Below are 55,441 nucleotides of genomic sequence, written 5' to 3' on the forward strand. Positions count from 1 at the left end.
GGTGATACATCACGGCCGGCAATACCAGGTCATGACCAATTCACCGACGTTTGATCAGCAGTTGGCTCTCAACACCTATTGGCAGCAAGTGGGCGGCACCACCATGCTGCCCGGCACCAATCGCGCCGCCGATCGATTTGCCCGCGCATCCTTCTACGTCAACGCCATCCCCAAAAGTCAGGACCCCAACAAGGCGCTGGCCAGCGTCTTCAGCGTGATCCGCAACGCCTCGGTGCCCTACGGCCTGAATACGCCGGAGGAGCCCAATATCTCGTCAACCCGCTGGAGAACCGTTTTCGACCACCAGCGCAAGCTCTACTTCTTCGAATCAGCGTTGACGCCAAATACCTTCTGGATAGACCTCAAGGCACTCGACTTCAGCCAGAAAACCGGCAAGGTTCTCAAGCTGGATCTGGGCCCAGACCAGAACCACACCTTCTCGGGCGATGCCACGCGGCAGTTTCAGGAATCATTACCGTTTCAATTTCTAGGCATCTAGGGAAGAGGAAAAAGCGAGCAGAAACACCAAATCAACAACGGCCGCTGGCGGCCCCCAACTTTGCACGGTGCCTGCAGGCATCACAACCATGACCGTTACCGTCATCGGCGGGGGCGGCGCGACGGAAGGACCTGTCAATGCAGGCCTCGGCACCGATCGGAGTTCTTCCTGCAAACCACGCCCGTCGGGTGCGCCCAGGCGGAAAATCATCTGGTAGCCTGCATGCAAGCGAGGCGATCAGTGCCTCTTAGAAAGGATCAGCATGCTTTCCAGAATTTGCGCAGCTGCATTTTTCGCTGCCATCACGCTTGTACAAATGCCGGCGATCGCCCAGGCGGACGTTCCGTCCACTGCGGTGACCTTCAAGAAAGGCACGTCGGACGCGACTGTCCAAGGCAAGCTCCAAGGCAACAAGGAGCAGGCGCGCGACTACATAGTGCGTGCGGTTGCCGGGCAGAAGATGACCGTGCACATGGAGACGAAATCCACCTCCACCTACTTCAACGTGCTGCCGCCCGGCAGCGAGGAAGCGCTGTACCGGGGCGAGGTGGCAGACGGCCCCACATGGACCGGTGCATTGCCCGCCAGCGGTGACTACCGTGTGCGTGTCTTCCTCAACCGCGCAGCCGCCCGCCAGGGCAAGTCATCGGCGTACGCGCTCAAGATTTCCGTAGTGGATTGACGTAGCGCGGTGTCCAGACGGTCCACAACCTGCTCGTCCCGCAGACACGCGCAACACATGCTCGGCTTGTTCGAATCCTGCTCGGCCAGCTCAACGAAGCCGGCAGCCTCTGACCAAGAACATGCTCCGCGGCCGCTTCGACGCCGCTCGGGATGCCGCCGGCATTCCCAAGGCGCAGTTCCAGCCACGGGGCCTGCGCGCCACGGCCGCCAACACGTTGGATGACGACGGCGGGATACGGCTGGAGCACACGACGGAGCGCATGACCGCCCAGTACATCCGCCACAAGGTGGGCAAGAAGGTGAAGCCCGTTCGGTGAATTGCGGAACACGCCCAGAGTTGCGGAACGCGGCCTGGAAATTTCGGCCCCATCTTGCTACTTCTTCGATAGCAAAGAAAAAAGGCCTCGTATTGCTACGAGGCCTTGTGTTCTTTGGTGGGTCCTGCGAGATTCGAACTCGCGACCAACGGATTAAAAGTCCGATCCGCCGAAATAGGAATAATAGAAAAGCCCTTTTTTATCAACAACTTGCAGCGATGGCCACGCTTCTGGTTTTTTCAAAGTTATGCCTTTTTCACACTATTTCAGCCTACTTTGGGCAGGTTTTGGTCATAGCAAAGAGCTGTATGGCTAGTCAGCTGTTTGCTCTGGGCTCGGCCAGTAATCCCGCCGTTGCCTCGTAGCAACGATGTGTGGAGGCTTCCAGCTCCGCGCTGATCAGCCTAAGCACCTTCCGTGCTGTAAGGAGCATCGTGGGCCTATGTAGGTGGCTACATCTTTCCTACGTCTTCCCCTCCGCAGGACAACATCCCAGCCTTCGGATCAACTTACACAACACCCTTCCAAAGGGTTAATCATGTGTAGGCCCGAACCCCAGCCACATCGACTTCACCCCTCCATCTTCCCTCAGACACACGCAGACCATTTGAAGACCTCGAGACTCTCCTTTATCAAAAATACGATTCTTTAGGCTACAGTCACGTAACAAAAAAAGCGAGCCTGACGCTCGCTTTTATGATAATTTAAATATACTAATCGCTTAACTTTTCCACGATTAGAGCAGCGCCGCTACCTGACTGCAAAGTCACCGCCCCAAGCATTCCAAAGAATTGAACATTCAGTATATCGCCGGCACTCAAAGTGATAATTGATTCACCATCGAATCTTGAGACGCTGGTCGCTGTATTCTCTGTAAGCGCATCAACTGCTGCACCATTCAACAGAACCCTTGCCGAAACAAGCATATTGTTAGTAATTTTAATAGAATATTTAACTCTATACCTGCCGCTCGAAGCAACCGTAAATATCGTATTTGAACCATTGACCACAAAACCAGAAAGATTCTGCGAGTTAGGTAATGGAATATCGGTCCCACCGAGAACCACAGCTATTACAGAACCGCTAGTGTTGTGAGCAGCCATTGAGGTGGCAGTAGTTCCTCCAGCCCCTGCTGGTCCGGTGGGGCCCGTTGGGCCAGGCAAGCCAATATCACCCTGCGCCCCCGTGGGACCTTGAAGGCCCGTGGCACCAATGGGGCCTTGAGCGCCTGTCTGGCCCGCTGGACCTTGAAGGCCAATCGGACCTGTGGGTCCCGCCGGGCCTGCCTGGCCAGTGGCGCCAGTCGCGCCTGCCGGTCCTGTGGCCCCGGTCGCTCCGGTGGCTCCTGTCGGGCCCGGGTTCCCCACAATCGCGCCTGCCGCGCACTTACCCAGTCGTCCCGACGCGTCGTCATAGCAGGCCACGCTGCCAGCCTCCGTTGTATTGGACAGGTTGGGCAGATATACATCGCCTGTTTCCATCACCCGGAGCCGCTCTGCATTGCCTGCATTGTTCTTGATGACGAATCCACCATTGGCCGGTGGTGTGATGGTGATGTCGGCACCGCCAGGAGCCGCCATTGCAGCGCCGCTCAAGGCGATGGCCGCGGCGAAAGAGACAGAGCGCAGCGTGAATTTCATGTTTTTCATGGTCTGGAAGTGGTGTAATCAACGTTGTGCAGTGCGGCGCTGACGCCAGAGCGTCAGTCCCATCAGCAGAGAAAGAAGTACCAACCCGTATTCGCTCAATGTGGGAATGGCCGCAGCCGATGGGCCGGGACCTGCACCGATCTGCACAGTGGGCGGAACCGTCGCATTGGTGCGTACCACCGTCGCACCGGGACCCAGGTTGATGACCGCAGTGCCGCTGGCAGCCTGCAGCACCACAGGCTGACCAGGCACTCCCTCGACGGTCAGCGTCCCGAGCACGGTGATATTTGCCCCGACAGGCAGCACAAAGGTGCGGCCCGTGCTGCTCTTGATGGTCAGGTTCTGCACGACCAGGGTGCCGCTGAGCTGGCTGGTGTTGCCCGGATCGCAGCCGTCGCGCAGCTCGATCGTGTTGTTGCCGGCATTCAGTGATCCGTTGATCTGCAGGTCACCACCCACCGACAGCGTTCCGCCACTGTTGGTGATGGCGGCGGTACTTGCGAACGTAGCCGAAGAATCGACGGTCAGCGCGCCTCCCAGGTCCAGGGTTCCTTGCATGTCCAGCGCAGAGCAGGACAGGTCCACGGCCCCGCCCGGCGGGACAACCAGAGAGCTGCCCGGTGGATAGGACCACTGGGCCGCGGCATTGGAGGAGAGTAGGAAAGCAAAGCCGACCCCTGCCAGCCATCGCGAAAGAGAAAACGTCATCAAGCAAGCTCCGCTGGGCATCAGGACCGCAGGGCACGGTCACAGTTATGCGTTAAAAGTGTCAAGCATTGTCAACTGAAACAATATGCAAAACATTGAACTCTTTAATCAAGAAGTCATTCGCGTTTGCCTTCCCACGATTGAGAGACTTTCGCTGACCCTAGCGTTCGGTGTACTTCGTGATTCAGCAGACGCATGGACAGCTCAATCTCCTGATTGATAGCCCTGACCTGATCGCGCTTGTCCGCAACCTCGCTCGCCTGTACGCTGCGGCGGAACTTGCGGAGATCCGAAATCTTCTTGTCCAGTGCCTTGGCTGCGTCATGGGCCCTGGCCAGAGGAACGTCAGCCAGCACCGCATCTGCATCCTCGCCGCGCTGAACGCGGGCCTTGAACTCGTTCTCGCTGACATTGATTCGCTTGAGGTTCTCGTAATAGGCGTTGCTCTGGCCGTTGGCGCCGCGCGTGTTCCCATAGAGCCGGCCTGCCAGAACAACCTGGTGCGGCGCCAGTTCCTCGCCAGTGAAGGCGGACGTGGCCATGGCCACGGCCTTGTTCAACTCGCGGCCCACGCCGCCAGTGATCTGTTCCACCAAGTACTCGATGGCCTCTGGCGTCGGGCTGGCAGCGCCGGGCCGCCATTCGTTGCCGCCCGTCACGGCATTGGCAAAGGTGGCCATCCAGCGGTAAGGCTCCGCAGTCGAATCCTTCACCCGGCTCGCGCCCGGCGTCGGGTCGTTTGAATTCCGGTCCTCTCGGTAGATCTCCCGTCCTGTCCAGTCCTTGTTGCGAGCCAGGGCCAGCGCGGGATCAAACCAGGTGGGCGACGCCATCTGCCCCAGATCAGCAGACCCGCCCAGCGGGTTGTAGGCATCGAGGGCCAGCACGGCCATGTCCAGGACGTGCCCCATTCGGCTCTTGGTCGGGTCGTCATGCACAGCCATCTCCACAATGGTGCGGCCGATGTTGGGGAACACATGGAACCCCAGCGGCAGCGGGATTGCTACATAGTCCTGCCTGCCCAGCGGGATGATGATCGCCCGCTCCTTCACAAACTCGGGGATCTTCTTCCATTCGTCGTCGGCACCATCGCCGCCGCCCATCATCAAGTACCCCGCCATGGCCGACGCCATGCCCAGGGCCACGCCACCCATCATGATCTTGCGCCCGGCAGGCCCCGCCAGCGTCTCCAGCATGCGCTTGTTGCCCTGGATTGCCGCGTTGAGGAACGCAAAGTGCGCCCCCACCACCGAGGTGTTGCGGCCCTTGCGGTTGAAGTTCACCGTGATGTTCTTGGCGATGCTGGCAGCTTCTTGGCGGCTGATGCCCTGGTCCAGCGCGGCCTTGTAGACACCGAGGCGCGTGGTCGCCTCCAGCGTTTCGTTGAAGTCGGACAGCCAGCCCAGCAGGGCCCGGCCGCCGGCGGCAGCTGACGTGCTCTGGCCAGCTTGGTCCAGCGCCTTTTGCAGTGCCTTGGCGCGGTCTTTGGGATCGGCATACAGGTCGCGGTAGCCTGTCGTGCCGCCATCGAGCTGCAGTTGCTCCCACAGCTGCGCCCATTGGCCAGTGGGTGCGCCCTCTTCCTTGCGCTCGCGGCGCAGTTCCTTGTAGATGGCGCGCGTGTTCCGGCGGATGTTGCGAAACACCTCGGCCTGCTTGCCGGCCAGTGGCGTAGTGGACAACTGCAGCATGGCGCCCTGTAGATCGCGCGCCAGGTTCATGACACCGAACACAGGGTTGTACTGGGTATTCACATATGCGAACCAGCGCGTGATCCAGGCTGCAATCCGAGTGAAGCGGTCCAGTTCCCTGGCGTCCAGGTTCTTCATGGCCACGGCCAACCGCACGGCCTTCTCGTTGCGCTCGTTGAAGACGATGTACCGATCCTTGCCGCCAATGCGCACCGTCACCACGTTGTCGCGCGCCTTGGCGCCCTGATCCACCATGGTCTTGACCAGGCCCGTATCCGGGTCCAGCGCCTTCTTCTTGGGCAGTTCCAGACTCCAAAGCTCTTTGTCAGGGTTCTGCGCTGCCAGCAGGTACATGCGCTTGACCACGTTGTTCTTTTCGCCGCGCGTCAGCGCCGCCTCGCGCTGCATGACGATGTGGCTCAGGATGTTGGTCACGCGCTCGTTCGAGCCCGTGCGCCTCTTCGATGCATCTCCCTTGGTGCTGAAACCCTGGCCGATGGGATGGGCCTTACTGTCCGGGTGGGCTTCGTCGCGGTGCAGAGGCACATAGTGCTGGTAGGTCTTGCGCCAGGCCGACAGCGTGTCCTGGTCCATGAGCCCGTAGCTCTCCAGAGTCTTCAGGGTGCCCTCGTTCATCCTGTCCACGCGCGCGGCTAACTCGTCCAGTACCCGGCGCTGCTCCGGGCTGTAGCCGGCCATCACCGCCGCCGCCTCGGCGTCGCTCATGCCTGACAGGGACAGGCGTTCCTCCTCGGTGCCATCGAAGGCCTCGGCGCTGTTCCAGCGGTCTTGGTCAATGAGGGCCTGGCCCAGCGCCTTCTGCACCGGGCCGGTGGCCATGCCCCGGGCCTGGGCGCGCTGCAGCTGGCGGCGTAGATCTTCCACCGTCTTGCCAGCGGCATCGCGCTGGGCCTGCAACTGCTGGGAGCCGGGGTTGCGCTCGGCCATGACGCGGTTGGCCTCGGGCGCGTGCCTGGCGTGCAGAAAGCGCTCCAGCTCCTCGATGGCCACCTTGGCCTCATTCATGCGCTTGAGCAGTGGTCGCACCTCATCGCGCAAGAAGTTGCCGGCGCGCTTGGCCACGCGCTTGTGGTACAGCTCCTCGCCCCGGTAGGCGTCGTTCGTCTCGGTGACGGTACCGTTCAGGGCCTTGATGTGTTCCTGGATGCGCTTGAGATCGATGAACTTGTCCTGCCAGGAATACAGGAAGTCATCCACCGAGCGGTAGCCGGTGAGGTCCGCCACCTTGTCCTGCAGACGGCCCAGCCTGCCCTTGGAGGGTTCCGGCGTGGCCGCGCCGGCAGCGGGGCCGCGGCTGTAGAAAACGCGCAGCTTGGGGCTGGGGTCGCCTAGAACTTGTGCGTGCCGCTCAGCAAACCTTCCCAGTACAGCGCCTCGTCCCCGTCGATTGCCTTCACCCGCGCTGCCCTCTCCGCGTAGAAGGGCACGCCAGACAGCCGCTCGCGCAACTGTTCTCCAGCCAGCTTCCGCTTCTGCCGGTCCGCTTCCAGCCACTGCACGTCTTGCTCGGAGGGATTGTCCAACCAAGCCAGCCAGTTGCTGTCTTGATAGTTGCTTCCCGGAATTGGAAAGTCGGAACGATCCACTGTCTGCGTCATATTCAATCTGGTTTGAGGTCGGGAACGCATTATCCGTGGCAGCCACGCTCGCCGCAATCATGCGCTCCACATTGCCGACGTCATCCCCATAGACCCAGCGCAAGCCCGGCACTCCGTGACCACCGCGCGTCTGGTCGGGGTGCGGCGCCAGGTGGCGCGTGGTGCCGAACTTCAACGCGCTGGACAGCATCTGCTCCAACCGGCGACGCAGCGCGGTCTTGCTCAGCCCGTGCGGGTCGCCGATAAAGATGCTGTCCGTGTTGTGCGCGAAGGTGGCGGCGATGCTGTACGCCATGGCACCCGAGTCCCCCCGGGATAACTTGGACACGTCCAGCCACACGTCCGTGGTCGGAGGCACATCCTCCGGGTTCTCGCCAGGCCTACCGGCCACGGCCTCCATGCCCTCTGCCGTGTAGAGCATGTCGTAGACCTGCTCTCCGTAGGGGTTGGGCTGGCGCACCGACAGCGTGGCCTTCTTGCCATCCGGCATCTTCAACGTGTATTCCTGCCGGCCGGCAATGCTCACCGGCTTGCTCACCTCGATGTCCGGAGCGTGCTCCTTGGCGATGGCCTTCAGATCCGTTTGCTTCGACTTCGGGAAGGTGAACAGGTCGTCCAGCTGGGACAGCTCCTGCAAGGCCCGACGGCCTGCGCCGCTGTCCAGGCTGTACTTGGGCCGTGCCGACACCGCCGATGCAGCGGCCGCCGCACCACGCTCCACCCAGCGGCGCGCAGGCAGGATGAAGTCGCGGATGATCTCCGCGTCCGTCATGGCCAGGTCGCGCAGCGCGGGCACATGGGTGCGCAGCCAGGCGCGGATGGCGGCGACGGCGCGGCGGACAAAGCCCAGCTGCGGCTGTGTCTCGGCCATCTCGGCCAGCACCTCCTCGGCCGCGTAGCGCCGGCCCACCAGGTCGTCCAGCTCGCCATACTCCTGCAGCTTGGCGCGCACCTCGCGGGGGCGGGCCACGATGATCTGGTCCAGCACCGCATCCAGCTTCTCGCCGAAGGCGCCGCGCAGGCCGTGGTGGCCCAGCGCCTCATGGTACAGCACGCGAGCCACTTCCTCGGGCGTGGCCAGCTGGCTCGCCACCAGGTAGACCTCGCCATCGAAATAGAAGCCCTTGGGCACGCCCTCCGCGCCCTCGGCCGCCTGCAGTCGCTCCGTGTCGCGCGCCTCCTGTGGCACGCGCGGGTCCTGCAGGTCGAACACCACATTGATGCGCGGCGCGTTGGCCCAGGCCTGGCGTACTTCGTCCACGACCTTCTGCACGCGCGCCATGGGTGCCTGGGGCGCATGGCGCGCGCCCGCCGGCGCCGCGCCACCAGCGATGCGCAGCAGTTCCTGCGCCAGGTCGGCCGTCATGGTGGGCGCCACGGAACTCTCCGCGCGCTTGAACGGTACTCCCGCCGGCTGCTCAGCCCCTTCCTCAAAGCGGGACAGCTCGCTGCGCGTGACGGACAAATCATCCTCGGGATACCAGTAGATGTTCACCTTGTGGGCCTGGTTGCCGGTTTTTCCGCCGCCCACATGCGCAAACCCGCGATAGCCCATGTCCTCCAAGTTGTAGCGAATGCCATCGAAGCGCTCCTGCAGCTCGTCCGCACTCACGCCTTCGTAGCGAGACTCGGCGCGCGCTTCATCGAACAGTTGGGCCAGCGTGGTGATGCGCTCGCCCGTCTCCGTGTTCTCATCGCGGGCCAGGTCGTCCAGAACGCGCTTGGCCATGGACTGCACTTCTGGCTCCATCGGAGCATCCATGTCATACAGACGGACAGGGGAGTGCTCGGCAATCTCATACAGCGTGGGCTCGCCGCCCTGCCCTTTGCGGGTGTAGCCGGCGGCGATGTCGGCGGCGTCTGTGGTGTAGAAGCCCTGGCCGTAGATGTTGAGGACGTTGCCGCGGTAGACGCCATCGTTGGTAGGGCCGCCTTCGGGCAGCGGGCGGCTGGTGCCATGCAGGCGAACGCCTGTGCCGCGCGTGTCACGCAGCTTGGGCCGCAGGCTCGCTACAGGTGCTGCAGGTGCTGCAGGTGCTGCAGGTGCTGCAGGTGCTGCAGGTGCTGCAGCAGTGTCTGGCCGCGCTGGCCCGGCGGCGGCCGGTTTGTCGAATACTCCCTGCTGGCCGCTCAGGGCATCCTTCGCGTCTTGGCCCAACTGGAAGTTTTCAGCGCTGGCGGCCTGGCGCTCGCCTACTTCCTTGCGCTCGCGCTCGGCCCGCGCCTGGGCTTCGGCCTGGGCATCCTCCCGTGCACGGCGCTGCTCGGCCTCTTGCTGCTGGGCCTGCTGGGCCTGGATTTCTTCGGGGGTGTAGCTGGAAAGCTCCAGCGCGGGCGCTACGGCGCCGCTGTCGGTGTCGGCTTCTTGCCCTGGGCGTTCTGCGCGATCTCCAGCAGCTGCTCGCCCTGCTCCGTCTGGCTCTTGTCGCCGTGCTTCTGGCCCTGCTGCATCAGCACGCTCCCCAGCAGCATCGCTGCCAGGGGGTTCTCGGCTGCCTTGCGGGGCTGTGGCTTGCTGGGAGTCTGTGCTTGTGTCATTGGTCTGTTGTCGCTGTGGGACGGGTTGGCCGCTCAGTGCGGCAAGGATCGCGGCAGGGCCAACCTGCTCGCCGAACATATCACCGCTGGCCGATGTCGCCAAGGCTGCGCCCATGTATGCGCGCAGCGACTCCACCAGGCGGTCGCGGCCCACGGGCCGGGTCAGGTAGTGGCCGCTGTACAGCAGGCGCAGCATGCCCACCGTCAGGGCATCGGGCACGTCGCCCGTCAGCATGTCCACCTGCTGCACGGCATCGTGCAGGGCCGCGCGCTCGCGCCGGGCCTTCTGCACAAGGCGGATGGCCTGCAGCAGGTTCTCGGTCACGTCCACCTCGGCGTTGATGGCGCCGCGCTCGGCCGCAAGGCGCAGGTTGGCCCACTCTCCAGCTACGGTTTTGAGGGATTCGCCGATGGCGCGGATGTCGTTGTCGGTGGAGCCGAACAGCGATTCAACAAGGTCACCATCGCCGTAGGCCTTGTGCACCAGAGCCGCCTGCAGGCGGGTGACGCCGGCCGGTGAGAGCGCGCCGCTCGCATCCATCATGCCGGCCACGTCCTGGCCCTGCTCCTGCAGCTTGCCGATGAACGCGCGGGCAAAGTCCCGGTTTGCCGCACTGTCCAGGGCGCCGCTGTCGAACACATCCAGCACGCCGCCGTCCACCAGGGCGGCGTCCGTGGCGGCCTGCTCCGTGGCGGACAGGCCCAGGGCCTGGCTCTGGCTCTTGGCGCCCATGTTGATCTGGTTGTCCTTCTCGGAATACAGGCGCACCAGCACAGGGGCTTGCATGTTCCCAATGGAGACAGGATCGATGCCGTGCATGTCGCTGTCGGCGGCCAGCTCCTGCCGGTAGGCGTCGGCAGTGCCGCGCTCGTAGGCAGCGCGCAGGCCTGCCACGCGGCCGTTGTTCAAGGCCTTGACCGTGCCCGGGTGCGCTGCGTCGAACAGCGGATTGACGGCGCCGTCCGCGAAGTTGGACGGCTGCACATCGGCCGCCTCCATCACGCCGTAGCGGAACGGCACGCGCTGGCCATCGCTCATCACGGCCACGTCGGCCCGGCCCAGCGCCTGCACGGCGTCGGCCTGGTCGCCCACGGCGAACACCATGGGCGCGCCAGATTCGGGGCTGCGCGAGACGCCCAGCCGCAGGTAGTCGGGGTTCTGGGCCATGCCCTGCATCTGCACCACGCTGGCCGGCCGGCTGCGGTCGCGGTTCTGGATCTCCTGCACGGGCGTGCCGGCGGCGCCCGTGCCCTCGGGGTTGGCGCCGGCGCGGCGTGTCTTCACTGCGGCCCATTCGTGCTGCAGCTGGTCCCAGATGGGCGTGCCCCGGCGCAGGGTGGCCACCTTCTCGCCGCGCTCGTGCACGAACTGGGGCCAGGTCTTGGACCGCACTGCACCAGGATCAAACGCCGGGGCCTGTTCGGCCGCAGCAGCTTCGGCGGCCACGGCCTGGGGCTCATCGCCCAGGGCTTCCAGCTCGGCCTCGCGCGCAGCATCCTGCTCCAGGCGCTGGGCCAGTGCTGCACGCTCCTCCTGCTGCACCGGGTTCAGGCCCGTGGTGCTGTCGATCACCTCCAGCTCGGCCAGGCGCGTGGCAGCCGTGGTGCTGTCCATGGATTCGGGCGTGCCATCGGGCTGCTGCACGCGCTGCTGCTCGGCGTGCTGCTCCGTCTGTGCCGGCGCCGGTGCCGGTGCCGGAGCAGACGCAGCTGCAGCGCCGTCGCTCTGGCCAGCATCTGCGGTCGTGGCCACGTCCGTGACCGTGTTGCCTTCGGCATCCTTGTAGGTCACGTCGATGACCGTGTTGCGCCCGCCAGCATCCGCCTGGCCGCCCCTACGATCCTTCACGCCGGCCACCACGCCCCGGGCAGCACCTGGTGCAGATCCGCCCAGCGCGCCAAGCACGAAGTTGGCGGCCGAGTCCTCGCCGATTTCTTTGCCGTGGGCAACGCTCTTGGTGCCCAGGTCCGAGGCCACGCCTTCGGCCAGCTCCTGCGTGCCCTCTTCCAGCCCCGAGATGCCAGCACCGGCCGCCGTCTTGCCCAGCACCGAGCGGCCGGCCACGCGGGCCAGCAGAGGGTCGAGCCCGCCCGTCACCAGCTTGCCGGTGAAGCGGTCGCCGAACGTGGCCACGGCGCCCTGCAGCAGCGCCGAGGCGTACTCGGCCTTGGCGCTGGTGATGCGGCGTGCCTCGTCGGGCGCCGCGCCGGCATCGATCATGCGGCGGTACAGTGGGCTGGTGTCCAGCAGCTGCTCGTGCGACTGCTTGGCGATGAACTCCCGCGCGTTCTCCACGCCCTCGCCCGCTGCCATGGCGCCGCCCACCGCGCCGGCTGCGCCCGGGCTGCGCGTGGCCAGCGCCGTGGCCACCACGGGGAACATCGAACCGAACACGTCTGCGCCCTGCATCAGGAAGCCGCGCACGGACGGGTCCTTGCCGAAGTCGATCTCGCCCTTGAGCAGGTTGCCCGTGATCTGGGAGTTGGCCACAGCGTCCTGCGTGGCCTGGCTGGTCGTGTCGTTGATGGCCTTCTGCGCATCGCGGCCGGCACGGGCCAGCGTCTCGGCGCCCGGCAGGCGCACGCCCACGGCCGCGCGCTCGGCCTGCAACTCGCGGCGGTCGCGCTGCTGCTGCGTCATGGGGCCGTTGATGGCCTCGTCTGTGTCAATGCCTGGGATGAAGGCGCCGCCGGGCATGACAGTGGCAGGGTCGCCACCGGCGCCGCTGCGCACTGTGGCGCGAATGCCCGACTGTGCAGCCTCGGGCACGGCAGCCACGCCAGAGAGGGCGGCGGCGCCCGCGCGTTTGAACACGTCGGTGACAGCATCTGCCACATAGCCGCCTATGCCCTGCGGCTTGGGCTTGGGCACATCGATGGAGATGCCGCCCAACTCGAACAGGTCCACGTCACCGGCAGGGGCCTGGGCTTCCTTCTTCGGCCTGGGATCGATACCGGCAATCTCGAACAGGTCAACACCGCCATCGGTGGTGCTTTTGGGGGTCTGGGGCATGCATTACCTCGCGGATGGAACACCGTCGAGGCTGTCAGGCTTGGTACGCCCCCCAGACACGCCTACTTGATGAGGCCTTTTGAGCGCAGCATGTCGCGCACCTGATCTTCAGACATGCTGTGTTTCTTAGCTGTCGCAGCAATTGCTTCCGGCGTCATGGCGGCCTGCACGGCCGAGGCACGTCCCGCCTTCTCGCTCCTCGTGCGCTTCACGTCAACAGCGTTGAACTTCACCAGCCCCTCGTCCACGTCCCGAATGTTCGGGTTGTCGGCCATGAACTCCTGGAAGCGCCGCTCCTTGTCCATATCGCGCTTCACGGTGTCCTTCTCTCCCGCATACCGGGCGGGGATGGTTTCCCCAAATGCCTTTTGCACCTTCACAGGGTCGTAGTCGTACTTGGCCTTGGCTTTGTCAGCCCCTGGTGCCGGCACGATGCCCGCGCGCACACCCCGGATCTTGGCTTCCGAGATGGATGGGTCTGCCTCCCTTGCCAGTGCCTCGCGGATGCTGGGCAACTCTCGCTTCTGTTTGAGATTCTCGGCTTTCTCCTGCATGGTGAGCTTGTGTGCTGCTGCAGCGCGTGCATCAGCCCCGGCTGCGATGCGGCTGGCCTGATCGGCCCGCTTGTCGGCCTTCAACTGCAGCTGATTGCGGAACTCGTCCTGGCTGTATTGGTAGAGAGCGCCGGGGTTCTCCAGGGACTGGAGCATGGCCATAGCCTCGCGCTGGTCCTTGGCACGCAGCGGCGCCAAGGGCTTGCCATCGATGCCCGTGCGGCTCATCACGAGGCCGCCGTCCTTGTCCGCCTCGATGCCCGTGACCTTCGCGCCGCTGGGCACGAAGCGGTTGTAGAACTCGGCGACGGCGCCATAGTCCCCGCTGCCCAATGCGGCCATCGCGGGGCCGAGCGCCAGTTTGCGCTCGGCCGCGTCCATCTGGATCTTGATGTGGGCGGTCGAAAGATTGTCCTTGAACGCCTTTTCCGCTTCGGCCATGTAGCCGCCCTGGGCCAGCTTGAACGCACGCTGCTGGTTGGACTGCAGGTAGTCCGTGGCCGTGGGGGCTCGGCGCTTGCCGTCCTCTCCTATCAGCGAGGACTCGAAGGCCTGGCCCAGCTCCTTGTCCAGGGCCTCGATGCCATCCTCTCTGGCCCACTGCTTTTCCTCGCGCGCCTGGCGCTTTTCAGCGTGCTGGCCCTGGCGGAACTGCTGACGCATCTGCAGGCCGCGCTCGGGGTCCGTGCGGCCGATCACGTCGGCCATGGCCAGCATGCGCGTGCTGTCCTGCTGCTCGCGGCTCAGGGAGCCGGCCGAGCGCTCGCCCATGAAATCCGTCACACCCTGCATGGCGATGGTCTTGGTGTCGCCGGCTTCATTGCGAGCGACATAGGCCTTCTGTGCGTCGTCAAAGTCGATCTTGTAACCGTTGGCGGCCAGGCCTTCAAGCTCCTTGCCCTGGTCGGCGGTGTAGCCCGTGGACTCCACGGCTGTGGCACTGGCAATGCCCTTCAACGCCTCTTTCTGCGCAGCCTGGTCGCGCGCATCGTTCATTTGCTGACCGGCGCGGTATGCATCGAATATGCCTCTGGTGAATTGCTGCCCTTGTGCCAGGCCCGCAGCGAAGCCATTTCCCAAATTCATCGTTCGCACTCCTTCAATTCGCTGTCCAATTCCTGCACCCGGCGCGCCAGCTCGGCGCGAATGGTCTGCAGGTTCGCTCGGTACTGCCCCACCTTGTCGGGGTGCAGCTGCTTGAGATAGGCGGCCTTGCCGTCGTCCCACCATGCGCTGCAGTGCAGGCACTCGGGCGCGCTGATGGCGTGGAAGGTGTCGTAGACGGCATTGCACGGGGCGCCCACGTCCTGCAGAAACTGGAACACCTGGTCATGGCTCCAGTGCAGCAGCGGCAGCAAAACCCCGTAGGCATCGCCTGGGCCGCGCGCCGGCACCTGGCCGGTGTCGGCCAACTTGGTGCCGCGAATCACCACCTCGATGCCGTCGGCCAGCATGCGCTGGTGCATGGGCTGCATCAGGTTGGCCACGCAGCAGTCCATGCGGCCCACCAGGGGCGTGTCGCTCATGCCGTAGGCGCGGCCGATCCAGCTCGATTGCGCCGTGGTCACGTCGCTCGGGATGCCATGGGCTGCTTTCCAGGCGAGCACGTCCGTCTGCACGGTGCGCAGATCTGGAATCCACGCGCGCACCTGGTCCACGACCGCGCGTGTTTCCGGGATGGTGTCGCCCGTGGAAAGCCAGTAGACCGGCAGGCCCTGCTCCACCAGAGGACGCAGCAGATACAGGCATGCCAGCGAGTCTTTGCCCCCACTGAAATGCAATGCAGCGCGCCGGCCGGTAATCGCCTGGCCCACGCTGTCGGCAATGTCTGCAGCCCGCATCAGAAGAACATGGCCGCAGCAGACAAGCCCGCGCCCACGATGGCACCCGTCCCGGCCCCCTGGGTGGCCTGCGACTGCTGGTAGGCCTGGGACTGCTGGCCCCACATGTTGGCCGCGCTGTTGCCAGCGTTGCCGGCCATGCCCGCCGCCTGGCCGTAGCCGGAATTCAGGCCAGCCAGGCCGGTATTGGCGATGTTCTGGCCCGAGGCGCCGTAGCCGGCCGTGGCCGCCGTCGTCTGCATGCCCATGGCGGGATAGCCGGCCAGCGCGTTCGAGGCCCGGTCCGTCAGCGCCCGGCCTTCCGCACGCGCGGCGGTTCGGGCCGAGTTCTTGCCTGCCGCTGTGGCCAGCGCTTCACCGGCGGCCAGCGCATTGGACGCGGCACCATACTTACCATCAGCGGGGTTGATGCCCATGCGGGCCATCTCTGCGCCCTGCGTGCGCTTGGCGCTTTCGTAGGCGTTGGAGACATCGGCAGCCGCCTGGCCCGCCAGCTCCTCACGCTTGGCCTCCGTGTCGAAGGTGCGCGCATCCTCGATCATGGTGTCCTGCAGGCCCGTCAGCTTGTCGCGGCGCCCCAGTGCATAGTCGCGGTCAGACTGCGACTGCTCCCACGCGGTGCGGGAGGAGTCCAGCGCGAACTGCGTTTGCTCCTTCTGCAACGGCGCCATGTCGTTCGCGTTGCCCATGATCTGCTGGATCATGTCGTCCTGGATGCCCAGGTTTTTCACCTGGGCTTCGACCAGCCGCGGGTCGGGGGCGGGCGTGCTGCTGCCCTTGCCGCCTTCCATGGTCATCGATCCGCCGGGACGCGGCCAGAACGCGCGCTCGGGCAGGAAATCAAATTCAGTCGTGTGCCAGCGCATGCCTGCACTCCTTTTTCCACATCACAAAAATAAGCACGTCGCCGCCGTCCGGCGCCGCTCCATGTAGCCGGGCTTCCTCTCGAAACCCCAGGTGCTCGTTGAAGCGCCGCGCCAGGGCGTTGCTCTCGTTCACGTAGCCGCTGACGCGCTCCACGCCGCACACCAGAAACGGATAGGCAAAGCAGGCGCGCAGGTAGCTGCGCACGAGCCAGCGCGCGCCGGGCTCGGCCGCGACGTGCATCCAGAGGTTGCGGCCGTTGAAGCCTTCATAGAGCACGCCAGCCACCAGTTGGCCGCCACGACGCAGGCCGATCGCGCGCATGTCCTGGGAGCGGGCCAAGCCCGGCACCAGGCCCTGCATGAAGGGCAGCACCGCGTCGAGGTCATATTCGAGGGAATGGGGCATGCCGAGCACGGTGGCAGGCTTGGCACGCATCAGGCGGGTGCCGTGGGCCACACGATGGCCAGCGGGTCGGGCTGATCGGTGATGTCGCGCAGGGCCTGCCGGTAGGCAAGCCAGGGCGCCGGCATGGGCTCGCCCGTCTCCTGGGCGCGCAGCGTCACCCAGTCGCATGCGGCCAGGCGTGCATCGCGTTGGCCACGTACAGCGCTCCATGCCAGGTTATCGTCCAGTTTCCACGCCTGCTCCTGGGGATCGAAGCGGTGAAAATGGGACGGCCTGGGCGGTTTTTCGACAAGTCCCCCGCGCCAGTAATAAGCGTCGGGATCGCCCAGGGGTCCAGGGATGCGACGGTATGAGGCATTCGCGCCGGGCATCTCACGCAAGGATTTGAAAGGCGCGTTACCGCAACGCAGTATGTTGCCCGCGCTATCGATCTGAATGAAATGAATCATCGACGGCCCCCTGTTCCGACCAGATTGGCACTGAACACTTGCAATGTGCTTCCCTCAAGGTTCTGGATTTGGAGCGAATAGACGGTAACGCCGGGTGGCGGTCCAGCGTCAAACCCCGAAATCAGGGCGGATTGCTGAAAGCCTGCGGCAGCCGAAGTTCCGGCGAAGCGCAAGGCATTGCCGCCGCGCGAAATCGTCAGCCCGATGGCTCCCGAGCCGCCATTCGGCATGAAATGGGCCATGCCGATCAGCACCACGCCCGAGGCACCACTGGCGGGGTTGTCGATCCAGATGTTGCAGATGGTTCTTGTCTCCCCTGGGGCCAGCGTGAAGGGGCTGGTCACAAGATCGCTGGTCATGGACGTGACCGAGCCGCCTGCGATCTGCAGCGTGCCAATGGCCGCCTGCCCGATATAGGCCGTACCAATGGCCGCCGTGTCCATGAACACGCCGATGTTGTTGGACGTGATGCGCTGCAGCCGGTTGATGAAGTCGCTGGTGTTCAGCGTCGTGCCGTCCGGAAACGCCACGGTGTCGCCGATGCGGGCCTTGTCCTTGGTGGCCAGCGGCCCCAGGCCATTGACCTGGGCGGCCTTGAGATTGCGCAGCCATTGCGCATCCAGGCCGTTGGCGTCCAGGATGACGTTGCCGGCGTTGTCGCGCACGGTGAGGCCGCGCGTGTCCACCTTGCGCGCCGCTACCGTGCCGTCCACCAGCAGATCGCCGTTGAGCACGGCGGCCGGGATCAGCCAGGCCGCGCCCATCCAGTGGCGCGTCTGCGTGAAGCCGGCGCCGTTGCTGATGGTCACGGCATCGCCCACGACCAGGTGGTTGGTGTTGGGCGCGCTGCCGCTGTTGCCCAGGGCCTGCCAGACGGCTTGGCGCGCGGTGGCATCGCTCCAGAAGCTGCCGCTGGCCGACAGCAGCACCGAGCCGCGCAGGCCGTCCACGAGCTTCTTGCCCAAGCCGTCGATGCGCATGTTGCCCTTGAGGTAGACGTTGCGCTGCAGGTAGATGCCGTCGCCATCGACGCCGAACACCACGTCCTCGGGCCGCGGCGTACTCATCTGGCCGGCGTTGTAGCTGGGGGAGACGATGGCGAACTTGTCGGCCATGATGATGAAGGCGCTGGAAGTCTTGCCGTTGACCTCCTCGGCCGCGATGCCGTAGCCGGCCAGGGCCCCGCCGGCCTGCACCTTGAGCGTGTACTGCGCGCGCAGCCCCTCGCTGTAGCCGGCCAGCACCGTCATCTCCTGCTCCAGCATGGCGCGGCCCGGCTTGCCGTCCTGGTAGTAGTTGCCCAGGGAGGCCTGCAGCTGCAGCACGTTGGTGGCCATGGCCCGCTGGCCGTCCGCGAACGCCGCCTGTGTGGCGCGCAGGCCTGCGCTGGCGTTGCGCAGGCTGGCTGTGACCTCGCGCACGGCCATGGCCAGGCTGCGCTCGTTGCTCTGCACCACGGTCTGCAGCTCGCGCACCTCGGCGCCGCGCTTGGCGGCCTCGTCGGCGATGGAGCGCAGCAGCTCGTCGCGGATCTCCTGCGCCAGGTGGTCGAAGCGGCTGGGGTCGTCCAGGGTCTTGGCCAGGCTCTTGAACAGGCGCGATTCGATGATGGATTGGGCGAAGCGCTCCACGGCCACCGTGGCCGACAGCCCGCCGCCCAGGTCGATGACGATCTCGCCCTCCCCCGGCGTCTTGTCGGTGGCCAGCAGCTGGGTGACGCCCTGCACCGAGCCCTGCAGGTCCAGCAGCTCGCGCAGGGTCACGCCGCGCTCGAACTCGTTGCCCCGGGCGCCGGAGCGCACTTCCAGGTGCTCGGTCACGGCCTGCATCCAGTTGGACAGGGCCTTGTCCTGGACGTTGACCCGGGCCAGGGCCGGCAGGCGGGCCGCGCCCGTGTCGATCTTCTTGCGGTTGGTCATACGCTGCGCAGCTCCTCCGTGGTCGAGCACAGCACCACGCTGGTGACGCGGGCCGCGCCCTCGATCTCCACCTGGTGCTCCAGCCAGCGCCCGGGCGGCAGGCGCTGCGGCTGCAGGTCGGTGAACCGGGCCGTGTGCTGCAGCTGGCCGTCGCCCCACAGGCGCAGCGTGATCGGGTGCTGGGCGTCCTGCAGGCCGTAGACCTTGGCCCAGGCCAGCGGCAGCTGCTGGCCCTGGGTGGCCAGGCCTGTGCGCCAGCGCGCCGAGCGCAGGGCATCGCCCGTGAAGCATTCCAGGATGTCCTGGCCGCGCGCCACGTACATGAGGTCGTTGAAGCGGTCCACCCAAACCGCCGTCACTGTGGCGCCGCCCAGGTCGGCATGGCCGAGCTTGGCCCCGTCCTGCGCGCTGAACGCCAGGCAGCCGCCGCCGGCCCCGGCGTAGAACAGGTAGTAGACGCCCTCGTGCTCGGCCGCGAACATGGTGGATGGCTGCATGCGCTGCCAGTCCTGGCGCGCGATCAGCTGCCGCGTGACCACCTGCACGCCGCCCGGGCTGGCCAGGCACAGGCCATCTGGCGAGGCATAGAGCACGCCGCCCTGCACGGGAACGATGGAGCGGCGGGCGCTGCAGGACTGGTTGCTGTCCAGCTTGATGGCCGACATCTGCGCCGAGTGCGCGCCCGTCACGAAGTACGGATTGCCGGCCGTGCCCACGAACAGCGTCTGGTCGAACACGGCCATGCCCACGATGGGCCACTCGGTCGTGACCTGGTAGTCCACGGGCCAGGCGTAGGGCACATAGGGCTCGCAGAACGCCACGGTGTTGTCGATGAAGCCGGCCATGATGCCGTTGGGCATGCCCGTGAGCCCGCGCAGGTAGGGGTTGGCGCCCACGCTGGGCTTGTTGTCGCCCTCGTACTGGCCGTCCATGCGGTACGGGGGCGCGGCCCAGGTGAACTGCGGCTGCAGGCTGTCCAGCTCCTCGCCCTTCTTGTCATCGAGGAAGCTGGCCACGGAGATCTGCAGCTCCTGCACCAGCTGCCAGGCCGCCGCCGCGGCCGAGGCGTTGCTGCGGTAGATGCGCCACTTCACGACGTGGCGCGCGGCATGCTGCTCGCCCGTCATGGCCTGGGGCCGCTGGATGGTCACGGTGTCGTTCTGGTCCACCTCCAGCATGTCGGAGATGGGCGACGGCTCGGACTCCTCGCCCCAGTCGGTCACAAAGGCCACGACGTAAAAGCGCGAGTCCACCACGCGCTCCACGGTCTTGCCCGCCAGGTCGGCCACGCCGCCCAGCTGGTCCAGCCAGGTGCCGATCACGGCCGTGTCGCCCGTGGCCGCGATGTACTGGCTGGCCAGCTGGGTCTGGATGCTGGACACCAGCGTGCTGCAGCGCTGCTGGATCTCGACCAGGCGCGCGTTGAAGCTGCCGGCTTGGGCCGAGGCATCCGACTTGCTGTCGGTGTAGGCATCCAGGGCCTTGTAGTACGCCTCAAGGTCACGCCGGTACTGCACCCAATCGGGGTGCTCGATGGCGTTGTTGTCGGAGTCGAAATGGTACTGGGCCACCTTGGGCTCGCTGGGCTTCGTCGGCGCCGTGCCCGCGCCGGCCCAAGACTTGCTCAGGGCCAGGTCCGCGAATTCCTTGAGCAGCTTGTCCAGCTCGCTGCGCCAGTTGGTGCATTTGCTGCCGGGTGCCACAGAGGCTTCCACCAGGTCGGCCAGTTTGCTGGCCTGGTCGGCCGTGAGCACGGTTTCACCGGAGCGCTCGCCGGCCGTGTCCGGAAACTCATGCTGCTGCAGCGCCTCCACCAGAGCGGGCCGGCGGAACGGGTAGCTGAACGGCATGGCGGCCAGTGGGATGGCCCAGCCGCTGGCTGTCTTGACGGCACCCAGGCGTGTAGTGTCCATCTCGCATGCAGCCGCGCGGGCCGCCGTGACGACGGCATAGAGGTTGCCAGCCGAGGCGCCAGAGCCTACGGCGGTAGACAGGGACAGGCCGTAGTTGGAGGTGGCGCCGGCATAGGCCTTGCCGCTGGCATCCCAGCGGATGGCCTCCTGGTGACCCTCGTGCTGGATCACCGTGGCCAGCAGATCCGCGCGCACCAGCTCGGCGAAGTCGCCATACAGCCAGGTCTTGGCCTCCTCGGTCGTGAACTCGTCCACCACCTGCAGGGTGACGGTGGGCTTGACCGGGCGCACCACGCCCAGCAGCCGGTCGTTGCCGCGCACGTCCAGGGCACGCGGCGCCGCGCTGCCGTCGTTGGTGGTCTGGTAGGTGCGCTCGGTGGCCTCGTCGTTGATCTGGCCCTTGACCAAGGACAGCTCCTGCACCCAGGAGCGGATGGGCGCGGCCGGGTTCTGCACCACGGCGCCGCTGGCATCGCGCGCGAAGCGGTGCAGCGTGCGCGTGCCAGCCAGGCATGCCGAGTGGCGGCGGTCGGTGGCCAGCGGCCAGAACTCGGCGCTGGGCAGGAAGAGATTGAAGTGCTCCCGGGCGAAGTTCGCGCCCAGCGCGCGGTCGGACACGCTGGGCGCCTCGCCCGGGAATGCGGACAGCTTGTAGGTGGTCATGGCCTGCTACCGTGGCAGGCTTGGCACCAGTGCGGACAGGCCGCTACAGCACCACGGCCGCCGCCGCGATGAACAGCTCATCGAGCTGCTGCTCGCTCAGGCCCAGCGCAACGGCGACACGCGCGAGGAATGGGCTACTGCGCTCCCAGTTCACCGTGTCGTTCAAAGCGACCTGGGCCAGCAGTTGCTCGTTGGGATCTTCGATGCCGGCCACGAAGGCCAGCACCTGCGGCCACATGCCGGCCTGGATCAGAGCCGCCTTGCCCTGGGCGCGGGTGATGGTCGGGGGCACGGGAACCGGCAGCGGGTCCGCAGGCGCTGGCACGTTGCCCGCCGAGCACCAAGCCAGATAGGCCAGATAGTCGGGATTACGGTTCGGAAACTCGGGCGTGTCGGTAATGGCGATGGTGGACGTGGTGCCATCCGCATTTTTGCGAAACACCAGCTTGTCGTGGGAGAGTTGGTAGATCGGTGTTTTCATGAGATTTGGCCGCCCGTTGTCAAAGTTCCAGCGTTCACTCCAGGTACTGCGTTTGTTCCCGCACCGCCCGTGTTGATCGTTGAATTACTTCCGGCAAAGAACTTTGCTCCAGCCCCACCAAGAGTCCCAGTAACAGTCGTATTTGCCCAAGCCACCACCGAATTAGAAGTAGCATTAATGAAATAGCCACTGCAGGAGGCATTTAAAAATATAGTTCTCTGACCAGAGACATATATTCTTCCTGCATATGTAGGATTCAAGGCATAACTGAAAGATCCGCTAATCGTGATGTTTCCAACAAGAATATTAGCACCATTGGCAGAGTACATTAAAACATATGAAGCCACTCCATTACCACCAAAGGTGATGTCGTATATATCCAATAAACAATTGTGATCTGCCAATATCAAATAAGTATTAATATTCCCTTGTGCAGTAACCAATGAAAGATTCTTAATAGTCACTCGGCAAGCTGCAATCGAAAATGCAGAGGTGCCTGTTACTGCCTCAACGTTCGTGACACCTTGTCCGGAGCCCTCAAAAATAAAATTTCCACCAAAGGCAGAGGATGCACCAACATAGACTCCAGAAAAATTACCTGGACCAATCTTGACTACGGTAGAAACGTTGGCCCTGTCATACAGATTGGCAGCATACACTGCTTGTGCAATGGTTCTGAACGCGCCTCCTGGACTATCTGTCAAGCCACTGTTCGCATCACTGCCATCTGAACGGACATAGAAAGTTAGTCCTGTATAAGCGTACTGCCTGACAGACAGACTTTGCCTAGCCGCCGCTGCTGTTGCCGCACCAGTTCCTCCACTAGAAATGGGTTGCACCCCAAAAGCGCTCTGCAGTCGCCATGGGCCGAATCCCAGAACGCCCATTTTCCGGCGCTCCATCACCGGACTTTCTTCCGTCAGTAGCCGGGTAATTTGATACTGGTAGTTAGGCGAGGTATGCGCCCTCGTTTCCACATAGCACCACATATCCGGACCCCACGGGCTGTTCTTGAAATTGAACCCGTCATAGATCCGGTTCTCATCAGGCAGAAGATTCAAGTCTGAGCCGGCAGGAAGCAAGACGGGCTTCGAGTTCAGCGCATCAGTGATGCCGTAGCCCGTGGTGGTGGTGGGCTTGCCGGTGAGGTTGGCGAACTGCTTGGCAGCGTCGAGCGCTGCCTGCAGCCCGGCCACGGTTTCCATGGCCTGCGTACCCGTGTGCGTGCCCCGGTCCCGCAGTTGCGCGTCGGTCGCGTTCTTGGTGGCACCCGTCGCCACGCCGTTGAGCTTTGCCGCTGCCTCGTCGCTGAAATCGTTGGCGCTCAAGCCCTTGCCTGACACCTTGTCCACCTTGCCCTGCAGATCCGCCGCCGTGGCCATGGGCTGGGCAAACGTGGGGTTCGGGTACTGACCCGCCAGCACGCCGCCGGCCACGCCGGTTGGCGCGCGCGCATCGGTCAGGCGCGGGTCGGCGGTCTGCACCACCTCGCGCATGCCCCCGGCCGTCATGCGCATCTCCAGCAGGTCGCCCGAGTTGTAGGCCCGGGGCGCCGTGCCTTCCTGGCCCCGGAGCACCGTGAGCCGGCATTCGCCGATCACCGAGTTATCCACCGCCGTGACGCGTAGGATCTCGTAATCGGTTTCGAGCGAGCCGTTGCGCTTGTAGGCTGTCAGCACGTACCAGCCGCCGGCGGGCGGATTCAGCAGCGCGCCGGCCGCGCCATCGGACACGCGCAGCACGCCGTAGTCCAACTCGCTGGCCGGGGCACCTGTCTGCGGCGCCGCGCGCACGTCGGCAATGAACTGGGTTTGGAAGTTGTTCAGGAACAGCTGCGGCATTTCTATTTTTCCTTGATGGGCACGATCAGCTCCACCTCTTTCGTGCGGCCGTCGTTGGTCGTGGCGGCCACGCTGATCTGGTACTTCTGGCCGCTCAGGCCGCCCGCGTAGATCCAGACCTTCACGCGCTGGCCCACGAAGGCAAAGGACGGCGGCATGGGCATGGCCGGCTGCACCTTGAGCTGCACGGAAACAATCTCGTCGCCGGGCGGAAACCAGTCGGCGAACTCGATGTCGTAGTCCTGCGTGTCTGCAGGCTGCATGGGGGAAGTGCGGAACATGCTTTGCCCCTGGTCTGTGACGTAGAAGGTGGTCATTCCTGCGGGCACGAGGAAGGTGCGGGATTCGGGCGCCTGCTCATCGAAGGGCAGGCGCTTGTGCACGGCGGGATCGATGTCGATGAAGGCCACGCCCTGGGCCTGCAGCGGCGCGCGCACCAGGCGCTGCCCACGGGCCGTGATGGCAGCCTTTGCCTGGACCAGCGCGGCCAGACGCGCCTCGACCCGCCCCTGCGTGACGACAAAGGCCTGGCCCTTGCCGTCCACGGGCGAACGCAGCCAGCGGCGCACGTAGATGCGGCCATCGGCAGAGCCACGGGCGGTGGGCGTGGATTGCACGGGGCCACGGCGAAGCAGGCGCGCCTGGGGCTTGAAGTTGGCACGCGCGGCCGCGTCCACCCCAATGCGGGCCTGCACGTGGGCCGTGACCGTGGCGCTGGCACGGGCCTGAGCTGCCACTCGCCCGCGCACGGGCGGCAGCGTGACCTTGACGATGGCGCGGCCCGTGGCTGCCAGCAGGCTGCGCACATGGACCCGGCCCAGCACGCCCTCGACAGCTGCGCGCGCCACGGAATCGGCCGAGAGCTTGGCATGCACGCGGCCCAGCGGGCCGGTGAGCGCAGCGGCCGGAGCCGAGTGGACAACGGCATAGGCGAGCACTCTCCCGCCGGCACGCACACGGGCATAGCCCTTGGCGTCCACGCGGATGCGCACCACGGGATCGGAGACCCGCCCGTTCAGCGCGAAGCCATTGAGTGCACCCCGGTTCATGGCTTACAGCAGCTGCAGCGTGAAGTCGCCTGTAAGGGCCTGGCTGTCCACCAGGAACACGTCGTTGATCTGCAGCGTGCGCGGGTTGGGCAGCGGCTCGGAATACATGAGCGTGGCCGTGCCATCGGTGGCCGAGTCACCTTCCATGATTCCGATGTGCGTGACCGTGACCTGGGCGCCCGTGACGGGCGGAAACTCCGCACGCACAGCGTTGTAGGTGGCGCCGTTGTTGGGCGCGGCAAAGGCGCCCGTGGGCACGCGCTGGTACCACGGTGCAGCCACCTCGGTGCCGGCGGTGAAAGCGTCGGTGGGGTCGGCCGTGAACAGGGCGAAGAAGGTGTTGCGGATGGCCGGGAAGGCCTGCTTGCGCAGCGTGGCGCTGATGATCGCGTTGGCGAGGGAGGTCGAGAAACCAGCCATATCGGCTCCTATGGTTCCGAGCACTCCAGCGCCCCAGTGGAAATTGCCCGCAGTATAGGCAGGCTTGGTCACCACCGGGGATTTCTTGCGCTTACTTCTGCGCCACGGCCGTAGTTGCTGCTGCCTGGGCCTGAATGCCCAGCGCCTCGTTGTAGAGGGCGCGGTGCGCCGCCGCGATGGTGGCGTTGCCACCGAACTCGGCGTCGATGGACCAGGCACGGAACAGCACAAAGTGCCGCAGCGCGTCCATCCAGCGCTCAGGAACCGAGGGCGTCCCGTTCTCGTCGGCCAGGTCCACGGCCGCGACACCCACCATGGCGCGCACCTTGGTGCCGGCGGCCACGGGCGGATAGACCAGGAATTCCTGCGGCGTGCCCAGGTCGTGCATGTAGTGCTGCACCTCCCGGCCCGGGGAGCCAGAGCGCCAGGCGCCGGCCACGGCGTCCAGCACCCACAGGTCGGTCTTGGTGATGCGCCGCTGCGTGGCGTTGGCGTTGTTGGTGATGTCGATCAGCGTGAGCACGCCGGCCGGCAGCTCCTGCCGCCACCCGTCGGCCAGCACCAGGTCGCGCGGCTGGGCCATCTGGTCCGGCCGCTGCTCGGCAAAGGCGCGCTGCGCGGCGTTGAACCAGTCCAGCAGATCCGCGCGGGTCCAGCGGATGTGCCCCTTGTCCTGCAGGTCGCGCGCTGCATCGTCCAGCAGCTGGGCCACGGTCAAAGCCATGACGCCCTCCCCCGCGAGCCGCGGCTGGTGTTGGAGCGCCACACGTCGGCCGTGGCGTCATCCATGGCGCGCTGGAAGAACGCCAGGGCCACGCCGGCCTGGTCGGGCTTGTAGTAGTCCGTGCCCTCGGTGGCCAGCAGCTCGGCCTTGGCGCCTTCGCGGATCGCCTCATGGTAGAGCGAGGCCACCTCGTCGGGCACGCTGTTGCCGCGCAGGGACGGCATCAGCGAGGCGTAGACCTGCAGCCGGCCCGCGCTGCCCGTGCGTACTGTGAATTCGCGCAGGTTCGTCGTGACCAGGTAGGCCCGGCCGCGCAACTCGTGCTGCCATGGGTCGGCCGGCAGGTCGCGGCTCTGGGCGACTTCCAGCGGACGGCCGTCCAGCGTGGCGCGCTCCAGGCGCAGCAGCTCTGCGCCCTGGGGCAGCTCGAAGGTGTATTCGGCGAAGGCCTCGCCAGTCACGTCCGTGGGCTCCAGCCATTCCTGCCAGGCGCGCGTTGCCTTGAGAAAGGTGCGCGCGGCGCGGTTCAACGCCAGGTGAATGAGCGGTACCGGCGCCTTGGGGGCAGCCAGTACCAGCTCAGGCATCCAGTTCTCCCAGCTGGCCATGGTGCGATCAGCCGGTCACGTTGGAAGCGCGCGAGGCCTTGCGCACGCGGCCGGTGGGGGCCGAGTCGGATTCCTGGGGCATGCCCGTACCGCCGTCCAGGTCGTCGTCATCGTCCGGGCCCACGCCGGGCGAGAAGGTGCCGCGCGAGGATGGAGCCTTGCCGTCCTGGGCTGCGCGGCGGGCTTCGCGCTCGGCAGACAGGCGCAGGAATTTCTGCTCGGCCTCGAACTCCTCCTCGGTCTGGAAGTTGCGGGCCAGCAGGTGCTTGGCATCTGCCTCGTCCTCAACGTCGCAGGCCAGCGGCTTGCCATTGAAGACATAGGTGGCACCCTTGAGGCGCACGATCAGGGTTCCGTCCTTGCGTGCGGGCAGCGAAGTGAACAGCTTCATGGTGATGGTTCTCCGGGGTTCAAAAAGCCCCGGCAGCGGATGCCACCGGGGAAAAGCCCCTTGCGGGGCGCGCACACGCTGTCAGGCGTTCGTGTAGATCAGGTCCAGGGCGAAGAGGCCTGCGGCCGTGCCCGCGCCTGTGACCTTCAGGACGATGTGGCGGTCTTGGTCCTTGGGCACCAGCTTGGCAAAGGCTGCAGGCACCAGGTGCACATAGCCGCCGGCCGCGCCCGCGTCGTTGTCCGTCACCCAGGCACCACCGCCGTCGTCGGCTGCCGTGCTGATGTCGCCGTCCGCATCCGCCAGGCCGATGGAGGCCTTGAAGCCCGCGCCCAGGGCGGCAGGCACGCGGATGAACAGGGACACGGGCAGAGTGCCGGCGGGCAGGATGCCGACGACGCCACGGGCGCCGATTGCGTGGTCGGCCACGGCCAGGGGCTGGCCGAAGCGCGAGCGCACCAGCTCGGAGCCGCCGGGGGTGATGGGGGCCTGATGGCCTGCGGCCACGGCACTGAGTTGCTTGAAAGCCATGAATGACTCCTTTCGTTCGGTGGGGATCAGCGCGAAGCAGCGGCCGTGTCGATGCCGTAGACGCCGTGGTCCTGCTTCTCGCCCTCGATCTCGAAGACCGACTTCTTGACGCCGAAGATGGACGACGTGGTGATCACGACCTGGTTGCCGTTGTCGCGGGTTTCCTCATGCCAGCCGTAGCGCATGCCCGTGCCCGGCGAGCCAAACGCCATCACGCCGGCCTGCGCACCCATGAACAGCGCACGCGCCGTCTCCAGGTCGCCCGTGGCACCGTGGGTGTTGTGGCGAATCACGTTGCGGTGCGAGTGCAGCACCACGTTGCGGTACATGCCCAGCGCGCTCTTGAACAGCGGCGACTTGAAGCCCACAGCAGCGGCCGCGGCCTTTTGCAGTTCCAGCCAGCCGCCCGTGCCGGTTTCCTTGCGCAGGTCGTCTTCCTGGAAGGTGTGCATGACCATGACGAACACTTCCTCGCCATCGACCACGCAGGGCTGCATGACGGGGATGTTGGTGGCGCCGCCACCCTGGCTGTCCGCCCGAACGCGGGCACGGTCCACCACGGCCAGCGACATCTTGTCGGTGGCATCCAGGTTGGCCACCGCCGTGGCATCGCCGCCGAACAGGTGCTGGTTGGGCGTAGGCGCCGTCAGCGGGTTCTTGGCACGGCCCTGGTAGCCCAGCGGCAGGATGAAGTTGGCATTGATGCCGCGCGAGCCCGACAGGTAGGTGAAAGTCAGTTCGTCCTGGAAGCGGCCCCACCAGTTGGCCTGCTGCTGCTTGGCGCGCATGCGCAGATCGTGCAGCGTGCGCTTGCGCGACATGCGGCCGCCCGTGTTGACGCCGCCGCGCGCCTGGTCGATGTACAGCTCATCGGTGTAGAAACGCTGCCCTTCTTCCTTGCCCTCCAGCACATCGTCGCCCTCGACGGGCGCCATGCGCAGCTCGGCCAGCAGGTCATAGCTGACCAGGTCACCGGCTTCGGATTCCAGGTCCGTCAGCAGCTGGATAGGGGTCTTGGCGCCCTGGCCCACGGCCGCGAAGCGCTTGCCGAAGTACGAGGCCTGGGACACATCGAGAGCCAAGTCGCCAGAAAAGCGCTTGACGGCACGCGGGCTGTTCACGCCCACAACGGTCTTACCCATGGATTGCTCCTATTGTGGTAGCGAGCACTCCAGCGCCCCGGTTGAAAAAGTTCGGTGTTCAGGTTGGCAGGCTTGGTACGGGCCGCGAGGCCGCTGCGATCTTGCGAACGCAGGTATCCGGCGCCGCCGCGATCACCATGCGTGCGGCCTGCCCCTTCTTGTATTCCAGCTGGATGCGCACACCGCCCACCTCCAGCACATCGCCCGTGCGCAACTCCATGAAAATGCGGCGCATGTCGGGCGCCGATGCAGTTGTCTGTGCCATGGGCTCCTTCACAGCGAACGCAGGTACTGCGCGCGCTTGTCCTCAGACAGGCGGCCCAGCGCACGCTCGTAGTCCAGGCCAGTGAGCTTGTCCAGTTCGGCGAACTCGTCGCTCACCGGGTCGGCATCGCCCGCGCCGCCAGGCACGTCGGCCAGGTTGGTGACCACGGCCGAGGCGTCAGGCTTGCGCCGCACGTCCGCCGGCTTCTTGGTCGTGGCGATGCCATGCAGGGCCACCACGCGGCGATGCCCTTCTTCCAGGAACCAGCGCATGGGCTTGTGCTCGTTGCCGGGCGCCGCGCCCAGCGCGCGCACCATGGCGTCCAGGTCCGCCTGCTTGGCCGCGTCCTTGCGGTAGTCCACGATGCCCAGCTCTGCGCTCTGGGCCGCTTCCTCGAAGAAGCCGTTGATGGTGGCGGTCCAGGCCTGGTGGGTGGACTGCTGCTGCATCTCGGCCGACACCGTGGCGCGCGTCTTCATGTCGCGCAGCTGGTCGCGCTCGTCCTGCAGGCGGTCCAGCTCCGCGTCCAGCTCGGCCTGCTCCAGCTCGCCCTCGTTGAACTTGGCGCGCGCGGCGGCCACGGCGTCCTTGTTGGCCTTCACCTGGGCGTCGTAGTCGGCGGGCAGTTCCGCGCGGTAGCCGCCGGCCTGCGGTGCAGTCTGCGGATTCGGAGCCGGCGCGTCGGTCGGCTGCGTGGCATCGGTGGGTTCTGCGGGTGCAGCAGCAGGAGCGGCTGCAGGCGCTGCGGCGGGCGCAGCGGTGGTTTCAGTGGGCTCGGTGGGCGTGCTGGGCTCGGGCTTGCCCTTGCCCGCGTCGGCGTCGTCGCCCTCGTCTTCCTCTGCCGCATCGAGGGGGCCGCGCCCCAGGGCAGCCAGCGCTGCAGCGTTGTCTTCCTCGGGGTCGTAGTCGTTTTCGTCGGCTTCCATGGCCTCGCGCTCGGCGTCGGACAGGAGGCGCAGGTGGTCGTCGTTCAAGCTCATGTGTGCGTCCTTGCGTGGTTTAGATCACGGCAGGGTGGCAGGCTTGGTACGGTACTTGCGGACCACCGCGAAAGCTCCTCGGCCGAAATTTTCTCTCCTGGAAGCGATGACGATTTAAAGCTTCAACTGCGACATAACTGGAGCCTTAGGTTTAGGCTGCAAATCAAATATTGCTTTGGGAATTTCATACGGCTGGCCTGCACCAACTTTCTTTAAAAGAGCCACAGCAATGTCAGAATATTTTCTCGTTATACTAGATTTACCCGTCTTTATTGCAACATGATAGACATTATCAAAACACTTCATATCGAATCCGGTCTCAGTCTTAACTTTATCTATCAATAGATTAGCTCGATACCAGTTCGCCAAATCTAGTTTCTCAGCCAGCTGAGTCGCCGTATATGGATGATTCGCATTTGCAGCTGCTGGATCACCCAAACCAGTGACACCGAACAGCTTTCCAAATGCTTCATCGTTCGCAATGGCATGCTCAAGTGCTTCATAATTAAGCTGCGCATTTCTTGTAGGTACGTCAGTTCTAATCAGACTATGAATTCTTCCAGCGAGTGCCCGTAGTGCTTTCAAGTTAACCTTTTCCATCGTACTCGCTGCACCAAAAGCCTCATAGACCCATGCAAAGTCTTTAGCAGAAATACTCTTTATTCTTACAGTTAAATCATCCCCAACCTCTAAAACATGTTCTTTCGCCGGCACGGAAGCTTCCGTAATTTGATCATCCCATTGCAATATAAAAATATTGGGGATCAACATGGTAGTAGGCGTGAACATCCGACTCATGTCATAGAGAATATTCTTAATATTTTGGTCCGACGCGCTATAACCAATGAACAATAATGGATGCTCAGCAAAATAGGTCAGCAACTTGGCACTAAGATACTTCTTATCCCGGTTAAATACATCGTAATCTTCTTTCGTTAAGACTATTGAATCTGCCTCACTGATGGATCCGTGTATCTTAAATATCTCACCAAGCACCAAAGATGATTGACGGAAAACCTTCTGACCGACAATCACTTCATACTGAGGAAATAATCCTTCCAAGAGATTATCATAGTTCGTGGTAATTATCGCATGAGGCCCAAGTTTACCAAGCGCATCAATTTCATTCTGTAAACCTTCATCCAGACCTTTAATATCTAGCTTTGACAGAATTTCAGCGGCTTTATGTTTTATATATGCGTCCCTTGGAATATTTTCTTTAAACAATTCTTCCGGAAAATGCTGTTTTCCTTCTTTACTCCATGCCCATTCGAAAAATTCATTGACAAAGTGAGAGCCAACTGAACTTAGATCGCCATCAAATTTCTGCTTGTAGTAAGCAAAATCCCTATCAATAGTTGGGCACATTTGAGCCAACTGGTTCAATAGAGCAGGCCAGCTTGGTCCATTTGCATAACGCAGTGAAAATCCGCTTCCAACAAACAGAATTGGCTGACACTGCAGTGCTTGGAGTGTCTCCGTAATATCTGTTTTCATCTCTTCTTGGTATTGGGCAAAACCTGCCATCCTTTTCTCCTCTATGCTATTGAACACTTCAATGCGTACGACATAGCCTAGCAGGAACGGCGCGGCTGAGCGCACAAAACTGTGTACTCATGGACCTCACGCCGGTATGCAGCTCGGGCGCGACAACTTGTGTCTCTCCAGGAGATTTAAGGCGCGCCATCCAGCCGGCTCGGAATCACGGGCCAGGCGCCGCCGAGGGTTTGGACATCAGTTGCGTGCCCTGCAGCTTTTGCTGCCATGTCCCCATACGCTGCGCGGCAGTCGTCGTATACGGCATTGAGGGCAGTGGCGTACTCAAGGACGGCTGCAGGGGGAGCGCTGGCAAGTCGGCGGGCGGCATCTGCGGATTGCTCGCGCAGGCTGTCAGAGACAGCGCGCAACTGGTCAAGATGGCGGCGCAGCAGCGCCTCGCGGGTTCGGGCAGCATTCAGCGCCTCCTGATAGTTGGTGTTGATGGACTGTTCTGCCCGGCGCACGCGGGCGTCTGCCGCGCGCTGGGCTGTGCTGACAGCCAGCTTTTCGCCCACAGCTGCAGCGCGGGCCTCGGCCAAGTCCGCGCCCAGGCGAGCGCCCTGGTAGCTCCAGGCCAGGAACGCGGCCAGCCCGGCGGCGGCCAGATGGGTGATGGCGCGCACGCTCATTGCTGCACGTCCATGCATGCGGCATGCCGTGCCTGCTGGCGAGTCCAGACGCCGCGGCAAACCTTGTTGCCGGGTGCAGAGCAATCGAAGCGCCACCGCGTGGGCTTCCCGCCCGCGCTCCATTGGTAGGCGCTGTAGCCCTGCAGGGGCTGGGCGCTGGTCATGAAGCGGTAGGCCAGGTAGGCCTGGCAGGCACCGGCGTAGTCGCCGGCCCGCGTGCGCGTCAGCATCGAAGAGCCGCGCCAAGCCCCGCAGCCGTACTGACCCGCGAAGTCCACCGCCTGGGCGAACTCGGCCGGATGCACCCGCGTGCCGCCCAGGGAATCGCGCACGCAGGCCCCGTACTGCTGCTCCAGCAGGTTGGCGGCCAGGTCTCGGGCGCGCTCCCTGGTGATGGGAGGATCTGCCATGGTCACGCGCGTGCCGTCCTCGTAGCGCGTGGCGCCATGGCCGATGGTGGGCACGTCGCCGCGCACTGGGATGATGGGCGCTGCGCTGAATCCTTCGACCGCGATCCAGGACGCCAGGATGGCGGCGCCAATGCCCAGGCCTGCGGCCGGCACTCGGCTCCCGCTCATGGCCGCGCCTCGCATGCTGCGGCCAGCTCCTGCGCCTGGCGCGCCCGGCGGTCCTCGCGCTCATTGCTCCAGCGCCAAAGCAGGTAGATGACCTGCAGCACCACGTAGAGGATGGTCAGGGCCGTGGCGGTGTGGGTCATGGTCCAGCCGTTGGCCACGTTGGTGGCCACGACCGTGACCGGCGGCGCCGCCTTGGCGCCCTCCACGGCCGCCGTGCGCACGATGGTTTCTCGATCCATATCAGTCCTTGTTGTCGAATTGGTTCAGCCGGCCCGACATGGCGTCGAGCGTTTGGCGGCTCTGCGCTTGGATCTGGGCCACGCGCTCGCGCGAGTCGGCCTCGATGTGCGCCACCTGCAGGCGCACGTCCTGGTCGCCCTTGATCTGCAGCGTCTTGTTGGCCAGGTCGGCCTGGGTCTTGGCCAGCTTGCGGCGCAGCTCGTCCAGCTCCAGGTCGGCATCGCGGCGCACGGTGGCGGCCACGCCCTCCATCTGCTGGGCCAGCGCCGGGTTGCCGCCGGCGGCGCGCAGCTGCTCGGCCTCGGCTTCCAGCTTCTCGGCGCGGGCGTTGATCTCCCGGACCTTGGCCTGCTGCTCGGCCAGCGCCTGGCGCGCGCTCTCCTGCTGCATCTGCAGGGCCTCGGCCTGGGCCTGCATCTGCTGCTGGACCTGCTGCTGCTCCTCGGGCGTGAGGGGCTTGTTGGGGTCGCGCTCGCCGGTGAGCTTGCGCAGCTCGTCGGCCACCAGGTCGTTGTTCGGCAGGTCCGAGTACTCCATGGCCAGCGTCATGATGCGGATGGCCACCTCGGGCGGCAGACGGCCTGCCAGCTGGTTCAGGCTCTCGAACATGACCTGGCGCAGCGTGCCCGAATAGTCCTGCTCGGACACCACGAAGTCGGCCATGCTGGACGTGATGTCGTTCAGGTAGCGCACGCTGCCGTCTGGCTGGACCTCGGGCTGGTTGACCTTCACCCAGTCCAGCCGGCCCTTGTGGCCCGAGAGGCGAATGACCTTCTCCTCCGTGTACCACTGCTCCACCAGGCTCAACAGCTTTTCGCCCTGGATCTGCACAGCGAAGCGCAGGTTGTCGAAGGGCTGCGTGGTCACGACCGAGCCCTGCAGCTGGCGGGCCTCGATCGCGCGGCCGCTGACGGCGTTGGTGCGCCGGCCCAGGTTCTCGTCGCTGATGCCTGCGGACTTCTGGATGGCCTGGCCGTCCAGCGTCATCATCTGCACCTGGCCGGCGGCCATCTCGCTGTCGCGGTGGACCTCGAACTTCTTGCCGGCCTTGTAGATCACCACGCCGTCCGGCTGGTTGACCTCCTCGCGCGCTTCGTTGATGTCATCGAAGGCGCCCTTCTCCGCAAAGATCTGGTTCGTGGACAGCAGGAACAGCGCCTTGCTGGCCCGTTTGTTCAGATCCATCTGCAGATCGCGCACGCGGCGCACCACGCCATAGGGCATGCGGTCGCGGCCGCGGCGGTAGCACCAGATGGGTGTCAGGCTGAAACTGTTGTGGCGCATGGGCGTTGGGCCCAGGGCCAGCAGATGGCCCTCGGTGAAGACCGCGACGTGCATGCGCATGGCGACACGCTCCACGATGGAGCCGCCATGAGCGCCCACCACGGCGCGCAGCGCATGGTCCCAGGGCTCCACGAACGAGCCCTTGAAGGGGCCGCTGGTCACCACCTGGACGGACGCCGGCATGCGGAACTGGCACTCGATCAGGCGCACGCGGCGCCGTGCCTCGCTGTCGATGTTGCCGCGCCCGCCGGCCAGGTAGCTGCCGCTGGTGCCGCTGACGTGGCGCTCGCTGGTGTGGCCCTGGAAGAAGAATTCATCCTCGGCCCACTGCTGGGCGCTGAACTCCTCCTCGCGCAGCACGGCCCGCTCCAGCACGTCGCGGCGCTGCGGGTACATGGTGATGGCCACGTCTTCATCCACCCAGCGCGTGCGGAACAGGTAGCGCGCGTCGCTCAGGTCCGGCTCCATGGCCATCGAGTCCCAGAGCACATTGCGCCAGTCCTCGTACTTGTCGTAGAGGATGTCCTTGGTGGGGTCGTTGCGCACGCCGGAGTCCACCCAGCCCACGCCCACCTTCACGGTGTCCTCGAAGGCGCGCGAGCGGTTGAAGGTGGTCCGGTTCACGTCGCTGACGTACTTGAGCACCTTGGTCTTCACGTCGGCCAGCTGCACGTCGTCCTCAGCGCGCGGCAGCACGCTCCAGTCCACGCGCGCGCGCCGTTCCGTGCCAATGAGCCAGTCGCACATCACGGCCACCTCGTTGAACACCAGGGGCACCTGGCCGCGCTCCTCCAGCACGGCCGCGTCAGCCGGGTCCCACTGGTCGCCGTCGTAGTAGTCGGCGTCGATGGACATCTGCAGGCGGTTCTCGGCCTGGATCTCGCGTTCCCGGTAGTACCAGCTCAGGAGCTTGCGTAGGGTATTACGGGCCTCGGCCTGGTCCAGGGGGTGAGCAGGCCTGTCCTCCTCCCCGTCCTGGTCAAACTCCAGCGGTACGTCGTTCAGGATGCGATCGCCCACGCCCGCGCGGCGGTTGAAGCGGGCTTCAGGCTGGGACATATTCCGCCCCCGCGTCCGGGATGGTCAGCGCCTCGGCCGCGATTTCCTGGCCGTTCGACTTGACCACCAGGGTGCCGAACTCCTGGCCCGCGCGCTGCCATGTGGGCTCGCTGGGCATGCCCACCAGGTCCGGCAGGCCCTCGTTGACGATGGTGGCCACGCGCACCCAGTTCGGCCGGTTGGGCTCAATGCCCAGCACCTCGCAGGCCTTGACGCAGGCGCGGGCCAGATAGGCGGGGTCATCGTAGAGATAGGCTGCACTCTCCATCACCACGTACCACGGGGCTTTGGGGCGATAGGCTGGAATCAGGACCAGCGCGCGTTCGGCGTTGATCCAGGTGTAGACGGCCAGCAAGTCCCCATGCTGGCGGTGAAGGTGCGCTTTGCGCAGGTCGATACATGCAGGCATGCCCGCGAAAGTGGCAGGCTTGGTACGGGATCACCGCGCCATGCCGCCTCCGCGCGGCTTCCTGGGCTTGGCGCCCTGGGTGTCGTTGTCCATCAGCGGCAGGGCCATGTTGATGTAGCGCCACACGTCGGCGCCGTGGCTGGCTTCGTCGTGCAGCGGCGCCCCGGGCTCGTTCGTGCGCGGGTCGATCTGGCGCCGATACCGGCTCAGGCACTCCAGCAGTGCGGCGCAGCGCTTCTCATCGATATAGGCGGTGGCGAAGATGCCGCGCGCCAGGCGGATGCCCGACTCCAGGCCCGCGCGCTCCAGCACCTCCACCTCGCGGCCCATGTCCTCCAGGATCTGCTGGGCCGTCTGGCCGGTCTTGAAGTCGCCGTGGGCACCGTCGTGCGGCAGGAAATCCGTGCCCCAGCGGTAGGGCAGCTTTTCCATCTGCTCCACGTACCACTCCAGCGTCTTCTGGTTGTCCTGCATGAAGTTGATGACGCGGAAATCCATGGCCGTGCGCTGCACGAATGCGATGGCCATGTTGTCGGCCCAGCCCAAGTCCCAGACCGTGTGCACGGGCAGCTTGGGGTTGTAGGGCACCAGGCACACGCGCTCTTCATTGTACAGGCGCTCCACCTCCTTCGCATAGATCGCGCCGGCCAGCGTGCGCTTGGGGCGACCCTCCCAGACGTTCCAGTAGGTGTCCGGGTCGCGCTTGAAGTGCCGGCGGCGCTCCTTCTCCAGCACCTCGGGGAACCATGGGTTGTCCCGCCAGTTGATTTCGCACAGCCAGGTGTCGCTGTCGGCCGCATCGATGAACCGCGCATAGGTGGCGTCCGTGGCCAGGTCCGGGTTCAGCGTGAGCCAGATTTCCGAGCCAGGCCGGCGAATGGTCGGCACCAGCACCTCCCAGCTGCGCGCGCTGACGCTCTGGGCCTCTTCCACCCACACGATGTCGATGGCCTCATAGGATTTGATCGAGTCCACCGTGTGGCTCTGCAGGCCCGCAAACAGGATCAGCGTGCCGTTGGCGCCGCGGATCTCCGTGTCCAGCACCTCGTAGAAGCCGCCCAGGCCCAAGGCCGCGATCTGGTCGGACAGCAGGCGGTGCACCGAGTCCCGCATTGACTTCTGGATCTCGCGCGCGCACAGGATGCGCAGGGGGCGGTTGCTGCCCATCACCAGCAAGGCCATGGCCACAGACCAGGACTTGGCCCCGCCGCGCCCGCCGTACATGACCTTGAAGCGCTTGGGCTGGAACAGGCCACGCAGCTTCGCGGGGAACTCGACCCGGACGCGCGAGCGGTCAACCTCGTAGTCCTCGGCGAAATCTGGTTCCGGGTCCTCGCCGGCCAGGTGCGCGGCCTGCAGGCTGGCGGACAGCAGGTTCATGCGCCCTCCCCGTCGCGCGGATCGTGCTCACGCGCTGGCGCATCCACGAAGTGCAGCTCGAAGTGGCCCACGTTGCCGCCACCGTTCGGCCCCTTGCCCGCGTCCTTGTCGTTCATGCCGAAGGCCTGGCGCTCCATGTCCACCACGATGCGCAGGCTCTCGGCCAGCACCTTCATGGTCTTGGAGCGCTCCGGCAGGCTGATGACCTTCTGGTAGAGGTCATTCAGCTTGTCCATGCCGTTGTCGTCGGGCGAGCGCAGCATCTCGCCCAGCTCCTGCAGGTAGGCCACCGTGTCCGCGTCTGCCATCTGCTCCAACTCATCCAGCAGCGCGTTGGTGATCTTGCGTGCCCGCTGGATGTCCCGCCTGTGCGCCAGCCGGATGGTGGCCACAGCCTGCGCATTCGCGTCCACCACCTCACGTTCGGACGCAGTACGCTCCGCGCGTACCTCGCTGCGTACCGCCTCTTTGCGTACCAGCTGCTCTGCCTTCTCCTGGATGCGCTCCGACAGGTCACGGCTCCAGTCGTCACGCTTGGCCCGCTTGCGGATCGCCCCCTCGCTGATGCCCTGCTCCGCTGCGATCTGCCTCAGGCTCTTGATGCCAGCCCTGTAGTCCAGCTCGATGCGCTCCCACTGCGGGGCCTGCTTTTGTTCCTTGCTCATCCTCCCGAAGCTGGCAGGCTTGGGACGGCATTCCGCAAAACAACCCTGAGGAAGCAGCTCTGTCGCAGGGCATACAGGCGTACTGCGCTGAACACGAGTCGTGTGCCGATCCTGGCGCGGAGTCCTGATGACACGTAACATAAAACAAGGCCCGCAATTGCGGGCCCTGCTTCCATCACAGACTAGCTTTTGCGCCTACTGCAGCCTCAAGGGCGCAACGATCGGCGAGGGAAGGCCAATCTGAGCTGCCGTAACGGGCTGCAGCAGCCAGCCGTACTGGCCCCCGGTAGAGGTTCCGCAACTCGAATTGTCAAACCCTGTGATACCTGTCGGCATAACGGCCAGGACCGTTCCGTTGGACTGAGGTGTCGCCGAGGTCACCATGAATGAGCCCAGCGAAAGCGACCATACAACCGTCTTGGCGTAGATGGAGCTTGCCGTCGTGGGACTGCCTGAATTCAAGTAACCTTCACCTGAGCAGTTGCCAGGGCCCGTGCCTTTGTAATAGATCTGAGCGTTGGGAAGCGTCCCATCCCAGGACATCACCATCAGGTGGCCCGTGCTGGTCACGAGAGTGATGTTATTCCGCGCCGCGCTCACCACCTTACCCAGGGTCACATTGTTGGCGTCAACCAAAGTCACGCCACCGCCGGCAGGACCAGCAGGCCCTGTCGCGCCCGTGGCACCGGTCTCGCCTTGAATACCCTGGGGACCCGTCGCACCCACATTGCCCGAAGCTCCTGTGGTGCCGGGGACACCCTGGACGCCTTGTATACCCTGCAAGCCCTGAGGACCCTGCGGACCTATGGCACCGGTATTGCCCGTGGGGCCGGTGGCACCCGTGGCGCCCGTCGCACCTGTTGGGCCTGTCGCTCCTGTCTCACCAGTAGCGCCCGTCTGACCCGTGGCTCCCGTCACGCCCGTGGCGCCTGTCGGCCCCGTTACGCCTGTCGCTCCAGTAACACCTGTCGAGCCCGTGGCTCCCGTCGCCCCTGCGCCTGTAGGACCCACGGGACCGATAGCCCCTGTGGCGCCCGTGGGTCCTGTTGCCCCCGTCGCACCCGTGGCTCCTGCGCCAATGCCTGGAGCGCAATGCACCAGTTGTCCCGTCACGCCATCGACACACAGCAGCTGGCTGCCAGTGGCTGTATCGGCCGGCAAAGCCGGAACCACGACTTCACCTGTGTTCTGTACACGCAGACGCTCGGCCCCTGCCGAATTTTTGATAATGAAATTTCCGCCTGGAGGCATGGTGATGCTGACATCAGCAGCGTGCGCGACAGGCGCGAGGAAGCCAGCGCTCAGGCACAAAGCAAAAATCAGGCGAGAAGGTACGTTGATTTCTTTACGGGACATAGTTCAGCTGCCGTTGAGATAAAGCACTTGGGCACCCTGCGCCAGACCTACGAGCCCAGGATGAAGAGAGAGAATGAACAGCTCAGAGTGTTGTACGGCTACGACGTTGGCGAGCCAGGGCCAGACCACCAAGCATCAAGCTCATCAACATCAGCCCATAGGTACTGAGCGTGGGGATGCTTGCCGGAGAAGTCACCACCGGTGCCCCGATCTGCACATTTCCAGGTACGGCGCTACCGCTGGGATTCGACAACGTGGCGCCAGGCCCCATCGTGACGACGGCAGTGCCAGGGCCAGACGAAGTCAGCACGACCGGCCGACCAGGAGTGCCCAGAGTCAGCGTTCCAAGAACCGTCAGGTTGGTGCCCGCCGGCAAGACGATGGTGGGCGGGGTGGCTGTCGTGCTGATCAGCGTGAGATCTTTCACGACGATGTTGCCGCTCAGCTGCAGGACAGAACCGGGCGCACAGCTGTCCGACAGGACTACGCTGCTGGTCCCAAGGTTCAACGGGACGGTGCTCGTAAGGTCCCCGCTGACGTTCAGTTGCCCCCCTGTCCCAGTGACCGAAGCCCCGGAGTCGAAAGCGAACGAACCGGTGTCAAAACTCCCCGTACCCAAAGTCAACTCGCCCTGCATGACGACCGCCGTGCACGGAAGTTGGAAAGAGCCACCAGCAAGATCAATGCTGCTCCCCGGCGGCACGACCATCTGCCCCCATGCCGATCCACACACCGCTGCGCTCAGAACCAGCGAAGCAAAGCTACGCTTACCCAGTCCTACCATTTGATGATCTCCGCGACGGGGCGTTATGCCCCTAAGTTTTCAAGCGGGCACGCAACCTCCTTGGTGCAGGCCCCACCGCAGGATCATCAGATACAAAATAGCATTTAGTTAACAAAAATTAACAATTGATAGCTTCATTTCATTTATAGAAAACTATCAACTATTAGCACACTATCCAACTGAGGCGCGTCTGGTGCCAAGAATGAAAAAGCCCTGGCCGGTCTAACACAGGGATTCAGAAAAGTCAGTGTTCTTTCCCGTCTTCTACAGGCCGTAGAACGGGCGGTTGGCTTCGATGCGTGCCTGCTCGCTGGCAGGGTAGCGGCGCTCAGCCAGCAACTGCTGCAGCGCGGCACGGCCCAGGTCGCGCAGCGGGGTGTAGAAGGCGCTGACGGCCAGCTCGTCCAGTGCGCGCCAGGCATAGACCTGGGCGTCGATGAACAGGATGTCCTCCGCTGGGCGCGGCAGCGCGGCGGCCTGGCGCGCATAGAGGCAGGCCAGGGCGAACTCGGACCGCTCGCGGTGGTAGCGCGCCAGCTCGCACAGGGGCTCGGCCCGCTGCGGGCGCGCGGCATAGGCGGTGAGATAGGCCTCGCGCACGGCGGCCGGCTCGGCGCCCGAGCGCTCCAGCAGCACGCCGATCTGGAACAGCGCAAACCACTGCTCCTCGGCCCAGCCGCCCATGGCGGCGCGCTGCCGGTACCAGTGCAGGCTGGACTCGATCTGGCCCGCGTCGCGGTGGCTTTGCGCCAGATAGAACACGTTGCGGGTGTTGCCAGGCTCCTCGCGCACAGCCTTCTCGAGCACGGCGATGTCGCGTAGGTAGGTCTGCGGGTCCCTCGCCCGCGCGCCGTCGTGCGAGACATCGATGAACGGCCCCGCCAGCATCTGCCAGGGCTGGTGCGCCGGGGCGGTCAGGTACTCGTGCAGCACGCCTTCCCAGCGCCAGTCCACGCGCGTGGCGATCAGCGCATTGCGCTGGTATTCGGTGCCCGCCATGTGGCAGGACAGCATGCAGCCGTCCGCCTCCAGCGCCGGCCATGCAAAGCCTTCGGGCACGCGCAGCTGCTCGTCGGCATCGATGAACAGCAGGTAGTCGCCGTGCGGCCGCGCCAGCTCCAGCGCCTCGTTGCGGTTGTGGGCGAAGTCCACCCAGGGCCGCTCGTGCAGGCTGCCGGGTACGCCCTCCATGCAACGGCGCACCAGATCCTGCGTGCCATCGCTGGAGCCCGTGTCCACGATCACCCAATGGTCCACCCACGGCTTGACCGAGGCCAGGCAACGCGCGATCACCGGGGCCTCGTTCTTGACGATCATGTTCAGGCAGATGCGGGCGCGGAGACCTTGGTGCTGTAAAGGCGGGAGGCTAGGCATGCGTCGCGGCTGACGGCATTTATTGACAAGTCACGGTGATGGCCAGCCCGGTCGTTTTGGAGCTGAGACTTTCAACGCCGGCCAGCTCCACGGAGATGAGATCGCCAGCCACCAGGGGATCATTCCCCGTGGCACTGCACACAGGCGTGCTGGCGTTCAGCGTGCAACTGGCCAGCACGCTGGTCGCATTCTTGCGCAGGCTCACCTGCATGCTGGTCAGATTCTTGCTGTTGGTTTGTGCGGCCCAAATGGTACTCGTGGTGCAAGCAACAGGGACCAAGCGTAAGGTGTCTTGTTCAGATGCCAAGAGCGCGATGGTGTTCAGATAGGTGGGATAGGTGCTGTTGCTGTTGGTACTGCTCACGGCAAAGGTCTGGATGAACCCTCCGGAACCCGAGGGCCCTTGAGGACCTGTGGGGCCTGTGGGGCCTTGAAGTCCCGCACCTGTAGCACCCGTCACACCCTGGATGCCTTGGACTCCCTGAATGCCTTGCGGGCCCTGAGGCCCTGTGGGACCTGTGTCACCCTGGACCCCGGTCGCGCCCGTAGCCCCTGTCATGCCGGTCGGGCCCGTCGGGCCGGTTGCACCCGTGGCCCCTGTAGGTCCGGTGGGTCCAGTCGCGCCAGTGGCTCCCGTCGAACCCGTGGTGCCTGGGGTGCCCGCACCGGTGGCCCCAGTCGGACCAGTGACTCCCGTTGCGCCTGTCGGGCCAGCAACACCCGTGGCGCCGGTCACGCCTACAGGACCTGTTGCCCCCGTGGCGCCAGTCGCGCCAGTCGCGCCTGTGGCTCCCGTGGCCCCACCGCCCACGCCCGGCGCGCAATGCACCAATTGCCCCGTGGCGCCGTCAACGCACAGCAGCTGGTTGCCAGTAGCAGCATCGGCTGGCAGGGCCGGTACCAGCACTTGGCCGGTGTTCTGCACACGCAGGCGTTCTGCCCCCGCCGAATTCTTGATCACAAAATTTCCACCTGCCGGCATGGTGATGCTGACGTCTGCAGCTTGCGCTGCCGGAGCGAGGAAGCCAGCGCCCAGGCACAAAGCAAAAATCAGGCGAGAAGGTGTGGTGTTTTCTTTACGGGACATAGTTCAGCTGCCGGTGAGATAAGAGCACTTGAGCATCCTGCGCCAGACCTGCGAGCCCAGGATGCCGTGGGAAGGAATGAACAGTTCAGGATGTTGTGCGGCTACGGCGTTGGCGCCCCAGGGCCAGACCACCAAGCATCAAGCTCATCAACATCAGCCCATAGGTACTGAGCGTGGGGATGCTTGCCGGAGAAGTCACCACCGGTGCCCCGATCTGCACATTTCCAGGTACGGTGCTACCACTGGGATTCGACAACGTGGCGCCAGGCCCCATCGTGACAACGGCAGTGCCCGGGCCAGAAGAAGTCAGCACGACCGGCCGACCAGGAGTGCCCAGGGTCAGCGTTCCAAGAACCGTCAGGTTGGTGCCCGCCGGCAGGACGATGGTGGGCGGAGTGGCGGTGGTGCTGATCAGCGTGAGATCTTTCACGATGATGTTCCCGCCAAGTTGAAGTACAGAACCAGGCGCACAGCTGTCCGACAGAACTACGCTGCTGGCTCCCAGATTCAACGGCACGGTGCTTGTGAGGTCCCCACTGACGTTCAGTTGCCCCCCCGTCCCAGTGACGGTAGCCCCTGAGTCGAAAGCGAACGAACCTGTGTCAAAACTTCCCGTACCCAAAGTCAACTCGCCTTGCATGAGGACCGCCGTGCAAGGAAGCTGGAAAGAGCCCCCAGCAAGATCAATGCTGCTCCCAGGCGGCACGACCATCTGCCCCCAAGCCGATCCACACACCGCTGCGCTCAGAACCAGCGAAGCAACGCCCCGCTTACCAAGTCCTACCATTTGATGATCTCCGCGACGGGGCGTCATGCCCCCAAATTTTCAAGCGGGCATGCAACCTCCCTGGTGCACGCCCGAGCGGCATGATCATCAGATACAAAATAGCATTTAGTTAACAAAAATTAACAATTGATAGCCTCGTTTCATTTATTGAAAGCTATTAACTATTAGCGTGCTACCCAACTGAAGCGCGTTTGTTGCCAATGAAAAAAGCCCTGGCCGGTTTGGCACAGGGCTTGTTTGACCAAAGTGTGCGAGCGCAGCGCCCTGGCCTCATGGCAGCAAGACGAGCTTCCTCTATCTGGGCATCTACAGGCGGCGCGCAGCGATCTGCAGGCGCTCGGCCAGCGTGGGCTTTGCAGACGCCTTCGCGGCCCGTTGGGACGCCGACGCAGGTCTGGCGATAACTCCGCAGGCCTTTGTGGCAGGGAAAAGCCTAATCGCTTCAGACCGGGATGCTGCTGCCTGCACATGATCAAAAACCGGATGCGCCACCACTTCAGTCCATGCATCTGGGGTAGCATCACAGCTATCGGGAATGCAGCCTCCCGTCCCTCTCGGGTAGACGGTGTCTCGTCCAAGCGCTGGAATTTCGCTATGGAGTTTCTATGGACACCACTTCGCCCATCGCCGCCGATCCGGCAAGCACATCGCCTCTGCCGCTTTCCGAAGCGCTGCGTTTCTGGCTGAAGCTAGGCTTCATCAGCTTTGGAGGCCCTGCAGGGCAGATTGCCCTAATGCACGAAGAGCTGGTCGAACGCCGACGCTGGATTTCTGAAAAGCGGTTTCTGCATGCATTGAACTATTGCATGCTGTTGCCAGGCCCAGAGGCGCAGCAACTGGCAACCTACATCGGCTGGCTGCTACATCGCACATGGGGCGGAATCTTGGCAGGGCTGCTCTTTGTTCTGCCGTCACTGTTCATCATCATCGGACTCGCTTGGCTGTACATGGCCCATGGAGACATGCCGGTCATTGCGGGCATCTTCTACGGCATCAAGCCTGCAGTCACAGCCTTGGTTGTGCAAGCCGCATATCGAGTCGGCTCCAGAACGTTGAAGAACGGCTGGTTGTGGGGAATCGCAGTGTCGGCTTTCATTGCCATCTTTGCGCTGAACGTAGCCTTCCCGATCATCGTCACGGTGGCAGCCTTGGTCGGCTACGCCGTGAGTCGAATCCAGCCGGATGCATTTCGTGGAAGTGTCGCACACAGCACTTCAGGCACGTCGGCGACCTCTGCGCCTGCACTCATCGATGACGCCACCCCGCCGCCAGCGCATGCACTCTTCTCTTGGCATAGATTCTGGACGGTGATGGTGTCATTCACCGGAATCTGGATTGCTGCAATCGGTTGCCTGGCGTGGTTCTATGGACTGGATTCAGTACTGTTCCACATGGGTTGGTTCTTCACCAAGGCAGCGCTGATGACCTTCGGTGGAGCATACGCGGTGCTGCCATACGTGTACCAGGGTGCGGTAGATCATTTCCAATGGCTGACGCCCACCCAGATGATCGACGGACTGGCACTTGGTGAAACTACGCCTGGCCCGCTCATCATGGTCGTTTCATTTGTCGCATTCGTTGGCGGATGGACTAAGGAGATCTACGGTACGCATTCATTGCTGCTGGGTGGGGCAGTCGCGGCGACTGTGGCCACGTTCTTCACATTCCTGCCCTCGTTCTTCTTCATTCTGCTGGGTGGCCCATTCATCGAGTCCACGCACGGCAATCTCAAATTCACAGCCCCCCTCACTGCCATTACGGCCGCCGTGGTGGGTGTGATAGTGAACTTGGCAGCATTTTTCGCTTATCACGTCTTCTGGCCGAGTGGTCTTACCGGTGCGGTAGACTGGGCATCAATCGCCATAGGGATTGCTGCGGCTGTCGCGCTCATCCGGTTCAAGGCGGGCGTTGTCCCGGTCATTGCCGTGGCGGGGCTGGCAGGACTTTTGGTTCGGCTCGCCTGACCGGAATCATGGAGGCTATAGATGCGGCACCTACCACCGCTACTGCAGCCTGTACCGTAGAACCGGCTTACGCGCTGGCAGCTCAGTGAGTCGGCTTTCCACCAGGCGCTCGCGCACCAAATACAGCAGCGCCCAATCGATTTCGCCCTTGCTGCGGCCCAGGGCCAAGACCAGTTCGCAGTGGAAGAACCAGCGCCCGGGGGCCTGGCGCAGAAACCGCAGCAGCACGTCGGTGCCACTTCCCGGGCGGATGACGCCTTGAGGGCGCGGGTTGTTGCGCCGCATGCCCTCCTCCTCCTGCCGGCCTTCCAATTGGCCAGCCATCCAATCCATGCAGTTCAAGCGGGGCCACCTTCTTGTTTTTGCGTGTCGTCGCGGTTCGTGTGCGCGGCCTTGGTTTCCAAGATGGTCCTCTTTCAAAAATCCAGAATCGGCGTGGCGTTGAGCAGGCCCAGCGCCCACAGCACAGCGGCGCGGTCGCGGGCATCGATGTTCGGGGCGTAGGCCAGCGCGCGCCATGCCAGGACCTGGCGCAGATGCGCGGCCATGAATGCGGCTTCCTTACGCGCGGCCGGCGCAGGCCCCTGGTCCAGCCAGGAATGGCACGCGGCACAGCCCCAGGCGCTGTAGTGGTCGTCGGCCTTCCTGCGCTCACCCTTCCCGTGAATAGACAGATTGCTGTGGCAGCAGACCACCGTGGCGCTGTCGTTGGTGCAGATCCCCGGTACCAGCAGCAGACACTGCTGGCCCTTGGCCAAGGCACGCAGGCGCGGGTTGCGCTGGGCCACAGTCTTTGGCGCGGGCACGACCTGGTGCTGGTCGATGACCGCCCCAGTGGCAGCGCGCGGCCGAGCCTCGGCCATGGTGCGGGCAGCACGGGCCTCCAGGCGCTGCTCGCGCGCCAGCTCGTGGGCAGCATGGGACGCAGGAGCGGCCCGCCGGCGGAACCCTGCCCCGCCGGACTTGAAGGCAGTGCGGCGCATCAGGACTGCTGCTCCATGAACAGGCCCAGCTGCTGGCCTCCCTGTTCCACCAGCCCCCGGCGAGCCAGCGCACCGGCACGCCAGCGGGCGCGCATGGCCTCGGCCTGCAGCCCGGTGATTTCGGTCCTGCGGTCGCCGCTGTCGTGGCCAGGGCAGTAGTCGATGCTCTCTGCCCATGAGCCATGGCCGCGCATCCGGAAGAACATCGTTCCAGCGCTGTGGACACAGGCCTGGCACAACGGCGCATCGCAGGTATGGACTGCCCGGTAACGGATGGGGATCGCGTGCGACGGCGCCGCCAATAGGTGCGGCGCCTTCTGCTCCAGCTCGCCCCGCTTGCGCTCCCAACCCAGCCAGGTATCGCACAGCAGCTCGGCCTTCCCGCCGCAGAACAGGCATTTGCGCGCGGTCATGGGCACACCCCGCCAATCACCTCACCCGTGTCCGGATGGGTCTGCTCCCGCTCCCACTGCTCGAAGGTCGCCGGGAACTCCACGTCCAAGTCGCTGATGGCGTGGGCCATCACGCGGTCGATCAGGTCGCCGTACTCGCGCACGCCCAGGCTCTCCGTGCTGATGCGCTCCTGCGTGGTGGTCGTGGCGCCGCTGATCGGGTCATGGTGCGTCACTGCGCGGCTGCCCAAGTACTCCGCGCGGAAGTGTTCCTTCCAGGTGGCTTTCGAGTGCCGGCGGCCGTCGATGACCACCTGGCGCGCGATCTCGGCCAGCACGAAGTCGTGATAGAAGGTCCGCTGCCGGTCGCTCTTGGCGTCCTCGTGCAATCGCACGAACACCTCCAGCCGGCGGCCAGCCTCCCACTGCTGCATGCACCAGGGCGCCACGCGCTGCAGGAAGTTGGCCCGGGCCTGCTCGGGGCCGTCCCAATGGGCGTGCAGGGCGATTTCAGCCACGGCCACCTCCCCGCAGATCCGCAGCGCGGCGGTAGGGCCAGGCCACCATGGCAGCGTCGCGGCTGTGCTCGTTGCTCTGCCCGGCCCAGCCCGTGACGGCCGCGAAGCGCCGCGCATCCAGCTTGCCGCCCTTCCCTGCAGGGCTGATACCGTGGGCGGGGATGCCCAGGTCTGCGCAGTGCGCCGTGATGTCCGCGCAGCGCGCGTCCACTTGGCCCACGTTGCGCGCCATCTTGGCGCTGGCGGCGCCGGTCTTGCCGCGCGTCCAGGTGTGCGACTGCAGCCGGCTGTCCTCGAAGACCACGCGCGACGGCATGCGTGCGGCCAGCGTGCGCTCGATGTGGTGCGGCGGGATCGTCAGCAGCTCCACCAGCTGACCATCCACGAAAACGGCCACGCCCGTGTTGGCTCCGGGGTCCATTCCAAGGATCACAGTCATGCCCGTGCCCTCCCCGGGATCAGCGCGGTGAACATGCCGCCCTCTTCCCGCCACGTCTCGTTCCTGCGGATCTGGCCAATGGTGGGCTTCGAGACGCCGTAGCGCTCTGCCAGCACAGTCTCCGATTCCGCGCTCGCACGGATGGCTCGCACCTTCTCGATGGTCAACTTGCCGCGCGCTGCCTGTTGTGCGCGGGCAATTCGCAGCTTGGTCAGCGGCGTGAGGCTGCGGCCGCGCGCTTTGTCGGCGCGGGTGCCCAGCTTCATGTGCTCATAGGCCACGCATGCGGGATCGTCACAACCAGCGCGCACGGTCTGCTGCAGGCCCAGCGGGCCGCGCTTGATCGCCCAGACCACGCGGCGTGCGGATGTGACCGACCCGTCCGGGCCAAAGCGCACCATGGGGCCACGGCGCGGGTCGATGTAGCCGGTCCAGATCAAGCAGCCGTCCAGGGTGCGACGGCATTTGCCCTCGATCAGCTGCAGGCGCAGCTCGTCGGACATCACCCAATCGGCGGCCACGTAGTGAGGGAAACGGTCCAACTGAATCAGGCGTATGCGCCCTTCGGACACGAGCGCGTCAATGATGGCGCGTAGCTGGGCGCGTGCCGAATCTGACATGGTGCCGGCCAGGGCAGCGTACTGCACAGGGCCGGCTTCAATGGTGGCCAGCACCTGGTCGCGGTCGAATTCAAACCTGCGGTTCATCGGGTGTTCCTGAGAGCGAAGTGGTAGACACCGAACCCATCGGGGCCGGAGCTTTCGGGGCGGACGCTGCCGGCGCGCACGGCTGCCTCGGCCTCGACCTGGTTGACGGAAATTTCGCGGCCTTGCTGGACCGCGTAGAAGCGGAATCCCGGCCGGTAGCGCAGCACGGCGCCGGTCTTGAGCAGCTGCAGCAGCGTCATCGCGGCCAGCCCTCCATGCCCAGGGCCTGCATCGCGGCGCGGATGGACGTGCGCGTCAGCGTCTGGTCGCCGGCCTGCACGCGCGCCACGATGCGGCGGGCCCAGTCCTTGCCATCGCCCTGCGGCTCGATCTGGACGTGCACAGGCGCCGCGTTGGGCGCCGGCAGTGCCAGCCAGCCCTGCTCCTCTGCGTGCGTCCTGCGCGGCGTGGCGGCCCTGCACATGGCCTCAAACTGCGGCAGGTGCGGCGGATAGTCCGGGTGCTCTGCCGTCAGGCGTGCGACAGCGGACTCGATCACGTCCGGCGAGTACTTGGCCAGCGTCGTGCGCCAGACCCGCATCGCGGCGCGTACGCCCAGGTCGCGGCCTTGATCGTCCAGCACGCCCGTGGCGAACTTGCTCAGGAACAGCGCCCCATAACAGCCCTGCATCACGAGGAACAAGTTCTTGACGGCGGGGTCGACGGCAGGCTCTCCCACACCGTCGTGCAGCGCTGTAGGTGCCAGCGCGGAAATGCATTGCATGGGTCAGTCCTCCACGATGGCCGCATAGGCGGCGCTGTGCTTGTTTTGGACGGGTGCGGGCGCAGGCGCTGCCGGCTGCACTCCGTTCTGGTTCTGCGTCGCCTGCGTGGACCATGTCTCAGCGTTGGCCAGCAAGAGCTTCACCGGGTGCATCTGGTTCACAACGAATGGCTCGTTGACCTTGGCCACGTAGTGATAGGCCACCCGCGGCGCGCGCTCGGCGCCCACGCGGTCAATGAACTTGCTCAGTTGACCCGCAACCGTCTGGTTCCAGACCGGCCAGACCTTGTGCTTGGAGTGGTACGCGATGGCATAGGCAACCCAAGCCTTGTGCGTCTTGCGCCCTTCCTTCGGGTAGTGAAGGTCCGCAGGTATCTCATGGACCACACCCTTGTTGTCCTGCACACGCATCGGCTCGGCCGAGGCTTCAGCCTTGGTCGATATATATGCAGTAGTCTTATGTGTAGTCTCTGTACTATTACCGGATTGCGCTTTCCGCAGTTCGTCGAACGACGTTTCCGCAGCCCGACGACGACGCTTTCCGCACTTCGCGGGTTGCGCTTTTGTCGTTTCCCGAAATGCGTTTTCGTCGTTCGCGGATTGCGCTTCTGTCCATGCCTCGAATGCGGCATCGATGGCCTCCGGAACCAGCTTGAAATACACCTTGTGCTCCAGCCGCCGGTTGGTCTCGATCAGGTAGCCGGCAGCGCGCAGCTGCGCACGCGCGGTTGCCTGTTCGCGGTACGAGAGCCCCGTCTCTTCGGTGAGTTCTTGGGAAGTCTTGTAGACGCCCAGATCCGTATCACTGCCACGGTCGTGCCAGTAGTGCAGCTGGGCGAAAAGGATGGCAGCGTTGACGCTGCCGAGGAATCGGGCCAGGCGCGGGTAATAGGCAACAGGCCTTCCCACCTCGCGCAATGTTGCTGACAGGCTCACTCTGCGGCGCTCCCCTCGGACTCAGGGATGAAGCCAAAGGTCTCCGGTGGGGCTCCGAGCGCTTCCACCAGCAGTGGATTGCCCCGCAACTGACGCACGATCAGACTTGCCTCATGCAACGCTTCTTTCGCATGCTCTTCCAGCAGCGCCTCGATGTAGGCCGGGCGCTCCATGCCCTTGGCCCTGGCCAGCGCGTCCAGCACGCGCAGGGTGTTGGCGTCACACTGCTGACGCAGCTCCATGGTGTCGGAGCAACTGGTGCGACCGGAGCCGCGGGCGAAAGCAACTATCCGTTGCGATGCACGGCGAAGCATTGACTGCGGTGAGCTGGAACGGGCTTCACGCATTGAGTCCTGCTCCTTCCACAGCGATGCGCAAGGCCGGCCGATCCGCAAGCAGCCGCCCATCGGTAGCCAACTGAATTTGGTACTGGCGACCGTCAGGTATGTGGCCTTGCTCGACCCATCCCGAGATTGAGGATTGCGCACATCCCAGAGCACGGGCGGCAAGCGCCTGGGTCTTGAAGTAGGTGATGAGTTCGGAGGGTGTCATGCCGCCGATTATTCGGTATTCCGATAAATCGGTCAACGAAAAAACATCGATTTTCCGAATTTTTAAGGATGGATGATTGTGCTTATGACGCCCCCTCCAGACTTCGCTGCCTTCGGCGACCGCCTACAGTGGTGGATGGCACATCGTGGCTACAAACAGAAGGAACTCGCGGAGTTGGCTGGGATGGGCCAGCCTGCCCTTAACGAATTGCTTAAAGGGAAAACCAAGGAGCCGCGCGCGTCGCACTTTCTTGGTTTGTGTCATGCCCTTGCACTTCGTCCTGAGTACCTGCTAGACGGCGAGGGGCCTCCAGAAGTCACAAACTTTGCACAGCTCACCGGCTTGGAAGCCCAGCTTGTGATGCTCTTTCGCGGCCTCCCTGACGATGCAAAGCGCGACGCAATGCTCATCGACCTGAACCATGAGTTCAACAGTTATCAGGCCGCCAAATCTCCCCCCGCACCATCTGTTCGACCCACAGCAGCAGCTGGACCGCGCTCGCCAGCGGCGAGAAAGCCAGCCAAAAAGCTCGTAGACCAGGGCCTTTGATCACCCGTAACGACACTTGGCTTGCGGACACCCGTGGCTTCGATCTTGCGCACCATCAGAGCCCTGATGCCGCTTTTCGCAAAACTATCGCCGAACAGCAGCTCGTGAGCGCATACACAAAATAGCTCCGACAACTCTGCAAGTTGGATTGCGGAAGGCGAAGCTATTCCTCTTTCCCAAGCCGACACCGCTTGCCTCGTCCCTCCGAGGGACCTGGCCACGTAGTCCTGGCTCATCCCTAGCGCCATACGCGCACTCTTGATCCGGGCACCTAACCCGTGCATCCGCTCCGACTTCATTCAGCTCCCAGTACTGTGTTTTTTAACAGTATGGCAGACAGTTACATCCGTGTCACTCGCAATCGTAGGTTGCGCAATCCTAGATTGCGGTTCGCAACGCACAGTTGCGCAACCCAGCGTTGTATCTCTTCGGAGCACCGAACATTTCCCAAGGAAGGCCATCCATGATCGCGGGAAATTTCCAAAAATAATTCGGAATTCCGATTGACAAGCAAATTCGGTGTTCCGATAATTCAACCCGTCAGCAGCAATCTCGCTGCCGATGGGCGCCACCAACATGCCGCCCTCGTTCATGCAGCCGCACGGCTGGGTAAACACAGGCACCGCGGGCGGCAGCGGGATACAAAAGGTCGTCGGCGCACTGCCTCACTGAACCAGCCTCTGCTCACGCAGGTAAGAGCTGCCGGGAGACTGGGACAGGCCCCGCAGAACCCTGAGCTGGGGGGATTGGAGAAATACGGCTTGAGGCATGCACTGGGATGCCAAGAAAAGAAAAGCCCAGACCAACGCCCGCCGGAGCGCATCCGGCCTGTCCTCGAAAGAGGGCCATCACGCTGGCGCCCTTTCCCAGGACGCCGCCGCGATGGAGCCGGAGCCATCCGGCAATCTCAACCTTTGGAGTGGGTTCTGACCTGGCTCCATCGACCCACCCACAAGGGCCTGCAGACGCAGGCCCTTTTCATTTCTGGAGGCCCAGCCTATGAATGCACGACTCCCCTCTATCTGCTGGGCCTCAGTGGCCGCTGCGGAGAACGCGGCGCGCTATGACCGCGCCGAGACAGAAGACTCCGAACTGGACACCTACGTCCGCGAGTACTACGGCCCGCCCTTCACTGCCGAGTTTGTGCAGGAGGCCCTGCAGGTCGCGCAGTACGAGCTGGCCCAGCAGATCGCCGCCGCTAGCGAGCGCATGGGCCAGAGCCTGAACCCCGAACACCCGCAGTTGACCGTCATGGGCAACGCCATGGACGAGTGGCTGCGGGCCTATGCCCGCCAACGTGCCCGCGAAGACATCGCGGACCTTCAACGAAACCGCCACTGATCGAGGAGCCACCATGGACCAACATGACGAAATCCCGGACCCGCCGCCGCTTGCATGGCTGATTGCCATGCTGCTGGGCATCAGCCTGCTGTGCCTGCAGGCAACGCTGGACGATGAGCCTGGCAAGGCGCCGCCCGCCACCGTCAGCGCGCTGGCGTGCCCCGGCATGCATGCGGAATGGCTGGACGAGAGGCAGGTGGAATGCCACCGCGAAAAGCCATGAAGCTATCCGAACTCACCGACGCCGAGAAGGTGCCCATGCTGCTCGAATTGCTTGAAGAGGCCGGGGAAAAACTGGACCGCGCTTGGCCTGCCGGCGGGCGCCGCTACCTGTCCGCCGTCCGCGAAATGCGCGGCGATCCGGAAGACCCGGAATGACCGCCCTATCCACCAAGCGCCACGCCGGCGCCGACCATCGCCCGCTGCTGCGGGCGTTACTTTTTCCGCAACCTCCGAGATTCCCATGAACGCTGTTTCAAAGACCGAAGCGGCAGCCATTGACCTGATGCCGACGGCAAACGCCGCGCCCGGTGCCCTGGTCATGTCCCCTGCTGCGCACTTCCTGCTGACGCTGCAAGAGCGCGGCGTGCCGCCCGAGCAGATCGAAAAATTGATGGATCTGTGGGAGCGAGGTGAGCGCCGAGAGGCAGAGAAGGCCTACAACGAAGCATTGGCCGCTTTCCAGGCCAAGGGCATCAGAATCATGAAGCGCAAGGCCGTGGACTTCACCACAATGAAAGGCCGCACCAGCTACATGCACGCCGAACTGGACGACGTGGTGCAGGCCGTGGGTCCGGAACTATCCGCCCACGGCTTCTCGCGGTCCTGGGAAACCAGCCAGGCCGGCCGCGACATCACCGTGACCTGCAAGCTGCGGCATCGTCTGGGGCACAGCGAGAAGATTTCGCTCACGGCCCAGCCCGACGAGACGGGCGGCAAGAACGCCATCCAGGCCATCATTTCCACCACGACCTACCTGCAGCGGCACACGCTCAAGCAGATCACGGGCGTGGCCGAGGCCGGCGAGGACGACGACGGCCAAGGCGGCGCCGCTGCCCCACTGAATGCGCATGCGCAGGGCTGGGTGGACTACATCATCAGCGTGCGCGGTACCGACAAGTTCGCCGAGGCCTGTCGAGAAGGCCGTGCCGCCCTCACCGAAGACCGCGCCGGCCTCATCGCCTTCAACGCTGCCGCCACAAGGGGTGCGCCATGAGGCCCATCCTGTTTCGCTGCTCGAGCATCGGCAGGTTGATGACCGCGCCCGCGAGCATCGACCCCGCGCTGCTCACGCCAGAGGTCGAGGCCATCCAGGCCAAGAAGGAGCGCACAGGCGAGGAAAAGGCACTGCTCGAAGACCTCAAGCTGCGCACACTCAGCGAAGGCGCCAAGAGCTATATCCGCGAGCTGGTACGGCAGGAAATATGGGGCGTGGACTTCAGCTTTTCGAGCAAGTACACCGAGAAGGGCAAGGCCGTGGAAGCGGAAGGCCTGGCCCTGCTGAACCGCGTGCGCGGGCTGAACTTGGTCAAGAACACCGAGCGGCGCAGCGACGGCCAGATCACGGGCGAGGCCGACACCGTGGACCTGGGGCCACGCCGCTGCGGCCACGACCTGAAATGCTCCTGGAGCCTGCAGACCTTCCCGGCATTTGTGCGTGACTGCGAGGACGCCCTGTATGCCTGGCAGATGCGAGGCTACATGCGGCTGTGGGACCTGGAGCGCTGGGAGGTGAACTACGTCATGGTCAACACGCCCGAGGACCTGCTGGGCCAGCATGAACCGCAACACCTCCACCTGGTCGAGCACATCCCCGAGCACATGCGGCTGACCACATGGGCCATTGAGCGCGACCGTGCGTTGGAGGCGCAGATGGACGTGAAGCTGGAACTGGCCCGGATCTACTACACACAGTGCATCGCAGAATTCGCGGCCACGCATCCGGCCCATGGTCTGCCCGCCGCTTCGCCAACTGCGCCCTGGCAACCGCCGTTGGAGCTGATCGATACCCAGCAGCCACCGCGCGTGCTTGGCCACGTGCAGGATGATGGTCGCGCCCTGATGCTGCCCGAGCAGCCAGCAGCGCCTCAAGAGACGGCACCTGCGCTGAACATCGGGCAGATCAACAAGCGCCTGGGCATCTTCGACGTGAAGGCCACCACGGCCGCGGCCCTGGGCATTCCCACAGTCAAAGACCGCAGCGCCGTGCACCTACCGGCCAGCAGCTTCACGGACTTCTGCAATGGCCTCATTGCCCACATTGCCGACGTTCGCGACAGCTACCAGGTACAGCCATGAGCCTTCGCAGCGTTTTCCTTGGCCTCGCAGGCATGAGCCTGTTGGCCGACAGCATTGGCTTTGCCGGTGCATTCCTTCTGGCGGCTGCAATTGCTGCATGACCAGAACTTTTCATCCATGGCCCTACCAAATGAAGGGCCCACTTTTCGAAACCCTACCGGAGAAAAACAATGAGCGAATACAAGACCCTGCTGCAGCAAAAGGCCGAGCTGGATGCACGCATCGTGGAAGCGATGAAAACTGAAAAAGCAGGCGCGGTGGCAGAAGTTCGCATCCTGGTTCAGCAGTACCAGCTGACAGAGCAAGACGTTTTTCCTGCTCGCGGCGGTGTGAAGTCAAAGGGCTCTGTGGGAGAACCCAAATACAGGAATCCCGCCACCGGCTCTACCTGGACTGGGCGTGGCAAGCCGCCACACTGGATTTTGGGGAAAGATCGCGAACAGTTCCTTATTAGCTGAGGCTAGAAAAATCAAGTGGGTATTTGCACTAATGCTCTACCCCCTTTTGCTGAACCGAATCCATCCGCTCACTCTGCAGAGGCATGCCGGCAGCTGATGACACATGCCAGAGAGTAGCGCCGACCTGCAGCAAAACAGCGAGTCGAGCGTCATAGTTCCTACCAGCTGGACACATTTCACTTATCACCTGGGCAACCGCAAGAACAGCCTCAGCTGGGGAAATTTGTGACCCCAGGTTAGCTAGCTCAATGATTGCACTGATGCTTTCTTTGCGATCCATTTTGACTCCATGGGTAGCAAGCTAAATGCAACCTTAGGCGTTCATTTCATCATCGCCAGCCAGCCGGCCACCACGGTTGCAATCAGAAACATATAGACAAACTATATCAAAATGATAGCCGTAAATTCGTTAGCTAAACACTAGTAATAATCTCAATAATTATTGATTGATAATTAAATATCAATATATTTATATAAATATATAATTATCTAAGAACCAAAGAAACAAGATGACTGACTACGAGACCCTTCTGCAACATAAAGCCGAGTTGGATGCACGTATCGCGGCAGCGATGAAGACTGAAAAGGCCGATGCGGTAGCAGAGGTGCGCCTTCTGGTCCAGCAGTACCAGCTGAGCGAGCAAGATG

At 64.1% G+C, this 55,441-nt stretch carries 57 protein-coding genes and 1 tRNA gene (2 of these 58 running past the window's edge); 12 read left to right on the plus strand and 46 right to left on the minus strand.

Features of this window, described 5'->3' with window-relative positions:
* From PO605_RS10195 to PO605_RS10205, 3 genes are all read left to right on the plus strand, one after another.
* Positions 1 to 499, plus strand: the 3' portion of a protein-coding gene (locus PO605_RS10195; protein WP_016446829.1) for a linear amide C-N hydrolase. The gene continues 575 nt to the left of window position 1, outside the view; 499 of the gene's 1,074 nt are visible here — the last part of the coding sequence; its start codon lies beyond the left edge, outside the window; its stop codon occupies positions 497 to 499.
* 262 nt (positions 500 to 761) lie between these two features.
* Positions 762 to 1,181, plus strand: a complete 420-nt coding sequence (locus PO605_RS10200; RefSeq protein ID WP_047474175.1) for a hypothetical protein — start codon at positions 762 to 764, stop codon at positions 1,179 to 1,181.
* 121 nt (positions 1,182 to 1,302) lie between these two features.
* Positions 1,303 to 1,500, plus strand: coding sequence for a hypothetical protein (locus PO605_RS10205; RefSeq protein ID WP_047474176.1), 198 nt, complete (start codon positions 1,303 to 1,305; stop codon positions 1,498 to 1,500).
* A gap of 115 nt (positions 1,501 to 1,615) precedes the next feature.
* Here the strand turns inward: PO605_RS10205 and PO605_RS10210 are convergent.
* From PO605_RS10210 to PO605_RS10375, 34 genes are all read right to left on the minus strand, one after another.
* Positions 1,616 to 1,695, minus strand: a tRNA-Lys gene (locus PO605_RS10210).
* 518 nt (positions 1,696 to 2,213) lie between these two features.
* Positions 2,214 to 3,149 carry a BclA C-terminal domain-containing protein gene (locus PO605_RS10215; protein WP_082138076.1) on the minus strand — a complete coding sequence of 312 codons (936 nt, stop codon included), beginning with the start codon at positions 3,147 to 3,149 and terminating at the stop codon, positions 2,214 to 2,216.
* 18 nt (positions 3,150 to 3,167) lie between these two features.
* Positions 3,168 to 3,857, minus strand: coding sequence for an IPTL-CTERM sorting domain-containing protein (locus PO605_RS10220; RefSeq protein WP_272206414.1), 690 nt, complete (start codon positions 3,855 to 3,857; stop codon positions 3,168 to 3,170).
* 116 nt (positions 3,858 to 3,973) lie between these two features.
* Entirely contained in the window at positions 3,974 to 12,718 is an 8,745-nt protein-coding gene (locus PO605_RS10225; protein WP_272206415.1) for an LPD38 domain-containing protein, read from the minus strand.
* 62 nt (positions 12,719 to 12,780) lie between these two features.
* On the minus strand, positions 12,781 to 14,268 hold the full coding sequence (locus PO605_RS10230) for a hypothetical protein (protein WP_272206416.1): 1,488 nt from the start codon (positions 14,266 to 14,268) through the stop codon (positions 12,781 to 12,783).
* A gap of 86 nt (positions 14,269 to 14,354) precedes the next feature.
* Positions 14,355 to 15,113, minus strand: coding sequence for a phosphoadenosine phosphosulfate reductase domain-containing protein (locus tag PO605_RS10235; protein ID WP_272206417.1), 759 nt, complete (start codon positions 15,111 to 15,113; stop codon positions 14,355 to 14,357).
* The gene (locus PO605_RS10240) at positions 15,113 to 15,979 is read right to left on the minus strand and encodes a hypothetical protein (RefSeq protein WP_272206418.1); all 867 of its coding nucleotides are present in this window, start codon (positions 15,977 to 15,979) and stop codon (positions 15,113 to 15,115) included. The genes PO605_RS10235 and PO605_RS10240 overlap by 1 nt, the downstream gene beginning before the upstream one ends.
* Positions 15,960 to 16,415 (minus strand): GNAT family N-acetyltransferase, encoded by a 456-nt coding sequence (locus PO605_RS10245; RefSeq protein WP_272206419.1) that lies wholly within the window; start codon positions 16,413 to 16,415, stop codon positions 15,960 to 15,962. The genes PO605_RS10240 and PO605_RS10245 overlap by 20 nt, the downstream gene beginning before the upstream one ends.
* Positions 16,415 to 16,834 (minus strand): tail fiber assembly protein, encoded by a 420-nt coding sequence (locus PO605_RS10250; protein WP_272206420.1) that lies wholly within the window; start codon positions 16,832 to 16,834, stop codon positions 16,415 to 16,417. Before PO605_RS10250 ends, PO605_RS10245 begins: the two co-directional genes overlap by 1 nt.
* Positions 16,831 to 18,753 (minus strand): phage tail tip fiber protein, encoded by a 1,923-nt coding sequence (locus PO605_RS10255; protein WP_272206421.1) that lies wholly within the window; start codon positions 18,751 to 18,753, stop codon positions 16,831 to 16,833. Before PO605_RS10255 ends, PO605_RS10250 begins: the two co-directional genes overlap by 4 nt.
* On the minus strand, positions 18,750 to 21,329 hold the full coding sequence (locus PO605_RS10260) for a hypothetical protein (protein WP_272206422.1): 2,580 nt from the start codon (positions 21,327 to 21,329) through the stop codon (positions 18,750 to 18,752). Before PO605_RS10260 ends, PO605_RS10255 begins: the two co-directional genes overlap by 4 nt.
* A 43-nt stretch (positions 21,330 to 21,372) precedes the next feature.
* Entirely contained in the window at positions 21,373 to 21,810 is a 438-nt protein-coding gene (locus PO605_RS10265) for a hypothetical protein (protein WP_272206423.1), read from the minus strand.
* Positions 21,807 to 23,651: a hypothetical protein gene (locus PO605_RS10270; RefSeq protein ID WP_272206424.1), complete on the minus strand. Its 1,845-nt coding sequence runs from the start codon at positions 23,649 to 23,651 to the stop codon at positions 21,807 to 21,809. Before PO605_RS10270 ends, PO605_RS10265 begins: the two co-directional genes overlap by 4 nt.
* Before the next feature lie 2 nt (positions 23,652 to 23,653).
* The gene (locus PO605_RS10275; RefSeq protein ID WP_272206425.1) at positions 23,654 to 24,700 is read right to left on the minus strand and encodes a phage fiber-tail adaptor protein; all 1,047 of its coding nucleotides are present in this window, start codon (positions 24,698 to 24,700) and stop codon (positions 23,654 to 23,656) included.
* Positions 24,701 to 24,703: 3 nt separating this feature from the next.
* The gene (locus PO605_RS10280) at positions 24,704 to 25,120 is read right to left on the minus strand and encodes a phage tail fiber protein (protein ID WP_272206426.1); all 417 of its coding nucleotides are present in this window, start codon (positions 25,118 to 25,120) and stop codon (positions 24,704 to 24,706) included.
* Positions 25,121 to 25,211: 91 nt separating this feature from the next.
* Complete coding sequence (locus tag PO605_RS10285) at positions 25,212 to 25,844, minus strand: phage adaptor protein (protein ID WP_272206427.1); 633 nt, start codon at positions 25,842 to 25,844, stop codon at positions 25,212 to 25,214.
* The gene (locus tag PO605_RS10290) at positions 25,835 to 26,431 is read right to left on the minus strand and encodes a hypothetical protein (protein ID WP_272206428.1); all 597 of its coding nucleotides are present in this window, start codon (positions 26,429 to 26,431) and stop codon (positions 25,835 to 25,837) included. The genes PO605_RS10285 and PO605_RS10290 overlap by 10 nt, the downstream gene beginning before the upstream one ends.
* 28 nt (positions 26,432 to 26,459) lie before the next feature.
* Entirely contained in the window at positions 26,460 to 26,843 is a 384-nt protein-coding gene (locus PO605_RS10295; protein WP_160853473.1) for a hypothetical protein, read from the minus strand.
* Positions 26,844 to 26,924: 81 nt separating this feature from the next.
* Positions 26,925 to 27,374, minus strand: coding sequence for a hypothetical protein (locus PO605_RS10300; RefSeq protein WP_212646216.1), 450 nt, complete (start codon positions 27,372 to 27,374; stop codon positions 26,925 to 26,927).
* A 26-nt stretch (positions 27,375 to 27,400) separates the two neighbouring features.
* Positions 27,401 to 28,516 (minus strand): N4-gp56 family major capsid protein, encoded by a 1,116-nt coding sequence (locus PO605_RS10305; RefSeq protein WP_209803153.1) that lies wholly within the window; start codon positions 28,514 to 28,516, stop codon positions 27,401 to 27,403.
* A gap of 58 nt (positions 28,517 to 28,574) precedes the next feature.
* On the minus strand, positions 28,575 to 28,781 hold the full coding sequence (locus tag PO605_RS10310) for a hypothetical protein (RefSeq protein ID WP_065346413.1): 207 nt from the start codon (positions 28,779 to 28,781) through the stop codon (positions 28,575 to 28,577).
* An 8-nt stretch (positions 28,782 to 28,789) separates the two neighbouring features.
* A complete protein-coding gene (locus PO605_RS10315) occupies positions 28,790 to 29,761 on the minus strand; it encodes a hypothetical protein (RefSeq protein ID WP_272206429.1) in 972 nt (323 codons plus the stop codon).
* A gap of 114 nt (positions 29,762 to 29,875) precedes the next feature.
* Positions 29,876 to 31,288 (minus strand): SIR2 family protein, encoded by a 1,413-nt coding sequence (locus tag PO605_RS10320; RefSeq protein WP_080945233.1) that lies wholly within the window; start codon positions 31,286 to 31,288, stop codon positions 29,876 to 29,878.
* Positions 31,289 to 31,434: 146 nt separating this feature from the next.
* A complete protein-coding gene (locus PO605_RS10325; protein WP_046238109.1) occupies positions 31,435 to 31,929 on the minus strand; it encodes a hypothetical protein in 495 nt (164 codons plus the stop codon).
* Positions 31,926 to 32,507, minus strand: a complete 582-nt coding sequence (locus tag PO605_RS10330) for a glycoside hydrolase family protein (RefSeq protein ID WP_046238108.1) — start codon at positions 32,505 to 32,507, stop codon at positions 31,926 to 31,928. Before PO605_RS10330 ends, PO605_RS10325 begins: the two co-directional genes overlap by 4 nt.
* The gene (locus PO605_RS10335) at positions 32,504 to 32,746 is read right to left on the minus strand and encodes a hypothetical protein (RefSeq protein ID WP_016452823.1); all 243 of its coding nucleotides are present in this window, start codon (positions 32,744 to 32,746) and stop codon (positions 32,504 to 32,506) included. Before PO605_RS10335 ends, PO605_RS10330 begins: the two co-directional genes overlap by 4 nt.
* A gap of 1 nt (position 32,747) precedes the next feature.
* The gene (locus tag PO605_RS10340) at positions 32,748 to 35,090 is read right to left on the minus strand and encodes a portal protein (RefSeq protein WP_046238107.1); all 2,343 of its coding nucleotides are present in this window, start codon (positions 35,088 to 35,090) and stop codon (positions 32,748 to 32,750) included.
* The gene (locus PO605_RS10345) at positions 35,077 to 35,445 is read right to left on the minus strand and encodes a hypothetical protein (RefSeq protein ID WP_236884604.1); all 369 of its coding nucleotides are present in this window, start codon (positions 35,443 to 35,445) and stop codon (positions 35,077 to 35,079) included. Before PO605_RS10345 ends, PO605_RS10340 begins: the two co-directional genes overlap by 14 nt.
* A gap of 84 nt (positions 35,446 to 35,529) precedes the next feature.
* Positions 35,530 to 36,879, minus strand: coding sequence for a PBSX family phage terminase large subunit (locus PO605_RS10350; protein WP_046238105.1), 1,350 nt, complete (start codon positions 36,877 to 36,879; stop codon positions 35,530 to 35,532).
* Positions 36,876 to 37,544, minus strand: coding sequence for a hypothetical protein (locus PO605_RS10355; RefSeq protein WP_016452827.1), 669 nt, complete (start codon positions 37,542 to 37,544; stop codon positions 36,876 to 36,878). Before PO605_RS10355 ends, PO605_RS10350 begins: the two co-directional genes overlap by 4 nt.
* Positions 37,545 to 38,982: 1,438 nt before the next feature.
* Positions 38,983 to 39,684 carry an IPTL-CTERM sorting domain-containing protein gene (locus PO605_RS10360; RefSeq protein ID WP_070080374.1) on the minus strand — a complete coding sequence of 234 codons (702 nt, stop codon included), beginning with the start codon at positions 39,682 to 39,684 and terminating at the stop codon, positions 38,983 to 38,985.
* A gap of 264 nt (positions 39,685 to 39,948) precedes the next feature.
* On the minus strand, positions 39,949 to 41,001 hold the full coding sequence (locus PO605_RS10365) for a glycosyltransferase (protein WP_236884603.1): 1,053 nt from the start codon (positions 40,999 to 41,001) through the stop codon (positions 39,949 to 39,951).
* A gap of 76 nt (positions 41,002 to 41,077) precedes the next feature.
* Positions 41,078 to 41,422 carry a hypothetical protein gene (locus tag PO605_RS10370; RefSeq protein WP_217649274.1) on the minus strand — a complete coding sequence of 115 codons (345 nt, stop codon included), beginning with the start codon at positions 41,420 to 41,422 and terminating at the stop codon, positions 41,078 to 41,080.
* Positions 41,423 to 42,230: 808 nt separating this feature from the next.
* Positions 42,231 to 42,575 (minus strand): IPTL-CTERM sorting domain-containing protein, encoded by a 345-nt coding sequence (locus tag PO605_RS10375; RefSeq protein ID WP_236884602.1) that lies wholly within the window; start codon positions 42,573 to 42,575, stop codon positions 42,231 to 42,233.
* 962 nt (positions 42,576 to 43,537) lie between these two features.
* Between PO605_RS10375 and chrA the strand changes: the two genes are divergently transcribed.
* Positions 43,538 to 44,896, plus strand: coding sequence for a chromate efflux transporter (gene chrA, locus PO605_RS10380; RefSeq protein ID WP_046238104.1), 1,359 nt, complete (start codon positions 43,538 to 43,540; stop codon positions 44,894 to 44,896).
* A gap of 39 nt (positions 44,897 to 44,935) precedes the next feature.
* Here chrA and PO605_RS10385 read toward each other — a convergent pair whose 3' ends face one another.
* From PO605_RS10385 to PO605_RS10435, 11 genes are all read right to left on the minus strand, one after another.
* Complete coding sequence (locus PO605_RS10385) at positions 44,936 to 45,181, minus strand: hypothetical protein (RefSeq protein WP_236884601.1); 246 nt, start codon at positions 45,179 to 45,181, stop codon at positions 44,936 to 44,938.
* Between the two features lie 131 nt (positions 45,182 to 45,312).
* Positions 45,313 to 45,879, minus strand: a complete 567-nt coding sequence (locus PO605_RS10390) for a nuclease domain-containing protein (RefSeq protein WP_046238102.1) — start codon at positions 45,877 to 45,879, stop codon at positions 45,313 to 45,315.
* Positions 45,879 to 46,292: a hypothetical protein gene (locus PO605_RS10395; RefSeq protein ID WP_046238101.1), complete on the minus strand. Its 414-nt coding sequence runs from the start codon at positions 46,290 to 46,292 to the stop codon at positions 45,879 to 45,881. The genes PO605_RS10390 and PO605_RS10395 overlap by 1 nt, the downstream gene beginning before the upstream one ends.
* The gene (locus tag PO605_RS10400; RefSeq protein ID WP_046238132.1) at positions 46,289 to 46,789 is read right to left on the minus strand and encodes a recombination protein NinB; all 501 of its coding nucleotides are present in this window, start codon (positions 46,787 to 46,789) and stop codon (positions 46,289 to 46,291) included. Before PO605_RS10400 ends, PO605_RS10395 begins: the two co-directional genes overlap by 4 nt.
* Entirely contained in the window at positions 46,782 to 47,228 is a 447-nt protein-coding gene (locus PO605_RS10405; RefSeq protein ID WP_046238100.1) for a hypothetical protein, read from the minus strand. Before PO605_RS10405 ends, PO605_RS10400 begins: the two co-directional genes overlap by 8 nt.
* Positions 47,225 to 47,935: an HNH endonuclease gene (locus PO605_RS10410; protein WP_046238099.1), complete on the minus strand. Its 711-nt coding sequence runs from the start codon at positions 47,933 to 47,935 to the stop codon at positions 47,225 to 47,227. Before PO605_RS10410 ends, PO605_RS10405 begins: the two co-directional genes overlap by 4 nt.
* Positions 47,932 to 48,135: a hypothetical protein gene (locus PO605_RS10415; RefSeq protein ID WP_016452838.1), complete on the minus strand. Its 204-nt coding sequence runs from the start codon at positions 48,133 to 48,135 to the stop codon at positions 47,932 to 47,934. The genes PO605_RS10410 and PO605_RS10415 overlap by 4 nt, the downstream gene beginning before the upstream one ends.
* Entirely contained in the window at positions 48,132 to 48,659 is a 528-nt protein-coding gene (locus PO605_RS10420) for a hypothetical protein (protein WP_046238098.1), read from the minus strand. The genes PO605_RS10415 and PO605_RS10420 overlap by 4 nt, the downstream gene beginning before the upstream one ends.
* A gap of 3 nt (positions 48,660 to 48,662) precedes the next feature.
* A complete protein-coding gene (locus tag PO605_RS10425; protein ID WP_128422585.1) occupies positions 48,663 to 49,595 on the minus strand; it encodes a hypothetical protein in 933 nt (310 codons plus the stop codon).
* A complete protein-coding gene (locus PO605_RS10430; protein WP_236884600.1) occupies positions 49,592 to 49,942 on the minus strand; it encodes a hypothetical protein in 351 nt (116 codons plus the stop codon). The genes PO605_RS10425 and PO605_RS10430 overlap by 4 nt, the downstream gene beginning before the upstream one ends.
* On the minus strand, positions 49,935 to 50,147 hold the full coding sequence (locus PO605_RS10435) for a Cro/CI family transcriptional regulator (protein WP_080945230.1): 213 nt from the start codon (positions 50,145 to 50,147) through the stop codon (positions 49,935 to 49,937). Before PO605_RS10435 ends, PO605_RS10430 begins: the two co-directional genes overlap by 8 nt.
* Positions 50,148 to 50,231: 84 nt before the next feature.
* Between PO605_RS10435 and PO605_RS10440 the strand changes: the two genes are divergently transcribed.
* Positions 50,232 to 50,696, plus strand: coding sequence for a helix-turn-helix domain-containing protein (locus PO605_RS10440; RefSeq protein ID WP_164846490.1), 465 nt, complete (start codon positions 50,232 to 50,234; stop codon positions 50,694 to 50,696).
* Here PO605_RS10440 and PO605_RS31005 read toward each other — a convergent pair.
* Positions 50,585 to 50,995 carry a helix-turn-helix transcriptional regulator gene (locus PO605_RS31005; RefSeq protein WP_080945228.1) on the minus strand — a complete coding sequence of 137 codons (411 nt, stop codon included), beginning with the start codon at positions 50,993 to 50,995 and terminating at the stop codon, positions 50,585 to 50,587. The genes PO605_RS10440 and PO605_RS31005 overlap by 112 nt on opposite strands.
* Positions 50,996 to 51,695: 700 nt before the next feature.
* On the opposite strand from PO605_RS31005, the gene PO605_RS10445 reads away from it, so the two are divergent.
* The 7 genes from PO605_RS10445 to PO605_RS10475 form a co-directional block, all read left to right on the plus strand.
* Entirely contained in the window at positions 51,696 to 52,037 is a 342-nt protein-coding gene (locus tag PO605_RS10445) for a hypothetical protein (RefSeq protein WP_046238096.1), read from the plus strand.
* Positions 52,038 to 52,050: 13 nt separating this feature from the next.
* Positions 52,051 to 52,260, plus strand: coding sequence for a hypothetical protein (locus PO605_RS10450; RefSeq protein WP_046238095.1), 210 nt, complete (start codon positions 52,051 to 52,053; stop codon positions 52,258 to 52,260).
* Complete coding sequence (locus PO605_RS10455; RefSeq protein WP_016452848.1) at positions 52,257 to 52,415, plus strand: hypothetical protein; 159 nt, start codon at positions 52,257 to 52,259, stop codon at positions 52,413 to 52,415. The genes PO605_RS10450 and PO605_RS10455 overlap by 4 nt, the downstream gene beginning before the upstream one ends.
* Positions 52,416 to 52,500: 85 nt before the next feature.
* Positions 52,501 to 53,253 (plus strand): ERF family protein, encoded by a 753-nt coding sequence (locus PO605_RS10460; RefSeq protein ID WP_052734007.1) that lies wholly within the window; start codon positions 52,501 to 52,503, stop codon positions 53,251 to 53,253.
* 38 nt (positions 53,254 to 53,291) lie between these two features.
* Complete coding sequence (locus PO605_RS10465; RefSeq protein ID WP_236884599.1) at positions 53,292 to 54,335, plus strand: hypothetical protein; 1,044 nt, start codon at positions 53,292 to 53,294, stop codon at positions 54,333 to 54,335.
* A gap of 170 nt (positions 54,336 to 54,505) precedes the next feature.
* Positions 54,506 to 54,793 (plus strand): H-NS histone family protein, encoded by a 288-nt coding sequence (locus PO605_RS10470; protein ID WP_046238094.1) that lies wholly within the window; start codon positions 54,506 to 54,508, stop codon positions 54,791 to 54,793.
* A gap of 509 nt (positions 54,794 to 55,302) precedes the next feature.
* Positions 55,303 to 55,441, plus strand: the 5' end (the start) of a protein-coding gene (locus PO605_RS10475; RefSeq protein ID WP_046238093.1) for an H-NS histone family protein. 152 nt of this gene lie beyond the right edge of the window; 139 of the gene's 291 nt are visible here — the first part of the coding sequence; the start codon lies at positions 55,303 to 55,305; the stop codon falls past the right edge of the window.

The sequence above is a fragment of the Delftia sp. DT-2 genome (assembly GCF_028401915.1).
Taxonomy (GTDB): domain Bacteria; phylum Pseudomonadota; class Gammaproteobacteria; order Burkholderiales; family Burkholderiaceae_C; genus Comamonas; species Comamonas tsuruhatensis.

Excerpts from the sequence above, each read along its gene's own strand:
- PO605_RS31005 (WP_080945228.1), bottom strand. The coding sequence starts at position 50,995 with ATGAAGTCGGAGCGGATGCACGGGTTAGGTGCCCGGATCAAGAGTGCG.
- PO605_RS10410 (WP_046238099.1), bottom strand. The coding sequence starts at position 47,935 with ATGAACCGCAGGTTTGAATTCGACCGCGACCAGGTGCTGGCCACCATT.
- PO605_RS10415 (WP_016452838.1), bottom strand. The coding sequence starts at position 48,135 with ATGACGCTGCTGCAGCTGCTCAAGACCGGCGCCGTGCTGCGCTACCGG.
- PO605_RS10460 (WP_052734007.1), top strand. The coding sequence starts at position 52,501 with ATGAACGCTGTTTCAAAGACCGAAGCGGCAGCCATTGACCTGATGCCG.
- PO605_RS10355 (WP_016452827.1), bottom strand. The coding sequence starts at position 37,544 with ATGAGCAAGGAACAAAAGCAGGCCCCGCAGTGGGAGCGCATCGAGCTG.
- PO605_RS10235 (WP_272206417.1), bottom strand. The coding sequence starts at position 15,113 with ATGCGGGCTGCAGACATTGCCGACAGCGTGGGCCAGGCGATTACCGGC.
- PO605_RS10470 (WP_046238094.1), top strand. The coding sequence starts at position 54,506 with ATGAGCGAATACAAGACCCTGCTGCAGCAAAAGGCCGAGCTGGATGCA.
- PO605_RS10315 (WP_272206429.1), bottom strand. The coding sequence starts at position 29,761 with ATGAGCTTGAACGACGACCACCTGCGCCTCCTGTCCGACGCCGAGCGC.
- PO605_RS10255 (WP_272206421.1), bottom strand. The coding sequence starts at position 18,753 with ATGACCAACCGCAAGAAGATCGACACGGGCGCGGCCCGCCTGCCGGCC.
- PO605_RS10335 (WP_016452823.1), bottom strand. The coding sequence starts at position 32,746 with ATGGATCGAGAAACCATCGTGCGCACGGCGGCCGTGGAGGGCGCCAAG.
- PO605_RS10390 (WP_046238102.1), bottom strand. The coding sequence starts at position 45,879 with ATGCGCCGCACTGCCTTCAAGTCCGGCGGGGCAGGGTTCCGCCGGCGG.
- PO605_RS10300 (WP_212646216.1), bottom strand. The coding sequence starts at position 27,374 with ATGGCTTTCAAGCAACTCAGTGCCGTGGCCGCAGGCCATCAGGCCCCC.
- PO605_RS10250 (WP_272206420.1), bottom strand. The coding sequence starts at position 16,834 with ATGATTCATTTCATTCAGATCGATAGCGCGGGCAACATACTGCGTTGC.
- PO605_RS10445 (WP_046238096.1), top strand. The coding sequence starts at position 51,696 with ATGAATGCACGACTCCCCTCTATCTGCTGGGCCTCAGTGGCCGCTGCG.
- PO605_RS10435 (WP_080945230.1), bottom strand. The coding sequence starts at position 50,147 with ATGACACCCTCCGAACTCATCACCTACTTCAAGACCCAGGCGCTTGCC.
- PO605_RS10220 (WP_272206414.1), bottom strand. The coding sequence starts at position 3,857 with ATGACGTTTTCTCTTTCGCGATGGCTGGCAGGGGTCGGCTTTGCTTTC.
- PO605_RS10260 (WP_272206422.1), bottom strand. The coding sequence starts at position 21,329 with ATGACCACCTACAAGCTGTCCGCATTCCCGGGCGAGGCGCCCAGCGTG.
- PO605_RS10325 (WP_046238109.1), bottom strand. The coding sequence starts at position 31,929 with ATGAGCGTGCGCGCCATCACCCATCTGGCCGCCGCCGGGCTGGCCGCG.
- PO605_RS10350 (WP_046238105.1), bottom strand. The coding sequence starts at position 36,879 with ATGAACCTGCTGTCCGCCAGCCTGCAGGCCGCGCACCTGGCCGGCGAG.
- PO605_RS10455 (WP_016452848.1), top strand. The coding sequence starts at position 52,257 with ATGAAGCTATCCGAACTCACCGACGCCGAGAAGGTGCCCATGCTGCTC.
- PO605_RS10215 (WP_082138076.1), bottom strand. The coding sequence starts at position 3,149 with ATGAAAAACATGAAATTCACGCTGCGCTCTGTCTCTTTCGCCGCGGCC.
- PO605_RS10310 (WP_065346413.1), bottom strand. The coding sequence starts at position 28,781 with ATGGCACAGACAACTGCATCGGCGCCCGACATGCGCCGCATTTTCATG.
- PO605_RS10465 (WP_236884599.1), top strand. The coding sequence starts at position 53,292 with ATGACCGCGCCCGCGAGCATCGACCCCGCGCTGCTCACGCCAGAGGTC.
- PO605_RS10285 (WP_272206427.1), bottom strand. The coding sequence starts at position 25,844 with ATGGCTTTGACCGTGGCCCAGCTGCTGGACGATGCAGCGCGCGACCTG.
- PO605_RS10240 (WP_272206418.1), bottom strand. The coding sequence starts at position 15,979 with ATGCGCTGGCACACGACTGAATTTGATTTCCTGCCCGAGCGCGCGTTC.
- PO605_RS10290 (WP_272206428.1), bottom strand. The coding sequence starts at position 26,431 with ATGCCTGAGCTGGTACTGGCTGCCCCCAAGGCGCCGGTACCGCTCATT.
- PO605_RS10265 (WP_272206423.1), bottom strand. The coding sequence starts at position 21,810 with ATGAAAACACCGATCTACCAACTCTCCCACGACAAGCTGGTGTTTCGC.
- PO605_RS10305 (WP_209803153.1), bottom strand. The coding sequence starts at position 28,516 with ATGGGTAAGACCGTTGTGGGCGTGAACAGCCCGCGTGCCGTCAAGCGC.
- PO605_RS10320 (WP_080945233.1), bottom strand. The coding sequence starts at position 31,288 with ATGGCAGGTTTTGCCCAATACCAAGAAGAGATGAAAACAGATATTACG.
- PO605_RS10330 (WP_046238108.1), bottom strand. The coding sequence starts at position 32,507 with ATGAGCGGGAGCCGAGTGCCGGCCGCAGGCCTGGGCATTGGCGCCGCC.
- PO605_RS10365 (WP_236884603.1), bottom strand. The coding sequence starts at position 41,001 with ATGATCGTCAAGAACGAGGCCCCGGTGATCGCGCGTTGCCTGGCCTCG.
- PO605_RS10440 (WP_164846490.1), top strand. The coding sequence starts at position 50,232 with ATGACGCCCCCTCCAGACTTCGCTGCCTTCGGCGACCGCCTACAGTGG.
- PO605_RS10230 (WP_272206416.1), bottom strand. The coding sequence starts at position 14,268 with ATGAACGATGCGCGCGACCAGGCTGCGCAGAAAGAGGCGTTGAAGGGC.
- PO605_RS10200 (WP_047474175.1), top strand. The coding sequence starts at position 762 with ATGCTTTCCAGAATTTGCGCAGCTGCATTTTTCGCTGCCATCACGCTT.
- PO605_RS10430 (WP_236884600.1), bottom strand. The coding sequence starts at position 49,942 with ATGCGTGAAGCCCGTTCCAGCTCACCGCAGTCAATGCTTCGCCGTGCA.
- PO605_RS10420 (WP_046238098.1), bottom strand. The coding sequence starts at position 48,659 with ATGCAATGCATTTCCGCGCTGGCACCTACAGCGCTGCACGACGGTGTG.
- PO605_RS10340 (WP_046238107.1), bottom strand. The coding sequence starts at position 35,090 with ATGTCCCAGCCTGAAGCCCGCTTCAACCGCCGCGCGGGCGTGGGCGAT.
- PO605_RS10295 (WP_160853473.1), bottom strand. The coding sequence starts at position 26,843 with ATGAAGCTGTTCACTTCGCTGCCCGCACGCAAGGACGGAACCCTGATC.
- PO605_RS10270 (WP_272206424.1), bottom strand. The coding sequence starts at position 23,651 with ATGCCGCAGCTGTTCCTGAACAACTTCCAAACCCAGTTCATTGCCGAC.
- chrA (WP_046238104.1), top strand. The coding sequence starts at position 43,538 with ATGGACACCACTTCGCCCATCGCCGCCGATCCGGCAAGCACATCGCCT.
- PO605_RS10275 (WP_272206425.1), bottom strand. The coding sequence starts at position 24,700 with ATGAACCGGGGTGCACTCAATGGCTTCGCGCTGAACGGGCGGGTCTCC.
- PO605_RS10280 (WP_272206426.1), bottom strand. The coding sequence starts at position 25,120 with ATGGCTGGTTTCTCGACCTCCCTCGCCAACGCGATCATCAGCGCCACG.
- PO605_RS10245 (WP_272206419.1), bottom strand. The coding sequence starts at position 16,415 with ATGCGTGCCAAGCCTGCCACCGTGCTCGGCATGCCCCATTCCCTCGAA.
- PO605_RS10225 (WP_272206415.1), bottom strand. The coding sequence starts at position 12,718 with ATGCCCCAGACCCCCAAAAGCACCACCGATGGCGGTGTTGACCTGTTC.
- PO605_RS10405 (WP_046238100.1), bottom strand. The coding sequence starts at position 47,228 with ATGACTGTGATCCTTGGAATGGACCCCGGAGCCAACACGGGCGTGGCC.
- PO605_RS10360 (WP_070080374.1), bottom strand. The coding sequence starts at position 39,684 with ATGGTAGGACTGGGTAAGCGTAGCTTTGCTTCGCTGGTTCTGAGCGCA.
- PO605_RS10205 (WP_047474176.1), top strand. The coding sequence starts at position 1,303 with ATGCTCCGCGGCCGCTTCGACGCCGCTCGGGATGCCGCCGGCATTCCC.
- PO605_RS10395 (WP_046238101.1), bottom strand. The coding sequence starts at position 46,292 with ATGACCGCGCGCAAATGCCTGTTCTGCGGCGGGAAGGCCGAGCTGCTG.
- PO605_RS10450 (WP_046238095.1), top strand. The coding sequence starts at position 52,051 with ATGGACCAACATGACGAAATCCCGGACCCGCCGCCGCTTGCATGGCTG.
- PO605_RS10385 (WP_236884601.1), bottom strand. The coding sequence starts at position 45,181 with ATGCGGCGCAACAACCCGCGCCCTCAAGGCGTCATCCGCCCGGGAAGT.